The 57671-nt window shown below is 40.9% G+C and carries 42 protein-coding genes (2 of these 42 cut by a window edge); 24 read left to right on the forward strand and 18 right to left on the reverse strand.

Going from position 1 to position 57671, the window contains the following annotated elements; genetic code table 11:
- A protein-coding gene (locus VF06_RS14195; RefSeq protein ID WP_099066873.1) for a sensor histidine kinase crosses the window boundary here: on the reverse strand, window positions 1-106 show its start. It extends 1619 nt beyond the left edge of the window; 106 of the gene's 1725 nt are visible here — the first part of the coding sequence; its start codon is at window positions 104-106; its stop codon lies beyond the left edge, outside the window.
- 718 nt (window positions 107-824) lie between these two features.
- Between VF06_RS14195 and VF06_RS14200 the strand changes: the two genes are divergently transcribed.
- Window positions 825-1262, forward strand: a complete 438-nt coding sequence (locus tag VF06_RS14200; protein WP_099066874.1) for a CAAD domain-containing protein — start codon at window positions 825-827, stop codon at window positions 1260-1262.
- 260 nt (window positions 1263-1522) lie between these two features.
- On the opposite strand, the gene VF06_RS14205 is transcribed toward VF06_RS14200, so the two are convergent.
- Window positions 1523-2659 carry an S-layer homology domain-containing protein gene (locus tag VF06_RS14205; protein WP_099066875.1) on the reverse strand — a complete coding sequence of 379 codons (1137 nt, stop codon included), beginning with the start codon at window positions 2657-2659 and terminating at the stop codon, window positions 1523-1525.
- A 231-nt stretch (window positions 2660-2890) separates the two neighbouring features.
- Here VF06_RS14205 and VF06_RS39160 point away from each other — a divergent pair, with 231 nt between their 5' ends.
- Entirely contained in the window at window positions 2891-3052 is a 162-nt protein-coding gene (locus tag VF06_RS39160) for a histidine kinase (RefSeq protein ID WP_100793699.1), read from the forward strand.
- Here the strand turns inward: VF06_RS39160 and VF06_RS14220 are convergent.
- The gene (locus VF06_RS14220; RefSeq protein WP_099066877.1) at window positions 3033-4961 is read right to left on the reverse strand and encodes an alpha-amylase family glycosyl hydrolase; all 1929 of its coding nucleotides are present in this window, start codon (window positions 4959-4961) and stop codon (window positions 3033-3035) included. The two genes, VF06_RS39160 and VF06_RS14220, sit on opposite strands and share 20 nt — an antisense overlap.
- Window positions 4962-5469: 508 nt before the next feature.
- On the opposite strand from VF06_RS14220, the gene VF06_RS14225 reads away from it, so the two are divergent.
- The 7 genes from VF06_RS14225 to recG all read left to right on the forward strand — a co-directional run bounded on the left by VF06_RS14225 (window position 5470) and on the right by recG (window position 13953).
- Entirely contained in the window at window positions 5470-6717 is a 1248-nt protein-coding gene (locus tag VF06_RS14225) for an alpha/beta hydrolase family protein (protein WP_099066878.1), read from the forward strand.
- A 205-nt stretch (window positions 6718-6922) separates the two neighbouring features.
- The gene (locus VF06_RS14235) at window positions 6923-7975 is read left to right on the forward strand and encodes a tellurite resistance TerB family protein (RefSeq protein WP_099066880.1); all 1053 of its coding nucleotides are present in this window, start codon (window positions 6923-6925) and stop codon (window positions 7973-7975) included.
- Window positions 7976-8094: 119 nt separating this feature from the next.
- Window positions 8095-8286 carry a hypothetical protein gene (locus VF06_RS40740; protein WP_180267501.1) on the forward strand — a complete coding sequence of 64 codons (192 nt, stop codon included), beginning with the start codon at window positions 8095-8097 and terminating at the stop codon, window positions 8284-8286.
- Window positions 8259-9053: a 30S ribosomal protein S2 gene (gene rpsB / locus VF06_RS14240; RefSeq protein WP_099066881.1), complete on the forward strand. Its 795-nt coding sequence runs from the start codon at window positions 8259-8261 to the stop codon at window positions 9051-9053. Before VF06_RS40740 ends, rpsB begins: the two co-directional genes overlap by 28 nt.
- 250 nt (window positions 9054-9303) lie before the next feature.
- Window positions 9304-10245, forward strand: coding sequence for a translation elongation factor Ts (gene tsf, locus VF06_RS14245; RefSeq protein ID WP_099066882.1), 942 nt, complete (start codon window positions 9304-9306; stop codon window positions 10243-10245).
- Window positions 10246-10543: 298 nt separating this feature from the next.
- Complete coding sequence (locus tag VF06_RS14250) at window positions 10544-11389, forward strand: hypothetical protein (protein WP_099066883.1); 846 nt, start codon at window positions 10544-10546, stop codon at window positions 11387-11389.
- Window positions 11390-11463: 74 nt separating this feature from the next.
- On the forward strand, window positions 11464-13953 hold the full coding sequence (recG, locus tag VF06_RS14255) for an ATP-dependent DNA helicase RecG (RefSeq protein ID WP_099066884.1): 2490 nt from the start codon (window positions 11464-11466) through the stop codon (window positions 13951-13953).
- A 9-nt stretch (window positions 13954-13962) separates the two neighbouring features.
- Here recG and VF06_RS14260 read toward each other — a convergent pair whose 3' ends face one another.
- Entirely contained in the window at window positions 13963-14538 is a 576-nt protein-coding gene (locus VF06_RS14260; protein ID WP_099066885.1) for a Uma2 family endonuclease, read from the reverse strand.
- A gap of 180 nt (window positions 14539-14718) precedes the next feature.
- On the opposite strand from VF06_RS14260, the gene VF06_RS14265 reads away from it, so the two are divergent.
- Entirely contained in the window at window positions 14719-15264 is a 546-nt protein-coding gene (locus VF06_RS14265) for a hypothetical protein (RefSeq protein WP_099066886.1), read from the forward strand.
- 257 nt (window positions 15265-15521) lie between these two features.
- On the opposite strand, the gene VF06_RS14270 is transcribed toward VF06_RS14265, so the two are convergent.
- From VF06_RS14270 to VF06_RS14280, 3 genes are all read right to left on the reverse strand, one after another.
- Window positions 15522-16856, reverse strand: coding sequence for a cytochrome P450 (locus tag VF06_RS14270; RefSeq protein WP_099066887.1), 1335 nt, complete (start codon window positions 16854-16856; stop codon window positions 15522-15524).
- A gap of 403 nt (window positions 16857-17259) precedes the next feature.
- The gene (locus VF06_RS14275) at window positions 17260-18402 is read right to left on the reverse strand and encodes an AAA family ATPase (RefSeq protein WP_099066888.1); all 1143 of its coding nucleotides are present in this window, start codon (window positions 18400-18402) and stop codon (window positions 17260-17262) included.
- A 167-nt stretch (window positions 18403-18569) separates the two neighbouring features.
- On the reverse strand, window positions 18570-19355 hold the full coding sequence (locus tag VF06_RS14280; protein WP_180267500.1) for an RNA ligase family protein: 786 nt from the start codon (window positions 19353-19355) through the stop codon (window positions 18570-18572).
- Between the two features lie 392 nt (window positions 19356-19747).
- On the opposite strand from VF06_RS14280, the gene purH reads away from it, so the two are divergent.
- On the forward strand, window positions 19748-21268 hold the full coding sequence (gene purH, locus VF06_RS14285; protein WP_099066890.1) for a bifunctional phosphoribosylaminoimidazolecarboxamide formyltransferase/IMP cyclohydrolase: 1521 nt from the start codon (window positions 19748-19750) through the stop codon (window positions 21266-21268).
- Between the two features lie 534 nt (window positions 21269-21802).
- Here the strand turns inward: purH and VF06_RS14290 are convergent.
- Together VF06_RS14290 and VF06_RS14295 are read right to left on the reverse strand one after the other, a co-directional pair.
- Entirely contained in the window at window positions 21803-23236 is a 1434-nt protein-coding gene (locus VF06_RS14290; protein ID WP_099066891.1) for an AAA-like domain-containing protein, read from the reverse strand.
- 933 nt (window positions 23237-24169) lie between these two features.
- Window positions 24170-24565 carry a hypothetical protein gene (locus VF06_RS14295; protein WP_099072456.1) on the reverse strand — a complete coding sequence of 132 codons (396 nt, stop codon included), beginning with the start codon at window positions 24563-24565 and terminating at the stop codon, window positions 24170-24172.
- 1024 nt (window positions 24566-25589) lie between these two features.
- Here VF06_RS14295 and VF06_RS14300 point away from each other — a divergent pair.
- Window positions 25590-28358 carry a zinc-dependent metalloprotease gene (locus VF06_RS14300; RefSeq protein WP_099072457.1) on the forward strand — a complete coding sequence of 923 codons (2769 nt, stop codon included), beginning with the start codon at window positions 25590-25592 and terminating at the stop codon, window positions 28356-28358.
- Between the two features lie 18 nt (window positions 28359-28376).
- Here the strand turns inward: VF06_RS14300 and VF06_RS14305 are convergent, their stop codons facing one another.
- Together VF06_RS14305 and VF06_RS14310 are read right to left on the reverse strand one after the other, a co-directional pair.
- The gene (locus VF06_RS14305; RefSeq protein ID WP_099072458.1) at window positions 28377-30296 is read right to left on the reverse strand and encodes a sensor histidine kinase; all 1920 of its coding nucleotides are present in this window, start codon (window positions 30294-30296) and stop codon (window positions 28377-28379) included.
- Window positions 30297-30443: 147 nt separating this feature from the next.
- A complete protein-coding gene (locus tag VF06_RS14310) occupies window positions 30444-36371 on the reverse strand; it encodes a trifunctional serine/threonine-protein kinase/ATP-binding protein/sensor histidine kinase (RefSeq protein ID WP_099072459.1) in 5928 nt (1975 codons plus the stop codon).
- A 430-nt stretch (window positions 36372-36801) separates the two neighbouring features.
- Between VF06_RS14310 and VF06_RS14315 the strand changes: the two genes are divergently transcribed.
- The 4 genes from VF06_RS14315 to VF06_RS14330 all read left to right on the forward strand — a co-directional run bounded on the left by VF06_RS14315 (window position 36802) and on the right by VF06_RS14330 (window position 39720).
- Entirely contained in the window at window positions 36802-37527 is a 726-nt protein-coding gene (locus VF06_RS14315; protein WP_099072541.1) for a pyridoxine 5'-phosphate synthase, read from the forward strand.
- A 164-nt stretch (window positions 37528-37691) separates the two neighbouring features.
- A complete protein-coding gene (locus VF06_RS14320) occupies window positions 37692-38408 on the forward strand; it encodes a SnoaL-like polyketide cyclase (protein ID WP_099072540.1) in 717 nt (238 codons plus the stop codon).
- Between the two features lie 65 nt (window positions 38409-38473).
- The gene (locus VF06_RS14325; RefSeq protein ID WP_099072543.1) at window positions 38474-38803 is read left to right on the forward strand and encodes an MgPME-cyclase complex family protein; all 330 of its coding nucleotides are present in this window, start codon (window positions 38474-38476) and stop codon (window positions 38801-38803) included.
- Window positions 38804-39108: 305 nt separating this feature from the next.
- The gene (locus VF06_RS14330; protein ID WP_371411844.1) at window positions 39109-39720 is read left to right on the forward strand and encodes a hypothetical protein; all 612 of its coding nucleotides are present in this window, start codon (window positions 39109-39111) and stop codon (window positions 39718-39720) included.
- A 237-nt stretch (window positions 39721-39957) separates the two neighbouring features.
- On the opposite strand, the gene VF06_RS14335 is transcribed toward VF06_RS14330, so the two are convergent.
- From VF06_RS14335 to VF06_RS39170, 4 genes are all read right to left on the reverse strand, one after another.
- Window positions 39958-40413, reverse strand: a complete 456-nt coding sequence (locus VF06_RS14335; RefSeq protein WP_099072538.1) for a divergent PAP2 family protein — start codon at window positions 40411-40413, stop codon at window positions 39958-39960.
- 184 nt (window positions 40414-40597) lie between these two features.
- A complete protein-coding gene (gene crtE / locus VF06_RS14340; protein WP_099072537.1) occupies window positions 40598-41530 on the reverse strand; it encodes a geranylgeranyl diphosphate synthase CrtE in 933 nt (310 codons plus the stop codon).
- 381 nt (window positions 41531-41911) lie between these two features.
- Window positions 41912-42790, reverse strand: a complete 879-nt coding sequence (folD, locus tag VF06_RS14345) for a bifunctional methylenetetrahydrofolate dehydrogenase/methenyltetrahydrofolate cyclohydrolase FolD (protein WP_099072536.1) — start codon at window positions 42788-42790, stop codon at window positions 41912-41914.
- A 116-nt stretch (window positions 42791-42906) separates the two neighbouring features.
- Window positions 42907-43305: a TrbJ/VirB5 family protein gene (locus VF06_RS39170; RefSeq protein ID WP_143863136.1), complete on the reverse strand. Its 399-nt coding sequence runs from the start codon at window positions 43303-43305 to the stop codon at window positions 42907-42909.
- 146 nt (window positions 43306-43451) lie between these two features.
- On the opposite strand from VF06_RS39170, the gene VF06_RS42645 reads away from it, so the two are divergent.
- From VF06_RS42645 to VF06_RS14370, 4 genes are all read left to right on the forward strand, one after another.
- Window positions 43452-43577: a hypothetical protein gene (locus VF06_RS42645; protein WP_257207710.1), complete on the forward strand. Its 126-nt coding sequence runs from the start codon at window positions 43452-43454 to the stop codon at window positions 43575-43577.
- A gap of 117 nt (window positions 43578-43694) precedes the next feature.
- Entirely contained in the window at window positions 43695-44183 is a 489-nt protein-coding gene (locus VF06_RS14360; protein ID WP_180267647.1) for a hypothetical protein, read from the forward strand.
- Window positions 44184-44205: 22 nt separating this feature from the next.
- A complete protein-coding gene (locus VF06_RS14365) occupies window positions 44206-44640 on the forward strand; it encodes an NUDIX hydrolase (RefSeq protein WP_099072535.1) in 435 nt (144 codons plus the stop codon).
- A gap of 177 nt (window positions 44641-44817) precedes the next feature.
- A complete protein-coding gene (locus tag VF06_RS14370; protein ID WP_099072534.1) occupies window positions 44818-45930 on the forward strand; it encodes an AI-2E family transporter in 1113 nt (370 codons plus the stop codon).
- A gap of 38 nt (window positions 45931-45968) precedes the next feature.
- On the opposite strand, the gene VF06_RS14375 is transcribed toward VF06_RS14370, so the two are convergent.
- Together VF06_RS14375 and VF06_RS14380 are read right to left on the reverse strand one after the other, a co-directional pair.
- Window positions 45969-47483: a sensor histidine kinase gene (locus VF06_RS14375; RefSeq protein WP_099072533.1), complete on the reverse strand. Its 1515-nt coding sequence runs from the start codon at window positions 47481-47483 to the stop codon at window positions 45969-45971.
- Window positions 47484-47899: 416 nt separating this feature from the next.
- Window positions 47900-48436: a PEP-CTERM sorting domain-containing protein gene (locus VF06_RS14380; protein ID WP_099072532.1), complete on the reverse strand. Its 537-nt coding sequence runs from the start codon at window positions 48434-48436 to the stop codon at window positions 47900-47902.
- A 519-nt stretch (window positions 48437-48955) separates the two neighbouring features.
- Between VF06_RS14380 and VF06_RS14385 the strand changes: the two genes are divergently transcribed.
- From VF06_RS14385 to mutS, 4 genes are all read left to right on the forward strand, one after another.
- Window positions 48956-50536, forward strand: coding sequence for an alkaline phosphatase D family protein (locus tag VF06_RS14385; RefSeq protein ID WP_099070366.1), 1581 nt, complete (start codon window positions 48956-48958; stop codon window positions 50534-50536).
- Window positions 50537-51081: 545 nt separating this feature from the next.
- Window positions 51082-52299, forward strand: a complete 1218-nt coding sequence (locus tag VF06_RS14390; protein WP_099070367.1) for an AAA family ATPase — start codon at window positions 51082-51084, stop codon at window positions 52297-52299.
- Window positions 52299-53021 carry a DUF4276 family protein gene (locus tag VF06_RS14395; protein ID WP_099070368.1) on the forward strand — a complete coding sequence of 241 codons (723 nt, stop codon included), beginning with the start codon at window positions 52299-52301 and terminating at the stop codon, window positions 53019-53021. The genes VF06_RS14390 and VF06_RS14395 overlap by 1 nt, the downstream gene beginning before the upstream one ends.
- An 86-nt stretch (window positions 53022-53107) precedes the next feature.
- The gene (gene mutS, locus VF06_RS14400; protein ID WP_099070369.1) at window positions 53108-55801 is read left to right on the forward strand and encodes a DNA mismatch repair protein MutS; all 2694 of its coding nucleotides are present in this window, start codon (window positions 53108-53110) and stop codon (window positions 55799-55801) included.
- Window positions 55802-55932: 131 nt separating this feature from the next.
- Here mutS and thrS read toward each other — a convergent pair whose 3' ends face one another.
- Window positions 55933-57671, reverse strand: partial view of a threonine--tRNA ligase gene (thrS, locus tag VF06_RS14405; RefSeq protein WP_099070370.1) — the 3' portion only. Its footprint extends 115 nt past the window's final position; only the last 1739 of its 1854 coding nucleotides appear in the window; its start codon lies beyond the right edge, outside the window; its stop codon occupies window positions 55933-55935.

Genomic DNA, 57671 nt, shown 5'->3' on the forward strand with positions numbered 1-57671 from the left:
GCGAGGGAAATTCTATTGTGGGGAGTTCGTCTGTTGATGGCTCTGACGCTGACACTTTTTTGTTTTCTGAACTGCTGTCAATAGGGGTTGGCTTTTGAGTCGGCATTTCTCAAACCTCCTTGCCTTCCCGCAAACATCACCAAATCAGTCTAGCTTGTACAAACACTTCAACTGGTGGTTAACATCTAGATTATCCTCTTTTATAGCAAGAGCAAATCATTCGTTACCAATTAATTAGGATAGGCTTATGTTTGGGCATTAGGAGTTAGGAGTTAGGAGTTAGGAGTTAGGAGTTAGGAGTTAGGAGTTAGGAGTTAGGAGTTGGGAATTCTCACCTCTGCTCCCTGCCCCATGCCTCATGCCCCACGCCCCATGTCCAATGCCCCATGCCCAATACCCAATGCCCAATGCCCCATGCCTTAAGATAGCTTTAATATCCGATAAAATCGGTTTTTAAGCTTATATAAATGAGAGGTGGATTAATTTTTGCATGATTTGTATCTAGATTTAGTACGATTATGGGCAAATGACACGAAATCGGATAATCTACAACCTGAGGATTCGAGTTGATGACAAAAAATACAACTCAGGAAGCTGATTATAATACATTCTGCTGCCTTGTGAGTTCTATCATACTACTGACTTTCTACCTTGTAGTTGATGCAGTAGATGTTACGGGCAATTATGGTTATAGGATACTAAAATCATTTTTTTGCCCTTGACTCAATTGTGGTGGTAGATTCGTACATTACCTAATCAACAGCCTTTTGGTTGTAATTATCCACATTAAAAAAACTCAACTGTCAAATTTATTGGGAGTAAAAATGCCAGAACAAGATTTTACGGAAACCACATCCAAAGAGGCTACAGTGCCAGAAATCAACACCCAAACGGGAACCATTACCAAACTCCAGCCTCCCGCCCAGCCCCAAGACGAATGGCTAAAATATGGGGAGCAAATTTCTAGCTTTTTAGCATCGTTACCTGAATACGTCGGAAACTTCTTTAAGCAATATAAGCAGCCCTTGGTTAGCGTTGGTCTAATTGTGGGAGCAATTGTTGGAGTTAAAGTACTCTTGGCAGTATTGGATGCTCTAAATGATATTCCCTTGGTGGCTCCTACTTTTGAGTTGATTGGTATTGGCTACTCTGCTTGGTTTGTTTACCGCTATTTACTCAAAGCCTCAACTAGAAAAGAGTTAACTTCTGAAATCACTACTCTTAAATCACAAGTTGTTGGTAAACAAGTTCCAGAAGCTTAATATCTGAACTTTTGCTTCTCTTATCAAGACGCTACGCCAATGCTCTCATTCAAAATCACGCCTGATTTTATAATCTCCACCCACTCGTCTGGATTTTGCTAGGCGTAGCGTCTTTCATAGGAGAAGTTTCGATCTAAAAATCAGGTTGATTGTTGATTGTTGACTGATGACTGGGGACTGGTGAGTGGTGACTAGTTAATTATTATTCTCCCCTGCTCCCTGGCTACACAATAATGAAATATTTTTTCCTTGGAAGTTTATTATTGAGATGATCCGCCTGCTGATAAGTTAACCTTTGGGTTTTGTTTTGGAAGGGGTAATGGTTCTGACGGGTTATACCTACGCACTATGTTTTCAGATGAAATTGCCTTCAATTTACCTTGTTTGACTAAAGCTTGATGAATCATCGCCGCCACTTCACCACGAGTTGCTACTTTGTTGGGAGCAAGGATTTGTAGGTTTGGATAGTTAACGACAAGTTCATTAGCTGTAGCAGCAGCTATTTTAGCTCTAGCATATGACGGGATATCTTTAGCATCTTCATAAACACTTAAAATCTGATTTGGCGAATTAGGTGTTTTCAAATTCAATCCACTAGCAAGGGCAACTAAAACCTGTACTCTTGAAATATTTTGTTGTGGCTTGAAGGTTTTTTCTGGGTAGCCTTTGAGAAATCCGTTGCTGATGGCTTGGTTAATTGCTGAATTTGCCCAAAATGTTGTTGGTACATCTTGAAAGGCGATGGCGTTCTTAGAAATTTCTTGGTTAAAAGCTTTTTGTAGTATGGCAGCAAATTCAGCGCGGTTTACAGGCTGGTTTGGTCTAAAAGAATAATCAGGAAATCCTTTGAGAATACTACGAGAAGAGAGAACATCTATAAAACGCCGACCCCAGAAGTTACTAGGCACATCATTGAATGCAATTGGCGGTGGAATAATTGATTTTGGTTTTGCTGGGGTTACTAAAGGTAACGCTGATGATGCAATTGAGGACTCAAGCCCTAATGAAGAGGATACAGGTATTTGTGGTTGTGGAGATTGAGTCGGAGTTACTTTAGGAGATGATAAGACTTCAGGGTAAGGAGTTGGGCTATTAGTCGGTAATAAAGGTGTTTTGCGTTCAACAGTTGCAGTTGGAGAAGAGTTGAATTCAGAAGCTGGATTTGGTTCTACTTTGGGAGTAGGAGAAGGCGATACTTTATCGGGGTAAGGGCTAGCAGAACTAGTGGGGGAAGGCGAGAGCAAACTGTTGAAATTCCAACTAGAATCTCTGCGTGACAATGACCAAAAAAGAATTGCTCCAATAGTAGTGAAAGCAACTAAAATCGCTATAAATTCATCAAAGCCAAGGGCAGTTCTTTGAGATGACTCAGGTTCGGAAGGAGGTCTATTTGTCATCGCGATCGCACCTGGTAGCAGTAAAATCTGTGTCTAAAAAAATTAAGCCACAGATGACAATTTTACACCAGCGATTTTCGATTTATAATTCAAAGAAAAATATTATACTTCTGGTTCCAAACCGAGCGATGTCTGACGACAAGCCACTTGGTGTCTACGCAATTGAGCAGCTAGCCGTTCAGTTCTTTGGCGTTCCTGTTCTATTCCTTAGTTTAAAAACTGAGTAGGGAAGTGGGGAGGTGCAAAGATGAGGGGGATGAGGGAGATGAGGGAGACAAGGGAGACAAGGGAGACAAGGGAGCAGGGGGGAAAGAAGTAATTTTTCATTCTCCCCCTTGCCCAATGCCCAATGACCAATGCCCCATACCCAATTCTAAGATTCCCGTCCACTAGCCCAGGTATCACGCCATTTAACGGTACCTTCTTTGGCAATTACCCAACGGCGGTTAACGAGATTTTCGCGCAGGGGCGATTGCCCTTCCCGCCATAAGGCATATTTATAGGCAATCAGTTTGCCTGCACTCTCATTGAAGGGAATCTCGGCAAACCAAGTATTAGTATTGATGTATTCCAAAGGATAGGCTTTGCTAATATCCCAGTTGCCTAACTCTGGGCAGTCTCCAATCACAACAATGGTTTCACCTGGTTGAGTTTGTACGCCATTGAGTTGGGCGCGGACTATGGTTTGCCCTTTAATCCGTTCGCCAACGTGGCTGAAAACAATTACTCCCCGTTCTTCGAGTACCAAGTCGTAGATTTTACCGTCTTTCACTTCATACTTGTTACGAGTCAATACACAAGTATGTTCCCCATCAGGTAATTCTGTTTCTACTTCTGGGAGAGTAACTTCTCCTCCCCGGTTTAAAGCAACGAAACATAGAGAATCGCGATAACGGCGGACGTAACAATAAACGTCGTTTGTTAAGTATTTTTGCCAGTGGCTACCCATTGAAACTGCGGGATTGAGTCGCCGTAAACCAGACAATAATCTGATGTAACGATATACTTCTGTATCTGTATCCCAGCTTTCCATCATCGGGCGATTATATGGATCGTTACCGCCGTCGGTGTCGTTATGCAGATATTGTTCTGTGCCGTAATATATACAGGGAATACCGCGAGATGTCATGATTAAGGCTATGGCCACCCTCAACATCGCTGGATCGGGGTTCAGCGATTGGAAACGGGGCATATCGTGGTTATCAATGAAGGTGACTAACTCTGTAGCCCCACTGTAGCGATGATCTTGGTCAAAAATATATTGAATTGTATGGAATCCGTTTTCCGAACCTTGGGCTAGTGCTGCCCGAATTGCCACGCATAGTCCAAAGTCTAGCATGGTCATGCCTGAGTGGTTGGCAAATTCCACGGAGCGATCGTCACTAGGATTACTGTAAATCCACTCACCAAAGATAAACACATCTGGTTTGTGATTGCTGATGTCGCCGGTGAATTCTTGCCAAAACCAAATGGGCATGTGTTTGACGGTATCCACCCGCAGTGCATCTACACCACGGTCTAGCCACTGTTTAATTGCTGACTTGATATACTGACGATAATCGCTATTGTTTTCATTAAAAGTTGCTAAACCGGCTAATTCACAGTTTTGCACTTGCCATTCGTCTTCCCAGTTTTGCACTTCGCCATAGTGGTGATACCAGTGATTGACATCATCATTGAAGTCAGCTATTTTGACACCATCATCATATAGTTCACCTTTACTACCGCTGGTATCAGGACTGCTATGGTTGCAGACAATATCTAGTATCAGCTTCATATTGCGCTTGTGCAGTTCGGCAATTAAGCGATCGAAGGTAGTATTTTTTTCTTCTTGAGTAGCATTTAAAGAAGGGTTTTCGCCGTTGGCAATATACCGAGGATTAAGTCGCTTGAAGTCTTTTGTCCAATAACCATGTAGCGCGGCATTACCGACAAACAACTCTTCCACTTGCTCAAACAGTGGAGTTAACCAAATAGCGCTAACTCCCATGTTTTTGAGATAATCCAATTTGTCAATCACACCTTGCAAGTCGCCACCCCAATACTTACCCCAATCTTGCTTAGTTGGATCGTAGAGTTCTGAGTTTGCACCTTCGCTGTTATCTGGATCGCCATCATGAAAGCGATCGACTACGAGAAAGTAGATTGTCTCCTGACGAAATTCAATATCCCTAGTGTAGAGAAAGTCTAGATTGATTTCAGTATCTGATGGAGGCGTTTGTATTAAAGCTTCTACTTTTTCTGTTGCTGAATCAACTTTGTATTGTTCTGGTGAAAATTGGGATGGAGGTGTTTTTACCATAAAAAACTCAAAATCTCAGGGAATTTACGTTTGTATATTAAACAGTAGATGTTTTGAATATCTTGTGTAACTGCAAACGTCGGTATTTTGACATCCTGCCTGCGGTGTACGTATCTACCGCTAGCTAGTTTATAATTCTATCCATAGACATAATTCATCTGCTAGAGGATAAAACAAAAAAATATAGCAGTTTTAGGGGCAATTCATTTTTAACAAAAGTTAATAATATCAATAATTTATAGTCTAAAACTGACGGTAAATACTGATAAGAGGATGTGTTGGACTCAAGTGGACACATCTATTACATCGTTGTTCAGCTTCACAGATCAATTCAGCGAAATTAATTGTTTAAAAAATAACTAACTATCTTCGATATTTTTCAATAAAGTAATAAAGTAAATAAGAATTTGAGAAACCCCACCCGCAAGTGGGGTGGCTGTATTTAATGTGTGAATTTTGAATTTATTCATTTTTGTCTTTCTATTTACTATGAAAATGGTCATCATTTATGACAGATAAACCAAAAAGGGTGAGATTGCTCAAAGGTCGCACAGCATTTCTGTTTATCCACGGTATTGGCGAACAAAATCCTTTTGAAACTGTAGATTTTTTCACCCATAATTTTCTGAAATATTTTGATAAACAAAATTTAGCTTTCAATTTAGAACATCTAATAGCTAAACGCAGACTATCAACTGGGTCTGTTTGGACAGAAAGCTTCGTGAGATTGAAATCAGCTAGTAATGAAGATTGGCTAATTGATGTTCACGAGTACTACTGGTCACCTTATACAGAAAAAAAAATCACTGTACCTGAGATATTGCAATGGGCAGAACAAACTTTAAATGGGACGATTAAGTTTTATAACCGTAAGGAAAACCAATTTCTATTAGATAGTTTATTGGCTAACAGAGATAATAAAAGTTTTTTTAAATATCGGCTGCGATCGCTAACAATATTGCTGCGGATATTTAACTTTTTATATCCAGTATTACGAATGGGTGTTTGGTTAATTCTGTTCTTAGCAGGGCCATTTCTCAAAGGTCGTTTTCTCCAATCAGCTTGGCAGTTAAGCAAACAACTTGTTACTCCCCCATTGGTTGATTTTGTGGGTGATATCACTATTTACAGTACCACTGACCAAAAATCGCCTTATAAAATAATTCGTCAGCAAATTTTGAGTGAATCTTTAACATTACTGAAAGCAATTTTGAAAGATAAACAAGCAAATTACGACCAAGTAATTATAGCGGGGCATTCCCTTGGGAGCTGTATTGCTTACGACACATTAAACCTCCTGTGTATTGAAGCCAGCCTTTCTCAAGATAAAAATAACAATCTTTTATTAGATAAAATAAAAGGATTAATTACCTTTGGTTCGCCACTAGATAAAATCGCCTTTTTCTTTAGAGAAGTACCGCAGGAGGGACAGTATATTAGGCAGCGAATTTTAGAACACCTCAATTCCTTCCGCGTCAAACCAGAATTTACACAAAAAAATCAATACTCAATCAAAAATCCAGTTGAATGCAAACTCGATGGAGTTCGTTGGGTTAATTACTACCATCTGCAAGATCCAATTAGCGGTCACCTAGATTACTATGAAAACCTAGATAACGTTGAAATGAAATATCAAGCATCCTGGGGTGACCAAGGACACCAAGGTTACTGGTTCGATGCCAGTTTTTACGAAAATATTGCCGAACGTTTTTTGTATGTTACCAATGGAGATAAAGAATACAAAAGTGAGTGGTAAAGGCTAGTTTTCTGGTTATCGCTTTGGAGAAATTCCCCTCAAAAGTTTTTTGTTCCAGATTTTTAATCATCAATCTCAAATTTTACATTGTTGTCAATCAGCATATTACTGAAGTTTTTCTTTTGGAGATTCACTCCATTGCTAAACTGACCATTTTCACTTTCAAACTGTTATGACTATATAGCAATCTATCCTGGTAACAATTATGAGCAAATATGACAAGATTTTTAACTCATCCGAGACATCAGAAGAATCCCTAAGTCCAGAGGAAGCCGTAGCAGCCATCGCGACTGTCACAGCGATCGCTGATTTATCTATTGAAGATGTGGATGCAGAAAGTTTAGCTGGTGTACTTTGGGAATTCGAGGTTTTTGAAGAATACTCAGAAGATGAAATTGTCGAAATCGTAGATCGACTCATAGGTATTGCAGAAGACGAAGGACTCGGTTGCTTGTTTAATACCGCTAAAATTTCTCTCTCTGATGAATTGGTACTCGATGGTTTCGCCGCCGCAGTCATAGTACTTTTAGACGACGAACTTGGCATTCCCAAACAAAAACAAGGCTACCTCAAAAAGCTACAAACAGCCTTAGAACTTGAAGATGAAGAAGCAGAGGAAATTATTAAAGAAGTAATTGCAGTTTTTGAAGAAGCTGAACAAGAAGAAGAATATGCAGATGATGAAGATGAAACAGTAATTATAGATGAATATATCCAACAGACCTACAAATCTCCTTTGGGTAATTTTACAGTACCCGTTCCAGTGGATATCGAAAACGGCGGTAGAATTCAAAGCCAGGAAGGAGTAGTAGGCTTTTCTGATGATATGGGGACTTTGCTGAGAATTGACTATTATCCTTTCCCTGTGGAACAGTTAGAGGAACTCGAATCTCTGGGACAACAAAAATATTTACATTCAATTTTAGTAGACAAATACGTACCCCAAGCAATTTTAGCGAACGTACCAGATGCCACAGTAGAATATACTAAATACTTAGAAGATACTTTATCAGGGGCTTACTACGTATTAGTGGATATGCCCAAAGGTTCCACGATTTCCAAGCAAGAAAATAATGGAACTGCTGTCAGATTAGATGCATATCGAGGGCTACTTACCTTTATCAACGGTCAATTTTTGTACATAGTTAGCAGCCAGCACAGCTTTCTCAACGGCGAAACACCAGATTCCATCGAAGAAGAAGCCGAATATATCAAGGAAAATATTTTAGAGTTTGTTGAGACTATTGAGTTTGCGTAATGGGGCATGGGGCATAGGGCATGGGGCAAACGGGGAGTGCTGAGTGTTGAATGTTTAGCTGAGCCGGAGACTTTGAAACTCCGGTGAGAAGTTAAAATTATTCTCCTTGTCCTCTTCCGATGCCCAATGCCCAATGCCCAATGCCCAATGCCCAATGCCCTAAATTTAGCGAATATGCTAACCTAGTATGGCTAACTAATCTCACACATCTAAGAATTCGGGTGTTTCTCAATTGGGAAATACGCTTGGATGGAGGTTTAACCCGAATGGAGTTGAAAAATTTATGCCAGTTGTTTCATTGGCTCAAATGATGGAGTCAGGGGTTCACTTTGGGCATCAGACCCGGCGTTGGAACCCGAAAATGTCCCCTTATATTTACACATCTCGCAATGGGGTGCATATCATCGACTTGGTGCAGACTGCCCAGTTGATGGAAGACGCTTATAGTTATATGCGTACACAAGCTGAACAAGGCAAGAAATTTCTTTTTGTCGGCACAAAGCGTCAAGCTGCTGGAATTATTGCCCAAGAAGCTAGCCGTTGCGGTTCCCATTACATTAACCAACGCTGGTTGGGAGGAATGCTTACCAACTGGGCGACTATTAAAACACGGGTAGACCGCCTCAAAGATTTAGAACGGCGGGAAGAAAGCGGCGCACTAGATTTATTGCCGAAAAAAGAAGCATCAATGCTGCGTCGGGAAATGGCGAAGCTGCAAAAATACTTGGGCGGCATTAAAACAATGCGAAAAGTCCCCGATATCGTGGTGATTGTAGACCAACGTCGGGAATATAACGCTGTTCAAGAGTGCCAAAAACTCAACATTCCCATTGTGTCTATGCTGGATACAAACTGCGACCCAGATGTAGTTGACATCCCCATACCAGCAAACGACGATGCCATCAGATCCATCAAGCTGATAGTCGGAAAATTGGCAGATGCCATTTATGAAGGTCGTCACGGTCAACTCGATGTCGAAGAAGATTACGAGGATTATGAAGGTGCTGAGTATGAGGAAGATTACGAAGAGGGTGACTACACTGACACCTTGATCCCCGATGACGACGAAGAAGAATAATGAGTGCTGAGCGCTGAGTAAGATAGAGATACTCAGCAAATTGGATGGTGCTGAGTTTTGATAAGTCATACGAATTTTGGATTTTGGATTTTGGATTTTGGATTTTGGATGAAAAGCCTTTGCTATAAAGTTCCAGAATTTCAAAAAATACTTCCTACATCAATTTGGTATGAACACTCAAAACTCAGCACTCAGCACTAAATTAGGTGAGCAATTACAATTTCGAGGTCAAGTTAGGAATTGAGGGAACATGGCGGAAATATCTGCAAAACTCGTCCAAGAGCTACGCCAAAAAACTGGTGCTGGCATGATGGACTGTAAAAAGGCGCTGAAAGAAACTGATGGCAATATAGATGAAGCCATAGATTGGCTACGGAAAAAGGGCATCACTTCAGCGGGTAAAAAAAGCGATCGCATTGCAGCTGAAGGTCTAGTAGACACCTATATTGAATCCGGTGGTCGAGTCGGTGTACTCATAGAACTCAACTGCCAAACCGATTTTGTGGCTCGTAACGAGGCTTTTAAAGCTTTGGTGAAAAACCTAGCTAAGCAAGCGACAACTGCTGACAGTGTTGAGTCTTTGTTAGCTCAACCCTACATTGAAGATCAAAGTGTGACTGTAGATGAATTCATCAAGCAGACTATTGGCACACTTGGCGAAAACATCCAACTGCGTCGGTTTATCAAATTTGAACTGGCAGAAGGTTCCCAAGGTATCGTCGATAGCTACATTCACACCGGCGGTCGAGTTGGTGTATTGGTAGAATTGGGTTCCAAAACAGAATCAGCTGCTGCTAAAGAAGAATTCCAAAGCTTAGCGCGGAACGCAGCCATGCAAGTTGCAGCCTGCCCCAATGTCGAGTATGTCAGCGTAGAGCAAATTCCTGCCGAAGTAGCCCAAAAAGAAAAAGCCATTGAAATGGCCAAGGATGATTTGGCGAACAAGCCAGATAACATCAAAGAAAAAATTGTTCAGGGACGAATTGACAAACGCCTTAAAGAATTGACTTTGCTAGATCAACCTTATATTCGAGATCAAAGTATTTCCGTAGAAGAATTGTTGAAGCAAGTCAAGGGGCAATTAGGCGAAGACATCCAAGTAAATCGCTTTGTCCGCTATGTACTGGGTGAAGGCATTGAAAAGGAAGAAAGTAACTTCGCTGAAGAAGTCGCCGCACAAATGGGCAAGTAATATTTAGTTAGGAGTTAGGAGTTAGGAGTTAGGAGTTAGGAGTTAGGAGTTAGGAGTTGACTTGATAATTCATAACTGGGGTTAAGAGTTAGGAGTTGACTTGATAATTCATCACTCACAATTCATAACTCCTAACTTATTTAAGGACAGGTCAAGCCAATAGCCTGACCTGTATTTTATTAATAGAGCAGCGAAATTTCGCATATAATTCAAAATTTAAAATGCTTGAGAAAGTTATCTAAAATAAATACGTACATTAGTACTATTTAGTGGTTGATATGGGTAAGAGCGAGAAGTTATGGCAAGAGCAATTGAGCGAATTGAGCGGGATATTGCAGCACTTAAAGAAGCTATTGGAGCGATCGCACTACAACTACAAACCGCTTATGCTAGTTATCTAGCCAGCTTGGGAGTAACTTTACAAAAACAGTTGATTCTAGCTACTTACCACCTTTGTACTCAAGGGTATCCAGAAAACTTCCTGAATTTGTCATTGAATCAGCGCCAGCAATTGCAACAAGGCATCCGCAAGTTAAGTCAAGTGGCAGCGGAGCAGTTGGTTGCTTATATTAACAGTGAGGAAGTAGGGGAAGATGAGCAAGATGAGGAAGTAGGGGAAGATGAGCAAGATGAGGAAGTCGGGGGAGATGAAGAAGAAAATACTTCTTTATCCCTCTCATTCCCTGATACCTCCAATCCCATAGAACTAGCAAAATGGCAACAGAATACAGAGGATATTACGCAAGAAATACTGAAAAAAGTATCCCATGAGGCTAATGTTTTATTACAAAAAGCCGGGATATTACCGAAAAAATTACCAGAACCGATTTTAGCAGCTGCGGCTGCGGCGGCATCAGAAGCATCTGCTGAAGTAATGCCAGGGCCGCCCAACTTATTAAACTTAATAATTGAAATTGACAATGAGCAGCAGTCAGAAGATTCTGGTCTGACACAGATTATGGCTATTAATTTGCGACTGGGGGAAATTGAATTTGCTGACCCGACACTCTCATCGGAACGCAGGCAGATTCGGGGTATTTTAGTTCAGCTCAACAAACTAGAACGGGAGTATCAAAAGAAACTTCGAGAAAAAACCGTTGCTGAAGCTGAAGCTGCTTGGCGTGCTAGTTGGTTTGAAAATTAGTTATTAGTCATTAGTCATTAGTCATTAGTCATTAATACAATGCCCTATGCCCTATGCCCCATGCCCAATAACCAATGAGTAATGAAAAACCAGATTGGATAAGATTGCACAAAGCCTTGGCAGTAGAAGCCGAACATGGTTTCTCAGATTTGATGGGCAGACAATACCGCTTTAGCGAATTTCTTAGCTTGACTTTGGGAAAATTTCCCGCAGGTTTACCCCAAAACGAACGCCGTCGTTGGCAAGGATTAGCGGTGCAATTTGCCAGTTATCCACATTTAGCGGTGGAAGAAAGGCAACACTTAGTAGCAGAGACTCGTAGGTATCTTTACCAGCTACAGCAGGAGGATGAGGAAGGGGAGCAAAGAAGCGGGGAAGCAGGGGAGCAGAGGAGAAGTTATCAATCCAAAATCCAAAATCCAACAACTCCTATTGTTGCTGAGGTGAGCCGGAGGCTGGCTCCGAAAATTGAGCAAAAGCTGAGCGATTTACCAGAAATCGGCTTTAAAAGAGCTGATAATTTAGCGCGTCTTGGTTTGTATACCATCCGGGATTTGCTTTTTTATTATCCCCGCGACCACATTGACTATGCGCGTCAGGTGAACATCCGTGAGTTACAAGCGGGTGAAACGGTGACAATAGTGGCAACGGTGAAGCGTTGCAACTGCTTTACTAGCCCCAAGAATCAGAAATTATCTATTTTAGAATTGGTAGTAAAAGATAACAGCGGTCAAATTAAAATTGGGCGTTTTTACGCAGGTAGCCGCTATAGTAGTCGCGGTTGGCAAGAAAGTTTAAAACGCCGTTATCAGGTAGGTAGTATTGTGGCCGCCTGCGGGTTGGTGAAAGAAAGCAAATACGGCTTGACGCTGGATAATCCTGAATTAGAAGTTTTGGCAAATCCAGGGGATGCCATTGAGTCGCTGAATATTGGACGTGTGGTGCCAATTTATGCATTGACAGAGGGAGTGGTGGCCAATGCAGTGCGACAAGCGGTAATTGCGGCTTTACCGGCTGCGGCTCAATTGAAAGACCCTTTGCCTAGTGGTTTGCGGCAGAAATATGCTTTGATGGAATTGAAAGATGCGATCGCCAATATTCACTTTCCCAAAGATGGCGAAACTCTGCAAGTCGCTCGTCGTCGTCTAGTATTTGACGAATTTTTCTACCTGCAACTCGGTTTACTGCAACGTCAACAACAAGCAAAGGCAATTCAAAAGGCTGCTATTCTCGCACCACGCGGTCAACTGATAGAGAAATTTTACGAAATACTGCCTTTTCAACTCACTGGGGCACAGCAACGAGTCATTAACGATATCCTCAACGACTTGCAAAAACCCGCACCCATGAATCGTTTGGTGCAAGGCGATGTCGGTTCCGGTAAAACTGTGGTTGCGGTGCTGGCTATCCTGGCAGCAATTCAATCTGGCTATCAAGCGGCGCTGATGGCTCCCACAGAAGTTTTAGCAGAACAGCATTATCGCAAGTTAGTTAGTTGGTTTAACTTGCTGCATTTACCAGTGGAATTACTGACTGGTTCAACGAAAACTGCTAAACGCAGACAAATACATTCTCAGTTGGAAACAGGTGAACTACCGCTATTGGTGGGAACTCATGCCTTGATTCAAGACCCTGTGAATTTCCAGCGTTTGGGGTTAGTAGTAATTGACGAACAACATCGCTTTGGGGTAGAACAACGGGCGCGTTTGCAGCAAAAAGGCCAGCAACCTCATGTGTTAACAATGACAGCTACTCCGATTCCCCGAACTTTAGCACTGACAATACACGGGGATTTAGACGTTAGCCAAATTGATGAGTTACCACCAGGACGGCAAAAGATACAAACAACAATGCTATCAGGTCAGCAACGCAACCATGCTTATGAACTGATGCGTCGAGAAATTGCCCAAGGAAGGCAAGTTTATGTAGTTTTGCCGTTAGTGGAAGAATCAGAAAAATTAGACTTGCGATCTGCGGTAGATGAGCATCAAAAGTTACAGGAAAGCGTTTTTCCAGATTTTCAGGTGGGGCTGCTCCACGGTCGCATGAGTTCAGCCGAAAAAGACGACGCAATCACTAAATTTCGGGATAACGAAACACAAATTTTAGTTTCAACTACTGTTGTTGAGGTGGGTGTAGACGTGCCTAACGCTACAGTGATGCTCATTGAAAATGCAGAGCGATTTGGGTTATCGCAATTGCACCAATTACGGGGGCGTGTTGGTCGTGGCGCGGCTCAGTCTTACTGTTTGTTGATGAGCAGTTCTAGGAATCCCGATGCACAACAAAGATTGAGGGTTTTGGAACAGTCCCAAGATGGCTTTTTCATCTCAGAAATGGATATGCGTTTTCGCGGGCCGGGGCAAGTACTGGGAACTCGTCAATCTGGAGTGCCGGATTTTACTTTGGCGAGTTTGGTTGAAGATGAAGAAGTTTTACTTTTGGCACGGCAAGCAGCTGAAAAAATCATAGAGATGGATGTGACTTTAGAGCGCTGGTTTTTGATGAAAGAAGAATTGAAATATCGATATGAGCGGTTGATGGGCGGAGCGATTTTGACGTAAAAACAGCCATTAGTTCAAAATCTGTGCTAAATCTAACACAAACCCAGGTAAGACATCCTCTCCTGATAAACTAGTGGGCGATTGCAGAATCTCAACATCTTTTCCTGGGCGATAAATTTCTACTCGTTGGTTTTGGGGATCGATTAGCCAACCTAAACGCACACCATTGCTAATGTATTCCCGCATCTTTTCTTGCACAGTTTTTAAGCTGTCTGAAGCAGAGCGTAATTCCACCGCAAAATCGGGTGCCATTGGTAGGAATCTGTCGGGGTCTGGATTTAAGGCTTCTAATCGCTGGCGACTCACCCAAGACGCATCAGGAGACCGATTTGCACCATTAGGAAGCTTGAAACCCGTTGAAGAGTCAAAAGTCAGCCCTGTACCATCAGCCTCACTCCAAAATTCTAACCGGGCTGTTAGTTTTGAATTTCGATTTCCGCTTTCCCATCCAGTTGGTGGCATGATAATTAATTCTCCCTCTGCCGTGCGCTCAAGTCGCAAATCTCGATTATTTTGACACAGTTGGAAGAATTGCTCGTCTGTTAGTTCAATTGTGGGGCTGAGGTTAAGAATTAGGGCAGTCATAATTGCCTTTTAATTTTGCTACCAGTAGATTAGTATTGAGATGATTTTTAGGAGTAGTGCCACCATAAGTATTTCACATTCGAGATTTTATGGTGATGGTGCAAGTTTCCTTGCCAAACTTCATAACAATCTTGAAATTCAGCTAGGATTACAGCTTTTCAAACATTCTAAAAAAAATTTATGCAAAATTGGCCTTCTTGGATTCCTACCCCCCGGTTTTGGGTAAATGCGATCGCTCTTATTCTATTAATAATTGGTTTACAGTATGCGATCGCCTATCTGGGAATGATTATTTTCATGCTCATTAATTTACTACCCAGGGTAATTTTTCTCAAGTTCATCTATTTATTTAGCTTGGTAGCGCAACTTTCCCCCATCATAGTGGTAGCATTTGTTCACCATTGGCTGCATCGGTTTTTAGATAACTTCTTCCCAGAAAGTCGAGTCACGGAAACAGAAGCAACCCCAGGAGTTTTACCCAGTTTTCTCAGTTGGTGGGAAGGATTATATGGTTGGTCGGTGAATATTCTCTCAATAGTAATAGCATCTGGTCTTTTGGGGCTTTTTATGCCATCTCCTGATTTATTTAATTTATTAACTGTATTTAAAAATGAACTACCGCATTTGCCGACAATTTCCATGTTCATTCAAGTAATTGTTGCTGCCTATCTTTATCAGTTTGAGTATTTAGTGCATCAGCATTTGATAGCAGCAGCTAGACAGTAGACTAGGACTTACGCACTCTTAACGGAAAATCGAACCGCAGAGGACGCAGCGAAAAGTCGGAGCGCCGGCTTCCGGCGTACACCGAAGGGGTTGCCGCAGGCATCTGAACTTTTCAAGACAGAGGACACGGAGAAATCAGAGTTTCAGAGAGTTCTTGCGTAAGTCCTATAGACTTGCCATCAAAGAGAGGTAAAATTTTAGGTCTCTACAAACGTTTTGGTAAGTTTCATACATTAAATTAGCAACACAAAAAAACATCAAAGCGCTGTAATATATGCTTCTAGAGTATCTTTAACTTTAGAAGCTTTACAATATGGAGTAACCTCAGAATAATCTGGTTTTACTGTCCAATCGTAATGGCGAAGTAGTGTAGAAAGCACAATTTTCATTTCCATTTGGGCAAATTCCATGCCTAAGCAACTGTGGGAACCACCACCAAAACCGATTAGTGCAAAAGGATGCTTTTTATCTTCTTCGCGAGGGGGTGCAAAGCGGTCGGGGTCGAAGCGATGGGGATCGGCGTAGAGTTCTGGTAGACGGTGAGTCAGCATTGGGGAAATTGTCACAAACCAGCCAGCAGGAATGCGATAGCCTGCATACTCAATATCTTTGAGGACGCCACGATTATAGGCATACACTGGAGGATAAAGGCGTTCTGTTTCTTTGAGGACGTTCATTAACTCTGGAAATTGTTTGAGGTGAGACAGAGTTAAAGGATTATTTCCCACAACTGCTAACTGTTCTTGACGCAGTCTTTCTCGCCATTCAGGCCGATGACCTAATTCAAATATTACCCAACTCAGCAAAGAAGCTGTGGTTTCATGTCCTGCAAATAGCAGTAATAATGCTTCGTTAATTACCTGTGCTTGGCTCAATTTATTGCCGTCTTCATCAACAGCGGCTAGCAGTAATCCCAAAACGTCTTTTGATGCTTCTAAATTACCTTCTTTGATACGCTGGGCAATAACTTGATTTAAAAAAGCTACTAATTTACTTCTGGCACTTTGACCGCGACCATATAAAGTAAAAGGAACATTCCATTTAAATATTGCCAAACTGCTATCAATTAATTGTGTAAACCACTGACTAGTTTGTTCTACTTCGGTTTTGTTTTGACTTCCCAAAAACAAGCGACTAGCAACTCTTAAAGTTAACTTACGAAAACTAGAATTTAAAGAAATTGTTCCTTGTTCTCCCCAATCTTTGAGGAATTCTTCTACTATATTTTGAATTATGTCGAAATATGTAGCGATCGCCTTTCCATGAAATGCTGGATACATTAAGCGACGAGTTAGCCGATGTTCTTCGCCGTCTTGCAATAAAATATTGTTACCAAATGTAGGTTCGAGAAAATACCAACCTATCCGCGATGACATATTTTCTGCTTGTTCTACCAAGACTAGGCGATTAGCATCAGGCCCAATTAAATAAGCGCGTTTATGTCCCAACACTCTAGTCTTAAAAACTGAACCATACTGATGAAATCGTCGCCATAGATACAGTTCTAAATCGCGGAATATTTCCAAAGTCTCGCCCAAGAAAGGCAAACCATAGGAACCAGGGATTTCGTCGGCGGGTTTTAGCTGCCCCATATTTGAGTTCCTCCAACAGTAATTAGCATTGATTTGAAAGTGGGGAGTAGAAAATGGGCATTGGTTTGAACTTAACGCCAAACGGACGGTTAGAAACCACGTTTACACAAACAAAACCTGCCTCCCGCCTATCCTGACGATAAATATTCACGACGACCTACCTAATTCATTTTAAGAGTAATACGGTTCGGATAAGCAGTATGAACTTCCCCAGGACTTACGCACAGGCAAGGGAAAATCTAACCTATTCCCTTGTGGTCTGAGAAAAGGTTAAGGGGTAAAGGATGTATTTGAAACCTTTCCCCTTTCCCCTTTAACCGAACCGTATTGATTTTAAGAGGTGCGATCGCTACGATAATAATCAAGTCAGATTTTTTAATCACTTAACCGACTAGGCAAAAGGTTAAAATTCTTCCACTACCCAATCTACTGTATGTGCTTCGGTAACATCGGGGACTTCTAGGCGCGTTTTCAAGCGAGAAAGTACTTTTTCTGGCAGTTTGGCGGTGCGATGGGTGTTTCTTCTCAGCAATTCTTTCCAAGGTGCTTCCAAATATACAATGCGAATGCTGGCTTGATAAGTGGCAAAGAAACGAACTAGCATCCCCCGCAGTTGGCGGCTGATGTTAGTCGCATTCCAAACAAAAGATTGTCCATCTCGCATATATTCTTTAGCCATTGCTTTGGCTGCATTTACCACTGCACCTTGATTTTCTTCTGGGTCGATCCCCATTGAATTCCGCAGTTTATCTAAAGAAATTATCTGCCAGTCGGGAAGATTTTGTTTAATCCAAGTATCTTTTCCCGCACCTGGTAATCCTGACATCATCACCACCTGAAAGCGCGTATCGTCATAAGCTGCATAATCTGGGTTACCATCTTCTTTTTGAAAATAAACAAACCGACTGTGTGCTGATGGAAATACTCGCGGCTGGTCAAAACAGTGATTTTCTTGGCAAAATTCCCGAAAAAACTCGATTTTCTCGAATAAGTTTGCTTGGTCATTGCAGTAACGTCCCTTAACGTCTGCTTCTGCCAACAAACTCAGCAAATCGCAACGAATAACTTGACTCGTTTTAATGACTGCGCGTTCTGGGTTGGGTTTGTCCCAAAACCACAAGGGTAAGCTGCCGTATTTTACCAAAGCCACAATCGCTTCCCGTTGATGGAAGGGTATATGCAAATTCCAGAGAATCTCCCGTGCCATTTTTGCACCTTGGAGTACATGACCTTTTGAGGTAATGCAACCATCTGCTTCTATTTGTGTAGCAGCAGGTTTGGCAACATCGTGCAGCAAAGCCGCAGCAAACAACACAGAACGTTCTTCAGTTGGTAATGCCCGCCATTGGGGTAATGCCACTAATGCCTCGCATACCAATTTGGTATGGATGAGAACATTACCTTCAGCATGGTAGCGCTGATCTTGGGGACAATCAGCAAGCGATCGCAACCAATCAAATTCTGCTTCCAATGCTGGCCAATCTATCGACCAATCGCTTTCACAGGGACAATAAGGAAAAGACCAAGATTGCAACACAGTATTCATATTCCTAATAGAAAGAATTCAGGAGTCAGGAGTCAGAATTCAGAATTCAGGAGTCAGAATTCAGGAGTCAGAAGTCAGAATTCAGAATTGAATGGGACTTAGGCAAAAACTCAAGGATAAAGTTTTTGGGAATGGGGTATGGGGAAGATGTTACTAATGCCCCAAAGTTATCCGAACAAATCAGCACCAACACATAGCTGATTTGGTATAATCGGACGATTGAGCCAATGTCCATCTGATTGCAGAATGGTTGTTAAAAAGCTCGAACGCACATATTTATAGCGATGAGTAACGATATCTCCCGCCTCAACTTTGATGTATAAACCTTCCATCAAAGAACTTTGGTCAGTTTGTTTGAGGGAACGCCCAATATCAAGCCCCAGTTCTTGGCAAATTTGCTCAAAACGTTGCAAGTGTCCGGGAGTTTGATAGTGCGACTCACCCACCAATTCAATCAGCTGTTTGTAAGATTGGAGTTCACCAGCAAACAATATGGGTACTGAAACCACAGGTAAGCCAGCAAGTAACTGCTGACGGTTTTTAGTGCTGAGAAATACTTGATTGTCTAAATCCAGAACATCGTACTCTAGAAAGTAGTGCGGTAAAGCATCGTAAAACACCGTGTGCTTGGCATACAGCCATTCTCCAAACAGAATAAAACGACTTCCCAAAACTTCCCAAAATTTTGCTGCGTGGGTGTGCGCCCACTGTTTAAACAAATTAAAGTGTTTTTCTCGCGCCCCACCAGTTAAATAGTGTCCCCGGCTTTGCAGTCGAATTTGCCCATCATCTGTAAAGCTAATAGCTGCATTTGCGCCGTCAACTTTTTCTTCAACTACTACATATTGATTTTTGATAGCACTAAAAGGAATGCTATTGAGGTCTTCATCCCCAGCTTGCAACCGCGACCCTTCAATGTGATGGGTACGCGGATATTTATAAATTTGTTCCATGATTTTATCTCGGTGATTGCAATCAAATAATTTCGTAGCGGATTTTCACGAATAAGTAGGTATCCTAGAAGCTGTTATCTCAGGATTGTTATTATTCGCCATTGACTAAATTTGATTGACACCAGAGACTACATATACTTGTACCAGAATATTATTTCTATAATACATAGACTCCACAGTTTGAGGTAGCATTTCCGGAAACAAGCATTTATGAAAAATTGTCAGTAAAAAGCATTCCTTCCCCGATGCGGTCAACTCTCAACAGTCAACCATCAACGTGAAATCCCACCTTGAGATGATTTGAAATTTCCTGCTAATGGTCTTGAAGTAAGCCAAGGGTTATGCAAAACTTGAGATCCTTCGCTCCCAGCATACTCTTAAGGAATTGAGACATGGCGCGTCTAGCACTGCTGAGTGTATCTAATAAAACTAACTTAATTGACCTAGCCCGTAGTTTGGTTGAAGAATTCGACTTTGATTTAATCAGCAGTGGGGGAACAGCCCAGGCACTCAAAGATGCTGGACTCCCAGTTACTAAGGTTGCTGATTATACAGGTTCGCCAGAAATTTTAGGGGGTCGAGTTAAAACGCTGCATCCCCGAATTCACGGCGGAATTTTGGCACGGCGGGATGTTCCCCAAGATATTACAGATTTAGAAAATAACCAAATTCGCCCGATTGATTTAGTAGTGGTAAATCTTTATCCTTTTGAGGAAACCATCGCTAAACCAGGGGTAACATTAGCTGAAGCTGTTGAACAGATTGATATCGGTGGCCCGGCAATGTTGCGGGCATCATCGAAAAACTTTGCCCATTTAACTGTATTATGCGACCCGGCACAATATAACGAGTATTTAGAGGAATTGCGGCAAAATAACGGCGAAGCATCATTAGAATTTCGCCAAAAGGCAGCTTTAAAAGGATTTTTACATACTGCTAGCTACGATCAAGCGATAGCATCTTATCTCGCAGGCACACAAAACTACAATCTTAGCGGCACACAATTACAATCTCTGCGTTACGGCGAAAACCCCCACCAACCAGCCGCTTGGTATCAAACTGGTGCGACGCCAACGGGATGGGCAGCCGCGACTAAACTCCAAGGCAAAGAACTCAGTTACAATAACTTAGTTGATTTGGAAGCTGCACGCCGAATTATTGCAGAATTTACTGATACCCCAGCAGCAACGATTATTAAACACACAAATCCCTGTGGTACGGCATTGGGAAACAGTATTTCAGAAGCCTATCAAAAAGCTTTCAATGCTGATTCCACCTCTGCCTTTGGTGGAATTGTGGCACTCAACCACCCCATAGATGCGGCCACAGCCAGCGAGTTAACTAAAACATTTTTAGAATGCGTGGTTGCACCAGGTTGTGAAGCGGAAGCTCAAGAAATTTTAGGCAAGAAATCTAACGTGCGAGTTTTGATTTTACCAAATTTGAACACTGGGCCTAAAGAAACAGTAAAAGCGATCGCGGGTGGTTTTCTCGTCCAAACTAGCGATGACATCATTGCTGATACCAGCCAATGGCAAGTGGTCACCGAACGCCAACCCACTAACGATGAATTAGCAGAGTTGCTGTTTGCTTGGAAGGTTTGCAAACATGTGAAATCTAATGCCATCGTTGTCACAAGCGATCGCACTACACTAGGAGTAGGTGCTGGTCAAATGAACCGCGTCGGCTCAGTGAAAATTGCCTTAGAACAAGCCGGTGAAAAAGCCAAAGGCGCAACTCTGGCTAGCGATGGATTTTTCCCCTTCGATGATTCCGTGAAAACAGCCGCCGCCGCCGGAATTACAGCCATTGTTCAACCAGGCGGAAGTTTGCGCGATAAAGATTCCATCAAAGCCGCTAACGACTTGGGTTTACTCATGGTCTTAACTGGTGTACGTCACTTTTTACACTAACTTCTTCACACTAATTGAGTGCAGTTTTAAAACTGTCACTCAAAATACTTGCTCTTTCATGGAAGCAATGATATGTTTTAGTTGTGTGTGAGGAGCAAGTTAAAAATAAAAAGCGTTTGGGGTGGAAACACGGCAACACTCCCAGACGCTTTTTAATTTGTATATAAAAAAATTCCACTTTGTTATAAAACTTTAATAAATTGTTATTCAACATACTTGCCTTTTCATAAAAGTGGTGATATTCTTTAGTTGTGTGTGAGGAGCAAGTTAAAAATAAAAAGCGTTTGGGGTGGAAACACGGCAACACTCCCAGGCGCTTTTTAATTTTTGTTTAGAAATTTAGATTGTGGTGCAGTTTTGAAAGTGTCACTTACTACACCTGCATTTTGATTGCACCAGTGATATCTTTTAGTTGTGTGTGAGGAGCAAGTTAAAAATAAAAAGCGTCTGGGGTGGAAACACGGCAACACTCCCGGACGCTTTTTTAGTATAAAAATTGGCCTAAATACTTCATATTAAGGACTAAAGTCCTTACTACAAACCTTTAATTATTTGCAATGTGGATAGTTGCTTTTCAAAGTAAGTGCGGTAGAGTTCGCAGCGCGGTACAATGCGATCGCCTTGGTAACGGATCAACCCCAAGCTTTCGAGTTTATGAGTATCAATGGGATTGAGAGAAATGTTTTCCTTTTTGGTCACTACTCTGGCGTATGCTTTGGCTAAATGAGGTTTTTCTTGAAGTATTGACCAGTGTCGCCATAAATGGTAGCGGTAAATGCCACCATTAGCCATGGCCTCTTCTATGAGATTTTCTAAGGTGATTGCTTGACAGCACAGATAATACAAACCAATTCTAACTAATGCTGGATGTCCCCCCACCAGCGACATCAGTCGCCTAACCTCCCGATCGCTAGACCAATTTAACCCATGTCTTTGGGCTAAATATTTGACTTGCTCTTTAGTAAATTCATTTAGACGAATAGGCAGCCCTATATTTAATGGCGAGTGGTTAATATTTTGCCATACATAGACTTCAGTGGAATAAACCACCACTAGCCTCAATTTCTGCAAGTTGCTATCTTGTCGTGCAGCTTCATACCAAGAACGGAAACAAGCAAATAAATGCTGAGCAACTTCAGGATGTTCAAAAAAGCTATCAACGTCATTTAATACAAAAACTACAGGGTTTTCAACCTGCTGGAGCAAATACTTTTTGAGGTATAAAAGATAACTAAATTGACATCCGATTTCTTCATTCCAGTTATCATCTAACTTTGGGTCAATACCTAATTCTGTTGCAACTCGCCAGCAAAGACAACGCAAAAGCTTGTTTAAATCTGTCAGATAGCTGGTATCGATTTGGTTACAGTTCAAGTTCACTGTGTGATAACCTTGCATCTGTGCAAAAGCCAACAACCGCAGCACTAAAGAGCTTTTACCCATCTCTCTCGGCGCTCGAATCCAAATCGCAGAGCTTGGTTGAGTGACTTCTCGATAAACTAGCTCCTCAATGGGGGGGCGTTCGACGTAAAAAGGCGAATCTAGAGCTACAGGGCCATCTGGATACGACCAAAGATTTTCCAATTGTTCGGAGTCTTGATTCACAAATAACTCTGTGTATGAAGGCTGCGAAGAATTTACTTCTTCTGTATCCCCGCTCAACGAGAGACTTTGATGAGTTTGAGTATTATTCGGTTCGCTCAAGATTGTATAGTCTGTGCTGCGTAATTGTAGATTAAAGGCACTAAAGCATAATTTTAGGGTTTTTTGATCTACGCCTGTATTCAAAGACCATAGTCGGCTGAGAGTTTTCGTAGAAACATTCATCCGCACCCGTAATTGTTCTAGAGTAAAGCGATCGCCTTTGTTTTGTTTCTTTTCTACAGCTAAAATCGCCCCTTGTAAGCGCTGCAATCCAGCAGGAGTTAGCACAAGTCCCCGCTTTCGCGTGCCCTTAAATTGTTTCATATCGCTATCTATGAATCTACTTTTTTATTAACTGTCTTCGTATTTCTTTATTGTTCCATGTTTTAAAATGGTTATTCAACTGTTATTTGAATGTTATTAAATACTTAATCTTTAGTCAAAAAAATTACCTAGATTTTGACTAACATTGCTAAGTAAGTGAGTACAAAAAAACATAGCTATCAATTAGCTTTACAGTAATCTGCGATTCTTATACTACTTGTTTTTTACTTAAGCGGCCGGGTTATTTGGAAACATTAATCTGAAAATATCCCTTATCTAATGCCCAAAAATAAAGCTCAAAGGGTCTAGAATTTGAAAAAAATATTTTCTTTTTTCAAATAAAAATTAATATTGTACTGAAAATTATATGTAATATATTATCATTGTACGAGTACGAGTAACTCGGATATTAAGTGCTAATTGTTTTTAATAGAGTATATTTTATTACTTTTGATTAAAATAATATACTTTATATAAATAATATTATTTATGCTTATCTTGCTAAGATATTATCTAAATTTATTTAACTAACTTATTTGGTATTAATCTAAATTTTGAAATACAGATAAATCCAACAAAATTCAAAAAAGCGATGGCAGATTTGACTTTCTAACTACTTACGTAGTAGTGTACTAAGTACCAAAATTTATGTTTTAAATGTAATAAGTATAGGGTAACAGTATTACTGTTACCCTAGCAATGTCTTGTATTCCATCGAACTCAAAAACTGTAGATATAGGAATCCAATTTGATTTTTGAAAAAATCTAAGTATGTGTATGGTGTATTGTCGCCAAGCGGCGCATCAAAAGTCATGAATCATACATTATGGCTGACGCCTAACCCTACGTGTATTTCTCCAAATCAAATATGAGTCCTATATGGCAGTTGGTACTAAGCTTGTTGCCTACTATGTAGCAGTTTTCAGATAGAATTTAGCGTTGAACTTGGTTGGAGAGATCTCTACCAGTCTGTGCTGCACTATCCCGGACATCGCGAGCAGTTTCTTTTGCACCCTCTACATAACCAGAGCCAAATTGTTTAAAGGCTTCTCCTGATTGTTTTCCAATTCTTTGAAGCCGTTCGCCAGGAGAGCCTTCGGTTTCACGAGCTTCTCTATTCCACTGGCCTGTTGTTTTTGGTCTTTGAGCGTCATCTTGCTCTAGCTGTTGACGAACTCTCTGGCCTAAGTCTTGGTTACTGTACCCAGAAGTAATATTCGTCGTCAGCACTAGAAAACCAACTAAGACAACAGCTAAAAAACGTTTTACCTGAAGTCCTTGAAGCAAAGAACTGATATGAACAATGGCGTTAGAAATCAAATTTGTCATGAGAATTAAGTTGCTTTTTTCAGTACAGATAAAGACTAACGATAAAAAATCAATTATCCTTCTAACAAAAGGCATATCTCATTACTTCTGAAAAATCTCAGCTTTTTAAATCCTGGGGAAGAGGCGATTTTTGAAATTCAATGAAGGAAACAGAGAAGAGTAGAGAATTCAGCAAAAAATCTGATTTTGAAAAATCCTAGTTTTCCAAAAATTAAATCGACACAGCTATACCAATGCTATGGAAATAATATTTGAATTTTAAAAATATCTACCTGTTTGGTAAATGTAAAGTAGGCATTATACCTCTTGCAAAAAGCACTTTTGCAAGAGATGGAAAAAGTGGTGCATCTTTATTGGGGAAAGGGAAAACACAAAACCTTTCCCCCTTTCCCGACTTATGCAAGAAGTCTATTGATGACTGTTAACTGTTGAGTGTTGATTGTCAACTGTAGTCAAACAACAACTTGGGCAGTAAGATTTCACAAATCATTTAGGATTACTAGAGTCTGATGATTTGAGGGAAATCATCAAACTCAATAACATTTTGAATTTTAGATCTCAACAAAAGATTTCTGTGTAAATTTGTAGAAAATACTCTGAAAGCTTGCTAAGTCAAGAATCTACCACAAAAGCAAGTTTGATGTTAGGACACAATAACCACCATAACCTAACAATGGGTGAAATTAGCAATATTGTTGGGAAATACGCCGATTGATCGAGTTACACCACATTTATATAACTCATACTTTAAATTTCTTACTGTGGCAAATGTAGCAGCCAATACAATTTTAGTGCTACATTTGGCTTTAAATACAAGATATAGTTTAAAAAAACATGTGTCTTTAGATATAGAAATTATTTATCTTCAGACATAGATAACTCCTGTGTAAATAATTTCTTCTCAAAACACATAATTACTGAAGAGTTACTAATAGTAATCAAAAGTCACATTACTTTTAGGCTATTTGCACATTTAGTCTACATTTTCTCAACACGATAACTGTTTCAGCCGGAAAGCCAAAGGATGAAATACTGGGTCGCAAAATTAGCAATCTTTTTAGTTTTACTGTGCAACTTGTTACTAGTAACGGATTACGCAGCAGCAAACCAACTTGAAAATATTGATTTGCAGTCATTTAATACATTCCCAGTAATTGAAAATTTAGCAAGTGCTGACAATAATTTTGGCAACAGTAGTAAAGAAGATTTTCTGCGATTTATTCAAATAGCTAAAACCTCAGAGAAACTAGAGGGACTCTTCACAATTTATAGCAATAGTGAATTAGATAAAATTTACTTAGAAATTCAACCGGAGCAGTTAAATAAAAACTATTTAGCCACAGTAACATTAGAATCAGGTATTGGTGAAAAGGGTATTTATAGTGGATTGCCACTGGCAGATTTTCTATTTTATTTCCAAAGAATCAACAACAAATTACATTTTGTCATCAGGAATGTAAAATTTCGTACAGAAAGTAAATCGGAACAGCGATCGCTTGCTCGTTCCTTTAGTGATTCAATTCTTTATTCGCTGCCAATAGATGGTATTCATCCCTTTAGTAAAAATATTATCATTGACCTGGATAACCTCTTAATGCAGGACTTTCCAGGATTAACTCCTCTATTAAAATACTCGTTACAAGCTGATTATTACTTAGAACCAAGCAAGTCTTATTTTGGTGATGTTAACAGCTTCCCCGAAAACATAGAGATTGATTCTATTTATGGTTTTTCTTCACGAGAAGGAGCAGATTTAGTCAGCGTACCCGATAGCAGGGCGCTCACTCTCAAGGTACACTACAGTTTTTCCCAACTAAGAGAAAACAACGATTACATTCCTAGACTTGCCGATGACAGAGTAGGATATTTTATTACAGCCTTTCAAAATTTTTCTAACAATCACTCTCAAGAAGAATTTGTCCGTTACATTAATCGTTGGCATTTAGAACCATCCGACCCCAACGCTTCTTTATCTCCACCCAAAAAACCAATTGTCTTTTGGATTGAAAACGCTGTACCACTAGAGTATCGGGATGCAATCAAAGAAGGCGTATTGATGTGGAATAAAGCATTTGAAAAAGCTGGATTCCAAAATGCCATTGAAGTCAAACAAATGCCAGATGATGCTGATTGGCAACCAGCAGATGTACGCTATAACACTATTCGCTGGTTCAATTCTCTGGACGGAGGTTTTGCTAGAGGGCCGACTCGCGTCAACCCACTCACCGGCGAAATATTGGATGCAGATATTATTGTGGACGCTAATATGGTGCGCTCAATTCGCCAAACATATCACACCTACGTAGAGTCAAACAATAAAAAATTAAATTCCCCATGCATTGGTGAAGATTTACCAGAGAAAAGTAGGGAGTGGGGAAAAAAGTTGATTGGTGGCGGTTTACAGTGGGACACTGCTAACTCTCAAGTGTTGAATTCACAACAAAATTCTGATGTCTGCTATGGTATGGGGTTTGTAAATCAAGCAACTATGGGGGCGTTAACCTTGTCCATTTTGCAAAACACCACACCGAGTAGTGCAGCTATGGAAGAATATGTGCATCAATATTTGCGTTCTCTGATTGCTCATGAAGTCGGGCATACCCTTGGTTTGCGCCATAACTTTCACGGTAGCGCCATGTTAGCGCCTCAAGAATTAAATAACACAGAAATCACTCACACTAAAGGTTTAGTTGGTTCGGTGATGGACTATTTACCCGTGAATGTAGCACCGCAGGGAGTAGAACAAGGTGACTACTTTCCGGAAATTGTGGGGCCCTATGACGAATGGGCCATAGAGTATGGTTACAAAATCAATGCATTGGCAAAAATTGAACCAATGATTCCAGAAATGGAAAAAACTTTTTTGGAAAACATTGCCTTGGCTTCACCACAACCAGAATTATCTTACGCAACAGATGAAGATATTTCAGATATTAATCCCTTAGCAAATGTTTGGGATATGAGTAATGATGTGCTGGTTTATTCCCAGTGGCAAATGGATAACGCCCGCGTGATGTTGCAGCGCCTCGAAAAGGGTTATCTATCACCAGGAGAAAGTTACAGTAACCTGCGTATTTTGTTCGATAGAATACTTGGATATTATTTTAGTAATGCGAAATTACTCTCTCAATACATTGCTGGGCAATCCTTTCGGCGTCTCCATGCTGGTGATGATACATCCTGGGCATTTGTACCAGTTTCATTATTAAAGCAACGTCAAGCGTTGACTAAATTACAAGAATATGTATTTGGTGAAAATGCTTTTAATTTCTCAGGAGAATTATTGAATCAATTAGCGCCATCGCGTTGGCAACATTGGGGTAGTTTTGCGCCGAATTATCGCCTTGATTATCCGATTCACCATCGCATTTTGAGTTTTCAAACTGCGATATTGCGATCGCTATTAGATGGCCATCGCTTAAATCGTTTACAAGATATAGAATTAAAAACTCAGCCTGGGGAAGCACTATCGATTCCAGAATTATTTCACACCCTACAAACAACCATCTGGACAGAAGTTTTAAACCCTGGAGAATTCAAGCCAATTTCTAGTATCCGGCGTTCATTACAACAAGAGTATCTAAATATTTTGCTAGGGATGATGTTGCATACTATTGATGCCCCTGAAGATGGCCGGACACTGGCGTGGTATGAATTGCGACAATTGCAAACAGCCATAGATATCAGACTCAAACAACTAAGTGAAAACATCGATATTTATACCTTAGCCCACTTACAAGCTTCTGGCGATCGCATCAATAAAGCATTGAAATCATTAGTCATTAGTCATTGATCGATTTTAGTTGAAAAATTACTTTTTACTTATTAAAGGAATACGGATAGTAAATTCTGTTTCACGTCCTAGAGTAGAATTAACTTGAATGCTTCCTGCATGTTTTTCGACGACAATTTCATAGGCGATGGCCATTCCTAATCCGATTCCTTTACCCACTGGTTTAGTAGTAAACATGTGGTCAAATACTCGTCGCTTGACTTCATCACACATGCCAATGCCATTATCGTAAATCTGAACAATGGCGTCCTGAGTTAATTTATCAAGTTGGGTTTGGATCCTAATATGATTTGGGTTAGTTTTCAAAGTTTGTAATTTACGTTCTTCGCTGGCTGCTTCTAGCGCGTCTATGGCATTGACTAAAACATTCATAAACACTTGATTCAGTTGTCCAGCATAACATTCTATTTGGGGTAAATCGCCGTATTTCCTAATAATTTCAATTTCTGAGCGTTCGGGTGTGGCTGTCAGGCGATGATTGAGAATCATCAGGGTGTTGTCTAATCCTTCATGGATATCTACCATTTTCATGTCTGCCTCATCAAGGCGGGAGAAGTTACGCAGAGACAGCACAATTTGACGAATGCGCTTGGTTCCCACTTGCATTGATGTCATTAGCTTGGGTAAATCTTCCGCCAGAAACTCAATATCCAAGTCTTGTGTTAGTTCGCTAATTTCTGGTGTGGGGTTTGGATAAGTTTGTTCGTAAAGCTTTAGCAAATCGAGGATACCTTTAGTGTATTCACTGGCATGGTTGAGATTAGCATGAATAAAATTCACAGGATTATTGATTTCATGTGCCACCCCAGCAACCAGTTGTCCCAAGCCAGACATTTTTTCGGTGTGGATGAGTTGGGCTTGGGTATTTTGCAGTTCTGTGAGGGTGTTGCTGAGTTGCTGCGCCTGCTGGCTAGAAATTAAGGCACGTTGGCGAATCTCTTCATATAATTGCAACTGTCGCCATGCACTAATCAAACCAACTATTAGCAATCCTCCCAAAACCGTAGCCAAGATATTCAACGCTTGCAATGGCGATTCAATATTTTCTTGTGGCACAATCAAAGCGATCGACCAATTTGCTTCTCTCAAGGGAGTGTAAGCAACATAGTTCCATTTGCCATCTAGTTGAGCTAATTCAATATTTGTACGTTTAGACACCATTCGTTGAGTAATTTCAACTAACCGGGGATTGGCGGAATTGAGGAAACTCTTGGCGGCTTTTTCAGGTGTGCCAATTAGTCGCGTATCGGGATGGGCGATGGGAACTCCTTGGGAATTGAGCGCAAAGGCATAGCTACCCTTGCCTTGATGTAAATTGTTGACTACTTCAATAACTCGGTTAATGGGAATTCCTCCCATTAATACACCTGCTGTTTTTGTACCTGTTTTGTCAGGAATCGGAGAACTAATTTGAATTTGTAATTGATTGGTTGTGCGTCCAATAATTGGATCGGCTGCTACTGTTTCACCTGTAATACTCCGTTGGAAAAATTCTCGGTCTCGAACATCAAGAACATCTCCTTGAGTATTTCTTAATGTGCCATCTGGTTTAACGGAGGCCATGAGTAAAAAGGTTTGTAGCCGCTTTAACTCAGATTGTAAATAAGGTTCCATCAATGACCAATCTAGCGATCGCACCACAATTGAATTTGCCAAAGTCTTAATTTCTGTCTTCCGAATGGCTAACCAATTATCAATATCTTCCTCGCCTTTTTGTGTTTTTAATAATGCTTGCTGCTTGAGGCTATCTAATAATAATCCTTTAACAAAGTTGTAACTAGTAATAGCAGTAACACTAATACTAATGGACAGAATCACCACAAGTGATAATAAGAGTAAATTTCGCGATCGCCATTTCAATGAAAAGTAATTTTTCTCATTCTTGATATACTTTTTGAGGTTGATTTTCAACCAGCTTTTGCATAATTTAAGTATCATACTTGGTTGTCTCCAAGTTAAAAATAAATTGTTCTAGTTCAGGTTATTGACCGTTCACAGTCAACAGTCAACAGTCAACAGTCTTATGGGTGAATATTTTTTTACTTGGAAGTCCCAAAACACCAAATACCAATGATTTTTTACTTTTTAACTTTGTTGAGTAGAAATTTGAATAACAAATTCTGTCCCTCGCCCAAGTTCAGAAGTGCAGGAGAGCGAACCACCATGTCCTTCTACGATAATTTGACGGGCAATGGCTAATCCCAAGCCTGTACCTTTACCCACAGGTTTAGTAGTAAAAAGATGGTCGAAAACTTTTTGTTGAACTTCCGGTGACATCCCTACACCATTGTCAGCAATCTTAATTAAAACCCGCTCCCCTGATTCTGCTACACGTGTTTGTATAGTAATACAATTGGGGTTAGCTAAAATTTCTTCTAGAGTCCGTCCGGCGTTATATTCTTCCAGTGCATCAATGGCATTTGCTAACAAATTCATAAACACTTGATTGAGTTGTCCGGCAAAACATTCCACCAAAGGTAATTGACCGTAATCTTTGACTATTTCAATTCCCGGACGGTTTTCGTTAGCTTTTAAACGATGTCTGAGAATCAAAATTGTGCTATCAATGCCTTCATGAACGTCAAAGGGAACTTTATAATCTTGATCGGCTCTAGAAAAGGTTCTCAGACTATTGCTGATACTGCGGATACGGCTAACACCCAATTTCATCGAGTCCAGTAATTTCGGCAAATCTTCGCGTAAATAATTTAAATCCATCGCATGAATTTCGTCTTCAATTTCTGAACCGGGTTGGGGAAATTTTTCTTGGTAAAGGTTAATTAGCCCAAATAACTCTTGAACATAATCTTTAGCTGGTTCAATGTTACCGGCAATAAAGCCAATAGGATTGTTTATTTCATGAGCAACACCCGCTACTAAATTTCCCAAGGCGGACATTTTTTCATTTTGAACTAATTGCAATTGCATTGTTTGGAGTTCTTGCAATGCTTGTTCTAATTGTTGTTTTTGCTGTTGTAACAATTTTTCTGCTTCCTCACGTTCGGTGATATCTTCACTAGTAGCAAGGATGCCAAAAACATTTCCCTCTTTATCTCGTAGGGGAATTTTATTTGTATTCGACCAGCTTTGTTTACCATCTGCTCGCTGCCATGTTTCAATAATGTTCAGTTCTGCTTGTCCAGATTCCATAATGCGGCGATCGCATTTTACATACCAATCCGAGTCTTCATCAGGCCAGGGAAGTTCATAGTCGTTTTTACCAACAATATCTTCTGGCGATTTTAGACCGGCCGCCTCAGCAAAATTACGGTTACAACCCAAATAAACGCTATTGAGGTCTTTCCAAAAAACTGACTGGGGAACGTTGTCAATAATTAACCGCAAAAATTGTTGGGTTCGTCCAAGGTTTTTTAAGGTATCTTGTGCTTGTTGATACAAACGTGCGTTTTCCAGAGAGATGGCAAGTTGAGTGCATAATAGATTCAGAATTTCTACGCGATCGTTCGTAAATGCCCCAGTAGTTAAATTATTCTCTAGGTACAAAATCCCCAATAGTTTGCCTTGGTGGAGAATTGGCATACACAACAAACTTTTAGGTTGCTGCCGGATGATATAGGGATCGGCAATTAACGTGGAATACATTGCTGTATCAATAATGACACTAGGCTGGAGATTGCGTTTAACAGCATAAATTAGGCTGCAAGGAACGTCATTGCTATCTTCAATTGGGATCGATTGCAGGACAGTTGATTGCTGCCCAACTTCAGCAGTTCCTTCAACGAGTAATGTCTCTTCTTTGACGAGTAGCAACACACATTTCTGTGCCCCTGCATTTTCAATCACCACAGAAAGCAGTTTACTAAGTAATTTCTCTAACTCAATTTCTCCAGAAAGTGTCTGAGAAGCTTTGATAACTGTTGTCATATCTAGCATCAATGCTCCATTGCTACTAGAAGTGAGGGATTTACCGAGGGTAGAATGCCATGTAGCAAAGTGATTATTACTAATGGTGTCATTGGATGTAACCGGCAATGGCGTTTGTCGTAAAATCGGTGCTAGAAGTCGGGGATAGCGTTGTTCTAAGTCATCGATTTTTGCTTTAGCATCCCAACGAGCATAACAATAGTAGGCATTAATCAAATACTCTTGGGCAATGCGTTCTTTGCCCCATTCCAGATAAAACTTGGCTGCGAGTTCATTAGCAAGTGCTTCTTCGTTGAGATATTCGTTTTTCTGCGCTTTGGCAATGGCGCGATCGTATAATTCGATGGCGTTCATATACTTGCCAGAAATTCTTGCCATTTCCGCAGATAACAATAGATATCTATGCAAAAAGTTTTTCGGGCAATTATTCGCCCAATTTTTCTGCATTTGTTGATGTTGTTGCATAATTTCCCAATACTGTTTTTTCTCATTAGATGTTGCATTGGGATAAATGGCTGCCAAGGTCAGTGGATAATAGAAATGATATTGAATAATTGGAAAAAACCCAGAGTTACTAGGTAGAGTTTTTTCAGCTTCTTTTGCCGCTTGAATTCCATCTTTATATCGGCCATAAAGATAAGATAATTGGATTTTGAGAAAACAATACCAGTTAATTCCATGTTCAAAGTTACGCTTTTGTTGCCAAATTTTGATGTAAGGAATATCTACTTCGTGGTCGCGATCCCAGAAATCAGTAATTTCCAACATGCCTTGTAAATTTAAGAGAAACTGCCGTTGTAAAGTAAATGCATACAGCATATTGACATCATTTACTTGTTGTACGTAGCCCAAATATTTCTCAGTTTCAGTATAGATATCTGAAAGGCGATCGCCTTTAATTAACATCGCCCAAATATAAAATGAAACTGCCCAAACGCCAAACACTAAATTTCCAGTTTCTTGAGACACTTGAAATGATTGTCCAGAAATGGGTAAGTTCGTTTTTAAATGTTGATGATAGGGGTTAATTGTATGGGCAAAAATATTATTTGTTTTGGGAATAAATTGGCTACTATTGAAGTGGCGATCGAGTTTGAGTGCTAATTTGCCAAATTCATAAGCAGTTTGATAGTTTCCTTGGTTCGCTAAACTCATGCCATACAAACAATAAGCAAAACCAGAACTTTCGGCATTGCCATAACTCAAGGATAGACTAATCATTAATAGGGGAATCAAAGCAGACAGATTTTGATGTCCTCCCATATAAGCTGCTGCCCAAAGGTCAGCTAAAAGACTCATACAAACTTTTTTTACTGGATCTGTCATCTCAGGCAAATCAAATAAATCTACCGGACGAATCGCTAAGAGTTTAGCTTTTAATTCTTTAATTTCAGCATCAATAGCTACTTGCTGTTCTTGTGCAGTTACGGGAAGATTCATCCCCATGATGCTCAAACCTTTAAGTCCACAAGCAAAGCCAGCTTCTATATTTTCACCCTGAGTCATTTTCAGGTACATTTGAATGCCGTAAATCTCTGCTTGATGAAATTTATCTTGACTGCGGTTTAAAGCCACATCAAAGAGTTTCTCTGTTTCTTGAAAATTGCCAATTAAATATTCGCATTCTCCAGCTTCTCTATATAATTGAAAGGTGAGTTGGTAGTGAGTTTGCCAACTATCTTCTGTTAGTAATTCTCTGCCTAATGTGAAATATTTAACAGCTGCCTTATAAGCAGTGGAAGCTTTTGCTTTCTTGCCGGCAATTAAATTTAGTTCAGCGAGTTGACATCGTTGAAATTGTTCATCAATGATATCAATTCCCTCATTGAATTGATTGACGATATCAAAAATATTGGCTTCAATTTCTTCAGAGGATGTACTTTTTAAAAGTAATTGTCCAATTTTTAAATGAGTAGCTTGCTTTTGAGATTCAGGAATCAGTGAATAAGCTGCTTGTTGGACGCGATCGTGAAGAAATTTGTAAGAACAGGAGTGAGGATAATCATAATTGGAAAATTGGGAATTTGCAATTTCTAATTCTGAGTCTTCTTGATAAAACTTGTAAACTTCATTGATGGGAATAATTAAGCCATCTTGCACGGCTTTCCAAAAATCTGCGGCTGTTTCTATTTGGGATTTTTCATGGACAATTGCCAATGTTGCCAAATCAAATTGGTTACCGATACAAGCTGCTAATTTCAAGACTTCTTGAGTTTGTTTTGGTAACTTTTGGAGTTGAATTGCCATGAATTCTACAACATCATCAGTAAGAGAAAGCGATCGCACTTTTGCGAGGTCGCATTCCCAATAGCCGCCCGCAAAATTAAATATAATGAATCGTTCTTGATGTAGCGCTTTGAGAAATTGGGTGCAGAAGAAAGGATTGCCTTTGGTTTTGCTCAATACCAAGTCTGCTAACGGTGCTGCCAATTCCAAAGAACAACTCAATGTATCTGCAACCAAATGATTGACAGATATTTCATCTAAAGGAGCTAAAGTAATTGTATTGACTCTAGCGCCTAACTTTTGAATTTCATCTAAAGTTAGTAGTAGTGGATGCGCTGGATGAACTTCGTTATCGCGGTAAGCACCAATTAATAGTAGATAGCCCATTTCAGCTTCACTCATTAACAAGTGCATCAACTTTAAAGAAGCAGAATCCGCCCATTGTAAATCATCAATGAACATCACCAAGGGATGTTCTGGTGCAGCGAATACTTGAGTGAATTTCAAGAACAGCAAATTGAAGCGATTTTGGGCTGCACTTGCTGAAAGTTCCGGCGCAGGAGGCTGTTTACCAATCAGGCTTTCCAGTTCTGGAATCACCTCAATCATCACTTGTCCGTTTTCACCCAAGGCTTTGAGAAGCTTGGACTTCCACTGTTCGAGTTGAGTGTCACTTTCACTCAGCAGTTGTGTCATCAAGTCTCGAAAAGCTTGTACAAAAGCAGAGAAAGGGATATTGCGCTGGAATTGGTCAAATTTACCTTTAATAAAATAACCCCGTTGGCGGACAATTGGCTTGTGGACTTCATTAACCACAGCTGTTTTGCCAATTCCAGAGAAGCCTGCAACTAACATAATCTCAGTGCTTCCCTGACTGACTCTCTCAAATGCATCGAGTAAAGTTTCAACTTCAGCTTGCCGACCGTAGAGTTTTTCAGGGATGATAAAGCGATCGCATATGTCCCGTTTACCTAATTCAAATCTCTCAATCTGTCCAATTTCTTGCAGTTGACGCCGACAAACTTCTAAATCATATTTCAGTCCTAATGCACTCTGATAGCGTTCCTCAGCATTCTTCGCCATCAATTTCATCACAATATCACACAGAACCAAAGGAACAGGTTCTTGATTTTTGATTTTTGAGTCGCACCTTTGGTGCGCTAGAAGCGCAACTTGAATTTTGAATTGATCTGGCTGCTTGGCGATGTGACAATGAACCAACTCCATCGCATCGCTAGATTGAAAAGGTACCTCTCCAGTCAGTAATTCATAAAATGTAATTCCTAGCGAGTAGTAATCGCTGCGGTGGTCAATTGCGCGATTCATTCGTCCAGTTTGTTCGGGGGAAAGGTAGACGAGAGTTCCTTCTAAGACATTAGGATTTTGAATTTCCTGGGTTTCTCTGGGCAAAAGCGAGGCAATGCTAAAATCTATTAACTTAACTTGCTTAGTTTGCGGATTGATGAGAATGTTGGCTGGCTTAATATCTTTGTGGATTACCCGATGGCGATAAAGTCCGTCGAGAATTTCACTCAAAGCAATGGCAATCTCTAAAAACTCTTCCAAGAAATTTGGATTACTCTCCATTGCTGTTTTCATCCATTTCCTCAGAGAAATACCACCGAAATCCTCCATTACCAAAGCATAGCTATTGCCATAGGGTTCTAAACTGTAGGGACGAACAACACCTGGAAGGTCGAGATTTTTCGCAATAGTATACTGATTGCGAAACTGAAGGAGTTCGCTGAAGGTAGGATACTCCTGATGAAGCAGTTTGATAATTACCGGAAGTCGATCGTCTTGTCGAATTGCGCGGTAAACCAGCGTTCTAAAGCTCGTATAAAGTTGTTCGGTAATTTGATAGTTTAGAAGCTGAACTATATCCTTAACTGCTGTATCCATGCTCGCTCAACTCTTGTGAAATCAGCTATTTATTTCCAGTAGTTTGCCCAAATATCAGGTTTGGCTAACTCAGTTTGATTTTGAGCGTAGACCTAGTGGTTCACCAAGGCAACTTGGGGGGGAAAAGGGGAAGGGGTAAAGGGTAAGGGGTAAAGGGTAAGGGGTAAAGGGTAAGGGGTAAAGGKGAAGGGGAAAAGGGGAAGGGGTAAAGGGCAAGGGGTAAAGGGGAAGGGGTAAAGGGCAAGGGATTAGACAAGAGTGCAATCAATTGCTTTTTGAACTCTTGTGGTCAAAGGGATGCATCTTTATTGGGAAAAGAGAAAATACCAAACCTTTCCCCTTTCCCCTTTCCCCCTTCCCCCTTCCCCTTTCCCCTTTTCCCCTTGCCCTTTCCCCCTTCCCCTTTCCCCCTTCCCCCTTTCCCCTTTGGGTGCCTACACTTGGTGTTAACATCGACCACATTGCCACCATCCGGCAAGCACGGCGCACGGTGGAACCAGACCCGGTAGCAGCGGCGGTGCTGGCTGAATTAGGGGGTGCAGATGGAATTACAGTGCATCTGCGGGAAGATAGACGGCATATCCAAGACCGGGATGTGCGAATTTTAAGACAAACAGTGAGAACTCACTTAAATTTAGAGATGGCCGCTACAGATGAAATGCTAGCGATCGCCCTCGACATCAAACCAGATTATGTAACTTTAGTCCCCGAAAAACGCGAAGAAGTCACAACAGAAGGCGGACTAGATATCGTTGGACAAATTGTTAGAATAGGTGAGATCGTTGATAAATTGCAAGGCGCTGGCATTCCAGTCAGTTTATTTATCGACGCCGAGCCAGCACAAATCGAAGCATCTGTCAAGGTACAGGCTAAATTTATTGAATTGCACACCGGACAATACGCCGAGGCTAAGGACGAAACAACTCGCCACCGAGAATTAGCCATCTTAGCCAAAGGATGCGAACAAGCGATTCAAGCCGGACTGCGAGTCAACGCCGGACATGGACTCACCTACTGGAACGTCTACCCAGTGGCAGCCCTTAAAGGTATGGAAGAACTGAACATTGGTCATACCATCATCAGTCGGGCAGCCTTAGTAGGCATAGAAAGAGCAGTCCGGGAGATGAAAGAAGCGATAATGGGGCATGGGGGATAGGGCATGGGGCATGGGAAGAGGACAAGGGGACAAGGGGACAAGGAGACAAGGGGAAAGACTTACTCTAACTGCTCCCCTGCTCCCCATCTCCCCATCTCCCCATCTCCGCACAAGAGGGGTTGTAACTGCGAAATCTAGAAATCAATCTTCAACTAAAAAATTCTATGAGCGCAACAGAGTCTAACAACCTACCGCTTTGGGTACAGGATCGCGATCGCGTAATAGCAGAAAGTATTGATAGTGAGTGGCGCTATCAAACACCACCAGATTATTCTCGATCCAAAGAAAATTTAGCTCAAGAAAGTACGCGCAATCACTTAGAAGGTACACTAGAAGCGATCGTGCAAAACTTGGTGCGAACCTTTGAGATGGAAGTATCCTTTAAAGCTAACCCGCAACAGTGGTTGTCTATTGTGAATGACAAGTTTCGCCTCAGTACTAATGGCGGAGTAGACTACACACCGGCAGATTTATCAGCCCAAGGTACTTACAATCTATTTATGCCTGATTCAGAACACTACAAAGCTTCAGAAGAAAGCTTTGAATCATCGGCAAAACTCTTCCACACAACATTTCCCAAAGGATTTCCTTGGGAAGTGCTGGAAGTTTTCTCAGGGCCGCCGAATGTAACATTCAAATGGCGGCATTGGGGACATTTTAATGGACAATACAAAGACTATGCACCTACTGGAGAAACGGTGGAAATTATCGGCATGAGCATTGCCAAAGTTACCGATGACTTAAAGATTATTTCCTTAGAACACTACTTTGACAATAGTCTGTTCTTGACCAAGCTCACATCTGGTGGCAAGGTAAATGCAGACAATCAAGGAAGTGCTTGTCCCTTCAGTTCTTGGTTCAAGAAGTTCCAAAAAAGTTAATTTTCAGGGGTACAGTGTGTAGTGCTGTGCCCTGAAATTACTTTCATAACAAGCAAAGGATGAAAATGCAAACATATCATTACGTTTTGGCTAGTCAACGTTTTATTCTCGAAGAAGAACCAATAGAGGAAGTTCTCAAAGAACGTACCCGTCACTACCACGAACAAGAAAAACAAATTGATTTTTGGCTAATCAAGCAACCAGCTTTCTTAGAAGCGCCCCAGTTTGCAGAAATAAAAGCAAAGTGTCCCCAACCAGCTGTAGCAATTATTTCCACTAATCCGCAATTTATTACTTGGTTAAAACTGCGTTTAGAGTACGTCATCACAGGAGAATTCCAAGCTCCTTCTGAGGCAATACCTGATGCTCTAGCATCTTTGGCTACTGTATCTTAGATGTGAAGAATGGGGAGACGAGGGAGGTGGGGGAGCTGGGGAACTGGGGAAAAGGTTAAAGGGAAAAGGGAAAAGGAATCAATTTAATCTTTCCCCTTTTCCCCGGTTGTGAGCTTGTAGAACCATACCCCTTTCCCTTTCCACATGCCCCATGCCCTATTCCCAATACCCTGTTTGGCCAATGCCCCACTCCCCACTCCCCATTTTTGTTTATAAAATCTTTTATGACACTGTAATTTATCTATGTAACTTTTGTGCAGAGACTTCAGACTTTACCAAGTGTTTTAAGATTAGCGATTTCTACGATGAGCTTTGCTTTTGCTGGGTTAATTGGTGCCATGAGTTCTGTCTATGCCCAACAAGGTATTCCTAATTGTCAACCACCGAATGCAGGGGAATATCTTTTATTAGTAGTCAGTCCTACAGCAGAAAATCAAAAGCAGTTGCGTAGTGCCCTACCCCCTCAACTCAAAACGGTTACCTGCCAATATCTCAACGAAACTGTGACGCGTATCGGGGGCTTTAATCAAATTGATGATGCCAATCGCTGGGCAAGGTATGTCAGTAATATTGTTGGTTTGTCTGCTATCATTACTACTCGGCCAACAGCACCAGATGTTGTGCAAGCACAGCCACTCCAGCAAACAGTCACCTATAATCCTCAAGCTTTAGGAGAGGGTTATGCAGTGTTGGTAGATTATTACAATCGCCCAGAATTAGCAAGTAGCATACAGCAAGTGGTGGGAGGTAATGTCGGTTTTGCTTCTTATGGACAACGCCCATACTTGTTAGCAGTTTATACTACTAACCAAAGTGAAGCATACAACGCCTTACAAAAGCTAAACGATCGCGGTTTTGTTGCCAGTATCGTCAATAGTCGTAAGGTGATTTTGTTACGGTCAGCTGTGGGATTTTAAGAATAAAGAATTCAGGAGTCAGAATTCAGAATTCACAATTAATTAAGTATAAGTGGCGGTAAAGTTAGCAGGTTAAAGTTCCTGACTAAAATCTTCTCTAGCAGACGCTTTTGCTAGCTTGCTGAAGAGTAGAGATACAATTTAGTGGTCAAGAAGAAAGCAACGGGTTTAATTGCCCACTAAAAAATTGCTGAATTCTGTATTCTGAATTCTGTATTTTGAATTCTGCATTCTTCTTTAATAAGCAGACCTAGCTAACCAATAAATCGTTATACCCAAAGCTGACCCGGCTATTACCTGAACTGGTGTATGTCCAAGCAATTCCTTAAGACGGTCTTGGCTAAAGTCTGGTTTTTCATGAAATAATTCATCAATCATTTGATTGAGAATACGAGCTTGTTTGCCAGCCGCTTGGCGAACTCCAGCTGCATCGTACATCACGATGATGGCAAAAATCATTGCCACTGCAAAATCAGGAGATGCCCAACCCAATGTTTGCCCTACACCAGCAGCTAGAGCTGTAACTAAAGCTGAGTGGGCACTGGGCATTCCTCCGGTTGTCACCAAAACACGTATGTTCAGCTTGCGATTTTTGATGATTTCGATTATGAGTTTTAATGTTTGAGCAATTAAACAAGCTACCAGAGCAACCAGCAGCACCCGGTTGTCTAAAATGTTGCCTATATCCTGCATGGTATTGTGGTTAGGTTAGTGATATGAGTAGCAGTTGTTGGTTGAGGAAACATTTAGATTCAACCCAAAATCCGAAATTAACTGAGTACATGACGGTGGAAGTAACCCAAAGGTTAAAAATAGACAAAAAGTAGATACTTTGAGCATTGATGACTCTTTACTTTTGCCTTTTTGTCTTTTTGTACTAGTTATTACGACTGATGATAAAATGAGCGATCGCTTGGAGTGGCTTGGCTCTTTCCCCAAATGTTTCTAATTCCGCGCAAGCTGCTTTAACTAGCTCTTGGGCTTTTAAGCGCGATTGCTCAATTCCCCAAAGGCTGGGATAAGTAACTTTTTTCGCTTTTTCGTCTTTGCCAGCTGTTTTGCCTAATTGCTCTTGGGTTGCAGTGATATCCAGAATATCATCTACGATCTGAAATGCTAGTCCAATATTTTGAGCGTAACGGGTTATCCGTTGCACATCCTGGGACGATGCCCCAGCTACAATACCGCCACAAACTACACAAGCTTCCAAAAGCGCAGCTGTTTTGTGTTCGTGAATGAAATTGAGCGTTTCTAGAGAAATATCTGATTTCCCTTCACATTGTAAATCCACGACTTGACCGCCGACTAAACCAGCTGCTCCCAGAGCGCGGCCAAGACGGACAACTACTTGCAAAACTCTTTCTCTGGGAACATTTTCAGGAGTATGAAGGGCAACATATTCAAAAGCCAGAGCCAACAAACCATCTCCAGCTAAAATTGCCACATCTTCGCCATAAACCTTATGATTCGTCAGCTTTCCACGACGATAATCATCATTATCCATTGATGGCAGGTCGTCATGAATCAAAGACATTGTGTGGATCATCTCCACTGCACAAGCTGTTGGCATAGCCATTTCGATGGTACCACCCATCATTTCGCAGCTAGCAAGGCAGAGAATCGGACGTACACGCTTACCTCCAGCTAATAACGAGTAGCGCATCGACTCATAAATTGTTTCTGGATAAAGAACGGGAATAGCCCGATCTAAAGCAGTATCACAAAGCTTTTGCCGTTCTTTGAGATAGGCTGCTAAGTTAAAGTTGGCTTCCTCTGGTGGTGTCTTTTGAAAGTTATCGGTTGCTACCATTCTTCAATTCCTGACATTTTGTGATTTTGTCTTATACGTCACAATTTTAAGGTGCTGTGGGACTCAAAAAATGAGGAGTTGGGAGTTGGGAGTTGGGAGTTTGGAGTGGGGAGTTGGGAGTTGGGAGTTTGGAGTGGGGAGTTTGGAGTTGGGAATTGGGAGTTGGGAGTTGGGAGTTGGGAGTTGGGAGTTTGGAGTTGGGAGTTGGGAGTTAGGAATATAACTCTTAACTCATCACTCTTAACTCATCACTCCTGACTTTTAACTCATCACTCATCACTCCTGACTTTTAACTCATCACTCTTAACTCATCACTCATCACTCCTCACTCTTAACTCTTAACTCATCACTCCTCACTCTTAACTCATCACCCCTTGCTCCTTACTTTCTTACCGTTCTCGAATAGCTAGCAAATGTATTTTGCAACAATAAGGCGACAGTCATTGGCCCGACACCGCCAGGAACTGGGGTGATAAATCCTGCTACGGCAGCAGTTGATTCCAAATCTACATCGCCGACTAGCCGATTGTTGCCACTGGCATCAGTGACCCGATTCATTCCCACATCTACCACAACAGCGCCCGGTTTTACCATATCAGCAGAGATTAGTCCGGGACGACCTGCTGCTGCAATCAGAATATCAGCATTTTGAGCGATCGCTTTGAGATCGTGCGATCGCGAATGAGCAATGGTGACTGTAGCATCAGCCTCCAATAACATTAATGCCATTGGCTTACCCACTAAAATACTACGTCCTATCACTACTGCCTGCTTTCCTTGCAAAGGAATTTTATATTCTTCTAAAAGCCGCATCACGCCAGCCGGGGTGCAGCTACGTAAGCCCGTTTCTCCCCTTACTAGTCGCCCCAAGTTAACTGGGTGCAGTCCATCAGCATCTTTATCGGCATCAATTTGATGTAACAAGCCAACAGCATCCAAATGGTTAGGCAAAGGTAGCTGCACGAGAATACCATCCACCCGTTCATCGTGATTGAGTGTATGAATAACCTCTTCTAATTCTCCTTGGGTAGTTTCGGCGGCAAAATGCTTGCCAAAAGAAGCTATACCAACTTTGGCGCAGGCTTTTTCTTTATTGCGTACATAAGCAGCTGAAGCCGGGTTATCGCCCACCATCAGCACTGCTAAGCCAGGAGGCCTTCCAACTTTTGTTTGTAATTCGCTAATGGCAACAGAAAGTTCTTGCTGAATTTTTCCAGCTAAAGCTTTACCATCAAGGATTTTGGCAGTTTGTGTTTTCATGAAAATTTCCAGCTATCTTCGTGTTGTGTCGCAAGTTTGGTTGAATAGGGGTATGGGGCATGGGGCATGGGGCATGGGGCATTGGGAAATGATTTATAACTGTAATTCGGTATAAGTTAAGATTCGTGAATGAGTATTTGAACTCCATTAATGAGTGTTTGAGCTTCATTAATGAGTGTTTGAGCTTCATTAATGAGTGTTTGAGCTTCATTAATGAGTGTTTGAACTCCATTAATGAGTATTTGAACTCCATTAATGAGTGTTTGAACTCCATTAATGAGTGTTTGAACTTCATTAATGAGTGTTTGAGCTTCATTAATGAGTGTTTGAACTCCATTAATGAGTGTTTGAACTCCATTAATGAGTGTTTGAGCTTCATTAATGAGTATTTGAGCTTCATTAATGAGTATTTGAACTCCATTAATGAGTCTTTGATACTCGCGAACAAGCATAAAAACTCGATTCTTTTTGCCTCCTGCACCCTGCTTGTTTTTCCTGGAGCCTTTTTTGCCCAATCTTTAGTTTCGCACGTGGTGTTTTGACTCTTGACCCTTGACTTTTAAGTATTATTGTGTTGCTGTTTGATGTCGTAGCGTTTCTCTCACAGTAAATCCATGATGTTTATTTTCTCAGATCGAGGGCTTTATAGAGAGATGGGGAGATGGGGAGATGGGGAGATGGGGAGATGGGGAGATGGGGAGACAAGGGAGACAAGGGAGACAAGGGAGACAAGGGAGATGGGGAGACAAGGGAGATGGGGAGACAAGGGAGATGGGGAAAAGGTTAAAGGTTAAAGGGAAAAGGAATCAATTTAATCTTTCCCCTTTTCCCTTTACCCCTTTCCCCCTTTCCCTTTCCCCATACCTTGTTTGCCCAATGCCCAATTCAAAACAAAGTACCATAGATGGGAACTGACCCGATGGAAGTGGCGACAAAACAAGCAGTGAAGCAAAAATTTCCTCAATCGGTGGCTTTCATGGAAAAAACTAGAAATTCGTCCCTTGCCTTTTTGTCTGGGCACAGTATTTTTCTGTACCGTGTAGGGTTAGCTTTTTTCCTGGTGGCAGGACTTTCTAGTTGTGGTAATTTAGCTTCCTCTGGCTTGAGTGGAACTGGCTTAAAATTTGGCGCTAATGTTACCCCAATTCGAGAAATTCAAGCACAAAAAAAGAATCAGGCTACAGTTTACATCCAAGGTACGGTAGAAAATCAAGCTCCCCTAATTAAGCAATGGGCTTATCAAATAAATGACACAACCGGCAAAATTTGGGTTATCACTAATCAAAAAAGTTTGCCAGAGGGTTCGCAAGTAGTATTTAAGGGTAAAGTGCGCTATCGGAGTATTCCTTTAGCGGGGAAAGAACAGGGGGAAATTTATTTAGAAGAAGAATAATTAAGCAATTAAAAATGAATATATGAGCAATGAACTAGTACATGTGGCGATCGCTATTCTCTACCAAAACAATAAATTTCTCATGCAACTAAGGGATAACATCCCCAACATTCCTTATCCCGGTCACTGGGCGCTATTCGGCGGTCATATCGAACCTGGGGAAACACCGGATGTGGCAGTCAAACGAGAAATTTTAGAAGAAATCGGTTATACCCTGCCGCCTTTTGTTGAATTTGGCTGTTATATAGATGAAAGAGTAGTCCGCCATGTTTTCCATGCACCACTCCTAGTGGAGATGAATGAATTGGTTTTAAATGAAGGCTGGGATATGGGATTATTGACTCCAGAAGATATTCACCAAGGTAGATGTTATTCAAAAAATGCCGACGAAGTGCGACCATTAGGGGAAATGCATCAGCGAATTATGTTGGATTTTATTGAAAAGAATCAAATGTAAATGGGGCATTGGGCATGGGGCATTGGGCATGGGGCATGGGGCATTGGGCATTGGGCATGGCCAGGGGAGAATAATAACTCACCAGTCAACACTCAACACTCAACAATCAACAGTCAACAGTCACCAGTCAACAACAAGCAAAATAAAATTAAAACTCTTGTGGAGTAATCATCACTAATGCAAACAGCAAACAAACTGCCACGATGGTTAAATATAGGGTTGGCGTTCCCGATTATTATTCTCAACGGCTGGCTGTTTCTCCAGGTTGTGCAGTATTTTCAACCTCTGGTAAGCATTATTGTTGCCGCTATCCTCTTGGCTTTCGTTTTGGACTATCCAATTCAGTTTCTTCAGCAACAAGGGGTGAAACGAAACTTGGCCATTGGGGGAGTGTTACTGTTGACTGTGGTGATTATAGTGGGTTTGGGCATCACTTTAGTGCCGCTAATTATACAACAACTCAATGAATTAGCTAATATTTTGCCTAGTTGGATTGATTCTGGTACTCAGCAGTTACAAGCTTTCCAAGATTGGGCATTAAGTCAACAGCATTTACCGATTAATTTAAGTGCTTTGGTTAGCGAAATTTTAGAAAGATTATCTAATCAACTCCAGTCTTTCACGGGGAGAATTCTCAGTTTTGCTGTTGACACTATTGGTATTGTGGTGAACGTACTGCTGGCGGTGGTGCTGACTATCTACTTGATATTGAACGGGGAACGTCTTTGGGATGGCATTTTTCAATGGTTTTCCCCTAATATTGGTTCAAAAGTCCGGCAGTTACTCCGAGAGGATTTCCACAATTATTTTATCGGTCAGGCTACATTGGGTGCTGTGCTGGGAGTGACCATTACACTGGCGTTTTGGATTTTGCAAGTACCCTTGGCGCTACTTTTTGGTATTGGTATTGGCTTGTTTTCTTTATTTCCTTTTGGTACAGGAATAGGTATCGGTATAGTCAGCCTTTTGGTAGCGTTGCAAAATTTTTGGTTAGGAGTGGAAGTTTTAGGTGTCGCTGTTGCTATAGATCAAGTTAATTCTAATTTTATTGCGCCCCGAATTCTCGGCAATTTAACAGGCTTAAATCCGGTTTGGGTGGTCATTTCTTTATTACTAGGAGCTAAATTAGGAAGCGTTTTAGGTTTGTTAATTGCAATTCCAGTTGCTAGTTTTATTAAGGATACTGCTGATAGTTGGCGTGCTGGTGAATTTAATCGAATAGATGATATTGAATTAGAGTCTGCAAAGTCTACAAACACCACAAATGAGACAGTAATTAATTCATTTTAGAGACGTTGCAATTGCTAATTTCTATACTTGAATTGATACTAAACACAGGAACTAAGTTCAACTGGAATTTTAATAATAAACTCAGTTCCTTTACCAGAAGCGGAGATACATTGTAATTGACCGCGATGTTTTTCTACAATAATTTGATAACTAATAGATAACCCTAATCCAGTTCCTTTACCAACCGGTTTTGTAGTGAAAAATGGATCGAATAATCGCTTTTGTAAATTTTCTGGAATCCCAGAACCATTATCAGCAATACGAATAATGACTTCCTTCGGGTCGATAAATTGAGTACGAATGTGAATTTCAGGTTTTGAGAGGGTTGAATTGTGAGTATTAGTTGAATTATGATTTACATCTTCTGTGCTTCTTCTATCCCCCAATTTGCAGAAACCTGAAGCTACATCTTGACTCCCCACTTCCCATTCCTTACTTCCTATTCTCTCTTCTATGGCATCAATAGCATTTGCCAAAATATTCATAAATACTTGATTGAGTAGTCCAGGATAACATTCCACTAGGGGAAGATTTGTATATTCTTTAATCACATTGATATTTGGTTCAATTTGATGATTTTTAAAACGACTTTGTAAAATTAATAAAGTACTTTCAATACCTTCATGGATGTCAACTAATTTTTTCTCAGATTCATCGAGGCGAGAAAAGTTTCGCAAGGAAAGAATAATTTCCTCAATGCGCTTTGTACCCACTTTCATGGAATTGAGAAGTTGAGGGAGATCTCTAGTTAAAAAATCAAGTTCAATTTGAGCGATCGCAGTTTTTATTTCCCCTGCTGGTTCGGGATAACATTGCTGATACAATTTAATTAAACTCAGCAAATTCTCGCTATATTCAATGGCATGGACAAGATTACCAGCAATAAAATTCACTGGGTTGTTAATTTCATGAGCAATTCCAGCCACCAATTGTCCCAAGGCAGCCATTTTTTCATTTTGAATTAATCTGGTATAATTTTGTTGTAAATCCTGAAAGCCTGCTTTTGCAACCCTCGATTGTTCTTCTACCTGCTGTAATTGAACTAATGTTAAAACGTGAATTTGAGAGTAGGCTAAAAGTAATTGATGGAAATCAATCAAGCTATATTTTCCAGATGCACTTTTAATTAAAATCGGTTCATAGGCAATTTGATGCGGCCGTTGCAAAGTTACTTCAGTGGCTTTGACAATGGACATATCCTCAGAAAGTATTAATATCTCTCTCTGGAAAAATTTGTAAAGAATTTTAATTGGTCTGAAGGAAAATAGTGACAAACTATAGGGATGGCTCATCTCCTCAAAGAATTTCCGCCGTGAAATCATCCCGACATATTCTTGATGATTATTCAGAATAATTCCTGGTAATAAAGGCTCTTGGTTAAAAAGCGTAGCTAAATCATTACCTAGATGCTCTACTTCAAGGCAAACCTGCCAAAACGGTAATTCTTTTAAAGTGGACTCTAAGCGCAAGTTCGGCTGATTAGCATTTTTGACGCCACTTGTAGGCATCATACTCTCAAGACTAGACTGCTGAGGTAATATTTCTGGTAACATGCTGAACAACCGTCTCGCTAATTTTTAACTTCATCAATTGTTACAAACTTATTTTTCCCAAATTATTAACTAAAAGTCACAGGTTAGATGGGGAAAATTAAGTTTACCCAAATAGCGATCGCTGGTCACATTGTATTATTTATTACATAGATAGATATTACATTTGCTTGTTTCTGAAGAGGAAAAATAAAAATCAAGTATCAGACAGCCATACTTTATTTATCTATTACTTAAGCCAAGGTTAAAAAAAGATTAAATAAAAAATAAATTATTCGGTTTCCCCTCATTGACTGTTAACTGTGAACCCTCAACAATCAACAGTCAACAGTCAACACTTAACACCAATATTGTTCACAACTGAAATAGGATTTCTATGTTTGTTTAACCTGATATTTTCTAACTTTGCCAAAATCAAGTTAAGCTTTAACCTTTTTGATGGAGGTTCCTTTTAGCTTTAATATCCCAACAACACCACAAACCAAGAGAACACCACCTAAAGTTGTAGGTTCCGGTACTTTTTGATAAGAAACTTGACCAGAAAAAAGTTCAGTATTTGGCGAAGTGCTAGAAAGTACTGTAAAGTTATTACCAACGATTTCGTAAGTGAGGAAGCTTTCGGGATTGATATCGTTAAATGTATATTCTAATCCGACAAACGATGTTTGGTTTATTGAATAGACAATGGGAAAATCTGGATAATTTATATCATTTTCTTCGGTGTAAATTGTCGATTCGCCATCAAATTTAAAAGAGACTGAAGTAGCGATCGCCTCTGGAATGCTATCATTACTAAAACTTGAATCATCAAAACTAAAAAAGCCTTGTCCCTTCTTTGTCGGACTATCTACTGTAAAAGCGTAATTAATAATTGCCGCAGATACAGATTTGATATCTACACTAGCTAAACCCAGAGCAAGACTACCAGCAAGCACTATTTGTGGAATAAATTTCATTTTTTTTCCTCACGATAAAATTTTGCAAGCAATCCAGACATCAAGTTTAGAAATATTATTTTGGAGTTATGAGTTTAAGCAAACTTTAATTCCAGGTAAAAATAATATAAGTAGATAGTCATGATTAAATCTAAGATGTCATTGCGTTCGCGTAGCGTCTCGTAGAGAGCGAAGCGAAGCAATCCCAGAGACTTTGCGATTGCTTCGCTTCGCTCTCTACGAGACGCTACGCGAACGCAATGACAGAACATATTATATTTATTTATGTCCATCTACTTATAATAATCCGAATTTATTTAGAGAATGTTTACTGATGACTGTTAACCGTTAACGGTGTCGGGTTGTCTTTAATCCCATCCCTAGAAGGAATAGGATTAAAAACACTTTTTTATAAATTAAATAAAATTACAAAAATTCAATATTTATTAACCATTAGATAACTCAATCTTTACTTATAGCTCCAGAGGAATATGGTAGAGACTTATCGTGTAATGGTTTTTAGGCTTGATATTATTTAATATGCTAAACCGTCGCCAGTTTTTGCTACGTTCTACTGTAACAGCAGGTGGGATCATCGCCACCAATGTTGTATCGAAATCACCGGTTTTTGGAGAAGCACCTGCAATTATTACCTCTGACAAAATGCGTCCTAACATACCTTATGGCGTAGCTAGCGGAGATATATCTAACGATGGTATCGTGATTTGGAGTAAGAGCGATCGCCCTGCCAAAATGATTGTAGAATATTCTACCAGCGAATCTTTTAAAAATGTCCAGCGAATTGTAGGGCCAAATGCTTTAAAAGATAGTGATTTTACAGCACGACTTTTTTTGAAGAATTTACCACCAGACCAACAAATATTTTATCGGGTAATTTTTCAAGATTTAGATTATAAAAATACCTATAGCGCAGCTGTGAAAGGCAGTTTCCGCAGTCCCTCCAAATATGCGCGAGATATATTCTTTGTTTGGGGTGGTGACACCGCCGGTCAAGGATGGGGAATAAATCCTGATTTCGGTGGAATGAAAATTTATGAAACCATGCGCCAACTGAAGCCTGACTTTTTCATTCATTCTGGCGATAATATTTATGCCGATGGCCCAATTCAAGCAGAAGTTACCTTAGATGACGGCACAATTTGGAAAAATATTACTACACCAGAAAAATCTAAAGTTGCAGAAACACTAAAAGAATTTCGTGGCAATTATATCTACAATTTGCTTGATGATAATATTAAACGTTTCAATGCCGAAGTTCCGATTTTGGCACAGTGGGACGACCATGAAGTTACAAATAACTGGTATCCGGGAGAAGTTCTTTTAAGCGATAGTCGCTATACAGTTAAAGATGTTAACTTGCTAGCCCAAAGAGGAAGACAAGCATTTTTAGAGTATACACCTATTGGATACGAAACAAACAATCCAGATAAAACGAGAATTTATCGCTCCTTCAATTATGGGCCATTATTAGATATTTTCATGCTCGACGAACGCACTTACCGAGGGGCAAATACTCCTAATAATCAATCGATACCAAGTGCAGAAACGCAATTTTTAAGCAGAACGCAAATACAGTGGTTAAAAAGACAATTACTCTCATCAAAATCTACATGGAAAGTAATTGCTAGTGATATGCCTTTGGGATTAATAGTTAGAGACGGTAGCACAGATTTTGAAGCTTGGGCTAATGGAGACGGCCCGGTTTTAGGAAGAGAATTAGAACTTGCTGATTTATTGCGATTTATCAAAAACAAAAATATCCAGAATGTTGTTTGGTTAACTGCTGATGTACATTATGCAGCAGCTCATTATTACAACCCTGCAAAAGCCCAGTTTACAGACTTTAAACCTTTTTGGGAATTTGTTGCCGGCCCTTTGAATTCTGGTACATTTGGCCCTAACCAATTGGAAAATACTTTTGGCCCAGAATTGAAATTCCAAAGCCTTCCTCCAGGTACAAAAGCAAATCGTCCTCCAAGTGAAGGTTTACAATTCTTTGGAGGAGTTAAAATCAATGCAAATACAAAAGTGATGACAGTAACGTTGCGTAATTTAGTAGGGAAAATTGTTTACGAATTAGATTTGCCACCAGAAAGATAAGTTGCTATGGCAATCTTAAATCATTCGTGAGAAACAAAATCCCCGATTTGTCAAAGAAATCGGGTATGTAAGCACTGCGAACATTGAATTTGCTCAATCGTTTATTGAATTTGCTCAATCGTTCATTGAATTTGCTCAATCATTCATTGAATTTGCTCAATCGTTCATTGAATTTGCTCAATCGTTCATTGAATTCGGGCAACCAGCAAATAATGTAACATTTTAGTCTAGACAGTGCAGTAGTGGCGTGTCTAGACTAAAATAGCGCATCAATAAACTCTTGTGGGGTGGGCATCTTGCCCGCCCGGACGGGTGAGGACACCCATCCCACAATAAAATCTATTGCAATATTTAATGCTTGCCACGCCGCTACCAAACTAAGTAGCTACTATTGCCTATTGCCCATAAAGAGTAAAAAAACCTTGAGCGATCGCCTTTTGCCTCTAACATCACGTTATCATTAAATACTGTGGTAATTTTCTCCATAGTTACTAGCAACTATGACATTCATAAAATATAGATAATTAACTAAACAGGAAAACCTCATGGAAGGTAAAAGATTTATCCATTCTATTCGATTAGAAAACTTTCTTTCCTATGGAAATGAAGGAGAAGAAATTGAACTGCAACCACTCAATGTGTTAATTGGTTCTAATGCATCTGGAAAGTCGAATTTAATAGAAGCTATTGGACTATTACAAGCAACGCCAGGTAATTTAACTGCTCCTATTCGGGAAGGAGGGGGTGTTAGAGAGTGGCTTTGGAAAGGTGCAACAGGTGTCCCAACCGCTGAAATTGAAGCAGTTATAGATTACCCTCAAGGAATAATGCCTCTACGCTATAAACTAGGCTTCACAATGGTTAATCAAAGACTTGAAATTGTAGATGAAGCTATCGAAAATCAAAATGCAAACTATGACGGAGCAGAAGATGTATATTTTTTCTACCGATATCAAAATGGGCGTCCTGTTTTAAATGTTAGAACTACGCCAGAAGGTCAGGCGGGCACTTCTACAGGTAGAAGTTCCCGCCGTCTTCGTCAAGAAGAACTTAGTCCTAATCAATCTGTTTTATCTCAAAAAAAAGATTTAGATTCTTATCCAGAATTGACATATTTAGGTAATCAATTCTCTAAAATTCGTATTTATCGTGAATGGAATTTAGGAAGATATACTCCTCCAAGAATGGCTCAACCAGCTGATTTACCCAATGACTTTCTTGATGAAGATGCTAGAAATTTGGGTCATGTTTTAAATAACTTAGACTATCAAGGAGAAAAACCAAAGCTACTTAAGCAACTACAGAAGTTTTATGATGCAATAGATGACATTACAATTAGAGTTGAAAGTGCAACAGTGCAGGTATTTCTGCGGGAACAAAAACTAGGTTTAGCGGTTCCTGCAACTCGTCTGTCAGATGGTACACTTCGCTATTTGTGCTTACTAACTATACTGTCCCATCCTAGCCCGCCGCCTTTAGTATGCATCGAAGAACCAGAAGTAGGCTTACATCCAGATATTCTCCCCACTATAGCTGAGTTGCTCATTCAAGCGTCTAAACGTACTCAGTTGGTTGTAACTACTCATTCTGATTCTTTAGTTTCTGGTTTAAGCGAATATCCCGAATCAGTAATAGTTTGTGAACGAGATCAAAAAGGTAGCCACCTCCACCGTCAGGAACCTAAGAGATTGGAAAAATGGTTAGAAAAGTATAGCCTTGGCGATCTCTGGCGGATGGGGCAAATTGGTGGAAATCGTTGGTAATGAACATATACATTTACATTGAGGGTGCTGGAGATGAAGATGATATTGAATTGCTACCTAGACAACGGCTAGGTTTTCGTAGCCGTATCATCAGTGGAAAAGAAACGACAACTGGATTACGCCCAGGTTTTAGAAAATTTTTTCAATCTCTATATGATATTGCTGATGAAAATATCAATATATTTCTCGTTATGTGTGGCTCACGGAGTGATGCTTATGAGAATTTTAAAATTGCTTTAGAGTCTCAACCAGAAGCTTTCAATGTTTTATTAATTGATGCTGAATCTTCAGTTGATTCAACTGTTACACCTTGGGAACATCTGAGAAATAGAACAAAAGATCATCCTTGGATTTTAGATTCAGTCAATTTTGAAGATGATTGGTGTCACCTGATGGTGCAAACAATGGAAGCATGGTTTATTGCTGATATTGATGCTTTAAAAAAGTTTTATGGTGAAAAATTTAAAGAAGATAAAATTCAGCGTGGAATCAAGCAATTACAAAATGTAGAGAAAGTTTCTAAAGATACTCTTAAAGTGTGGCTTGTCGCAGCTACTCGCCACACAGAAAAGGGCAAATATCATAAAACAAGACACGCTCCGAAGCTTCTAGAATTGCTGGACGCGGACAAAGTATGTCAAGCTTCGCCGTATTGCGATCGCCTCTTCACCACACTAACAGCAAAAATGGGTATATCAACCAACGAACCGAGCCAAGAGTAAAAAAACCTTGAGCGATGGCCCTTTCCCCCTCACATCGCGTTACCATCAGATATTGTGGAATTTCCGTGCGTAACTCGATAGCATCTATGACTGCCTCTCACTCTGAAACTCCATCTACCAAAGGCGATGCCAGTACTTTTATTTGCGATCATCGACAGGTGGATCGCAGTAAGCTAAGTCAAATGTACCTGCATTATGTCGAGACGAAGGATAAATATCCTCACGCGATGTTGCTGTATCGAGTAGGCGATTTCTTTGAATGTTATTTTCAAGATGCTGTCAAACTAGCACAAGAATTAGAATTAGCCCTCACTAGCAAGCAGGCTGGGGAACAAGGACGGGTAGCGATGTCCGGCGTTCCCCATCACGCCTGGGAACGCTACGCAACGATGTTAGTGGAAAAAGGCTATGCAGTGGTAATTTGCGACCAAGTAGAAGATGCAGCCGAAGCTACCGGGAGATTAGTACGGCGGGAAGTAACACGCATCCTCACTCCTGGCACTTTGCTAGAAGAAGGAATGCTCAAATCCAGTCGCAATAATTACTTAGCAGCAGTGGTAATTGCTGCAAATCATTGGGGTTTAGCCTATGCAGACATCTCCACAGGGGAATTCCTCACCACCCAAGGCAGCGATTTAGAACATCTAACACAAGAATTAATGCGCCTGCAACCTTCTGAGGTACTGGTTCCCACAAATGCGCCGGATTTGGGTAGCTTGCTGCGGCCAGGGGAAACTTCGCCGTATCTACCGGAGTGTTTGCCGCCAGCATTTTGTTATAGTTTGCGATCGCAACTTCCCTTTTCCCAAGGCGAAGCTAGACCTAGATTATTGCAGAAATTTAAACTGCGATCGCTCGAAGGACTCGGTTGCGATCGTCTGCCGCTAGCCGTTCGTGCGGCTGGTGGTCTTTTAGAATACCTAGAAGATACTCAAAAAGAAAACCCAGTTTCCCTGCAAAGACTTCGTACTTACACTGTTACTGATTATTTAATTGTCGATAATCAAACACGGCGTAACCTGGAAATTACTCAAACAGTCCGCGATGGTACATATCACGGTTCTCTACTCTGGGCCTTAGATCGAACGAGTACGTCGATGGGTGGGCGTGCTTTGCGGCGGTGGTTATTGCAACCACTAATCGACATCAAAGGCATTCAGGCGCGACAAGATACCATCGAAGAATTGATGGAAAATACACCCCTACGCCAGGATTTGCGCCAGCTGTTGCGGCAAATTTATGACTTGGAACGGCTAACGGGAAGGGCGGGTTCTGGTACTGCTAACGCCAGAGATTTAGCGGCTTTGGCAGATTCTCTCTCACGCTTACCGGAATTATCCCACTTAGTTGCCGATGCCCGTTCTCCATTTTTAAAAGCTTTACAAAAAGTACCCTCAATTTTAGAAGAATTGGCCCAAAAATTACACGCCCACCTTGTAGAATCACCACCAATACATATCAAAGAAGGCGGCTTGATTCGTCATGGCGTGAATTCCCTGTTAGATGACAGGAAAGCCACTGTACAAGCAGACCAGCAATGGATTGCTAATTTGGAAGTTGATGAAAGAGCCAGGACGGGAATTCCCACATTAAAAGTAGGATTTAACAAAACCTTTGGTTACTATATCAGTATTTCCCGCGCTAAAGCCGACCAAGTACCCGCTAATTACATCCGCAAGCAAACCCTGACCAATGAGGAACGCTACATCACCCCAGATTTGAAGGAACGGGAAGCGCGAATTCTCACAGCACGGGAAGATTTAAATCAGTTGGAATATGAGATTTTTACAGCTTTGCGGGAAGAAGCAGCAGAACAGGCCGAAGTCATTCGCAATCTTTCCCGTGCAGTAGCCGCCGCAGATGTGTTATGTGGTTTAGCTGAATTAGCGGTACAGCAAGGTTATTGCCGTCCAGAGATGGTGTCAGGAAGAGAAATCAACGTTGTTGATGGTCGTCATCCGGTGGTGGAACAGTCTTTACCTGCGGGTTTCTTTGTGCCGAATTCAACGCAATTGGGAAGAGAGGATGACGCACAGAGTGGGAGACACAAAGAGAAGTCAGAGCGCCGGCTTTTGGCTATCGGAACTTCGGGGGACACGGAGAGTGAAAATGTCACCGCGTCCCCGCGTCCCTTTGTCACCGCGTCCTCTTCACCCACACCCGATTTAATTATCCTCACCGGGCCAAACGCCAGTGGCAAAAGTTGTTATTTGCGTCAGGTGGGATTGATTCAACTAATGGCGCAAATTGGTAGTTTTGTACCAGCTAAATTTGCTAAGTTGGGAATCTGCGATCGCATTTTCACCCGTGTCGGTGCAGTAGATGATTTAGCAACTGGTCAATCTACATTTATGGTGGAAATGAATGAAACGGCAAATATTCTTAATCATGCCACATCTCGATCGCTGGTATTATTAGATGAAATTGGCCGGGGAACGGCAACATTTGATGGTCTTTCCATTGCTTGGGCGGTGGCAGAATATATTGCAGTGGAAATTCGGGCGCGGACAATTTTTGCCACTCATTACCATGAGTTAAATGAACTAGCCAGCATTTTACCGAATGTGGCTAACTATCAAGTGACAGTCAAAGAATTACCAGACCAAATTATTTTTTTGCACCAAGTCCAACCAGGAGGCGCTGATAAATCTTACGGAATTGAAGCGGGAAGATTAGCGGGTTTACCAGGGGTGGTGATTCAACGAGCAAAACAAGTGATGGGACAAATTGAGAAACACAGTAAGATTGCCATCGGGTTGCAAAATTTAGATGCAGATTAGACTTCTAAGAGAAGTGGGGAAAAGGGGAAGGGGAAAGGGGGAAAGGTTTGGTATTTTCCCTTTCCCCTTTAACCTTTTCCCTTTCCCCCACAAGAGTTTTATTGACGATGGGCATTGCCCACCTAGTTTGACTAAAAGTTCTGGAAGTTAGCGATCGCCACTTTCATTTTATCCAATACCTCATCCACAGATACAGCGCCCAATTCCCCAGAGGCACGGGTGCGGATACTCAAGGTGTTGGTTTCAATTTCCTTGGCTCCCACAACTGCCATCACTGGTATTTTATCTTTCTCTGCGTTGCGAATTAATTTACCCAAGCGATCGCCACTAATATCCACCTCTGCACGGATGCCCAATGCTTGCATCTTTGCTACCACATCTTTACTAAAATCTAATTGTGCTTCACCCACAGGCAACAATCTCGCTTGCACTGGTGCTAACCACAAGGGAAAATCCCCTGCATATTCTTCAATCAAAATCCCAATCAACCTTTCCAAGGAACCAAAAGGCGCACGGTGAATCATCACCGGACGTTTGCGGGAACCATCTTCAGCAACATACTCTAATTCAAAACGTTCTGGCAAGTTGTAATCTACCTGCACAGTTCCCAATTGCCATTCCCGTTCTAAGGCATCACTGAAGATAAAATCGAGCTTCGGCCCGTAAAAGGCCGCTTCTCCAATTCCTTCAAAATGTTTCATACCCAAGGTTTCAACTGCACGGCGAATCGCAGCTTCGGCTTTGTCCCAAACTTCATCGCTACCAATATACTTATCACTAGCTGGGTCGCGGAAACTCAGTCTTGCTTTAAAGTTCTTCAGTTGCAGTTTATTGAACACCGATAAAATCAAATCCACCACATCGAGGAATTCACTATCGAGTTGTTCTGGAGTGACGAACAGGTGAGAATCATCCACAGTAAAACCCCGCACCCGCGTTAAACCACCCAATTCTCCCGATTGTTCGTAGCGATAAACAGTACCAAATTCTGCCAACCGCATCGGTAGTTCTCGATAGGAACGTAACTCACTCTTATATATTTGGATATGGAAAGGGCAATTCATGGGCTTCATCACGAAGCCTTGTTCCTGTGCAGCCGCTTCTTCATCCTCCGCCATCAATGGGAACATATCTTCTTTATACTTTTGCCAATGTCCAGAGGTTTTAAATAAATCTACTTTGGCAATGTGGGGGGTTACCACAGGTAAATAACCACGCTTTAGTTGTTCTTGTTTGAGGAAGTCTTCTAAAAGATTCCGCAACAAAGTGCCTTTAGGTGTCCACAAGGGTAAACCAGGCCCTACTAAGTCAGAAAATATAAATAATCCCAGTTCCTTACCAAGTTTCTTATGATCTCGCCGCAACGCTTCTTCTTTGCGTCGCTTATATTCAGCAAGTTGTTCTGGAGTTTCCCAAGCGGTGGCATAAATGCGTTGTAGTTGGGCTTTGGTTTCATCTCCACGCCAATAAGCCCCAGCAACACTTTCTAATTCAATGGCTTTAGGGTTCAACTCACTGGTATTTTCCACATGAGGCCCCGCACACAAATCCCACCATTCATTTCCTAGATGGTAAATTGTAATTGGTTCTTCTTTGATGTCTGCTAGGATTTCTAGCTTATAAGGCTCCTTAATTTCCTCAATCCGGCGTTGGGCTTCTTCACGGCTGACTTCTTCCCGAATCACTGGCAATTTGCGATTGATAATCTTCACCATCTCTTTTTTGATGGCCTTAAGATCGTTTTCGCTAAAGGGTTCTGGATTGTCGAAGTCGTAATAAAATCCGTTTTCAATCCAAGGGCCAATTGTCACTTGCGCCTTGGGAAACAGCTTTTGTACCGCCATTGCCATTACATGGGAAGCAGTGTGGC

Origin of the sequence: Nostoc linckia z4, from assembly GCF_002608075.1 — a bacterium.
Taxonomy (GTDB): Bacteria; Cyanobacteriota; Cyanobacteriia; order Cyanobacteriales; family Nostocaceae; genus Nostoc; species Nostoc linckia.

What these genes read in the sequence shown, in the direction of transcription:
- VF06_RS14205 (WP_099066875.1), bottom strand. Translation starts at nt 2,659, where the DNA reads ATGACAAATAGACCTCCTTCCGAACCTGAGTCATCTCAAAGAACTGCC.
- VF06_RS14275 (WP_099066888.1), bottom strand. Translation starts at nt 18,402, where the DNA reads ATGAATACTGTGTTGCAATCTTGGTCTTTTCCTTATTGTCCCTGTGAA.
- VF06_RS14325 (WP_099072543.1), top strand. Translation starts at nt 38,474, where the DNA reads ATGCAAACATATCATTACGTTTTGGCTAGTCAACGTTTTATTCTCGAA.
- VF06_RS14235 (WP_099066880.1), top strand. Translation starts at nt 6,923, where the DNA reads ATGAGCAAATATGACAAGATTTTTAACTCATCCGAGACATCAGAAGAA.
- VF06_RS14375 (WP_099072533.1), bottom strand. Translation starts at nt 47,483, where the DNA reads ATGTTACCAGAAATATTACCTCAGCAGTCTAGTCTTGAGAGTATGATG.
- VF06_RS14200 (WP_099066874.1), top strand. Translation starts at nt 825, where the DNA reads ATGCCAGAACAAGATTTTACGGAAACCACATCCAAAGAGGCTACAGTG.
- purH (WP_099066890.1), top strand. Translation starts at nt 19,748, where the DNA reads ATGGCGCGTCTAGCACTGCTGAGTGTATCTAATAAAACTAACTTAATT.
- VF06_RS14300 (WP_099072457.1), top strand. Translation starts at nt 25,590, where the DNA reads ATGAAATACTGGGTCGCAAAATTAGCAATCTTTTTAGTTTTACTGTGC.
- VF06_RS14225 (WP_099066878.1), top strand. Translation starts at nt 5,470, where the DNA reads ATGACAGATAAACCAAAAAGGGTGAGATTGCTCAAAGGTCGCACAGCA.
- VF06_RS40740 (WP_180267501.1), top strand. Translation starts at nt 8,095, where the DNA reads ATGCCCAATGCCCAATGCCCAATGCCCAATGCCCAATGCCCTAAATTT.
- tsf (WP_099066882.1), top strand. Translation starts at nt 9,304, where the DNA reads ATGGCGGAAATATCTGCAAAACTCGTCCAAGAGCTACGCCAAAAAACT.
- VF06_RS14385 (WP_099070366.1), top strand. Translation starts at nt 48,956, where the DNA reads ATGCTAAACCGTCGCCAGTTTTTGCTACGTTCTACTGTAACAGCAGGT.
- VF06_RS42645 (WP_257207710.1), top strand. Translation starts at nt 43,452, where the DNA reads ATGGGGAGATGGGGAGATGGGGAGATGGGGAGATGGGGAGACAAGGGA.
- mutS (WP_099070369.1), top strand. Translation starts at nt 53,108, where the DNA reads ATGACTGCCTCTCACTCTGAAACTCCATCTACCAAAGGCGATGCCAGT.
- VF06_RS14370 (WP_099072534.1), top strand. Translation starts at nt 44,818, where the DNA reads ATGCAAACAGCAAACAAACTGCCACGATGGTTAAATATAGGGTTGGCG.
- VF06_RS14280 (WP_180267500.1), bottom strand. Translation starts at nt 19,355, where the DNA reads ATGGAACAAATTTATAAATATCCGCGTACCCATCACATTGAAGGGTCG.
- VF06_RS14330 (WP_371411844.1), top strand. Translation starts at nt 39,109, where the DNA reads ATGAGCTTTGCTTTTGCTGGGTTAATTGGTGCCATGAGTTCTGTCTAT.
- VF06_RS14250 (WP_099066883.1), top strand. Translation starts at nt 10,544, where the DNA reads ATGGCAAGAGCAATTGAGCGAATTGAGCGGGATATTGCAGCACTTAAA.
- VF06_RS14320 (WP_099072540.1), top strand. Translation starts at nt 37,692, where the DNA reads ATGAGCGCAACAGAGTCTAACAACCTACCGCTTTGGGTACAGGATCGC.
- VF06_RS14290 (WP_099066891.1), bottom strand. Translation starts at nt 23,236, where the DNA reads ATGAAACAATTTAAGGGCACGCGAAAGCGGGGACTTGTGCTAACTCCT.
- VF06_RS14310 (WP_099072459.1), bottom strand. Translation starts at nt 36,371, where the DNA reads ATGGATACAGCAGTTAAGGATATAGTTCAGCTTCTAAACTATCAAATT.
- VF06_RS14360 (WP_180267647.1), top strand. Translation starts at nt 43,695, where the DNA reads ATGGGAACTGACCCGATGGAAGTGGCGACAAAACAAGCAGTGAAGCAA.
- VF06_RS14395 (WP_099070368.1), top strand. Translation starts at nt 52,299, where the DNA reads ATGAACATATACATTTACATTGAGGGTGCTGGAGATGAAGATGATATT.
- VF06_RS14295 (WP_099072456.1), bottom strand. Translation starts at nt 24,565, where the DNA reads ATGACAAATTTGATTTCTAACGCCATTGTTCATATCAGTTCTTTGCTT.
- VF06_RS14220 (WP_099066877.1), bottom strand. Translation starts at nt 4,961, where the DNA reads ATGGTAAAAACACCTCCATCCCAATTTTCACCAGAACAATACAAAGTT.
- crtE (WP_099072537.1), bottom strand. Translation starts at nt 41,530, where the DNA reads ATGGTAGCAACCGATAACTTTCAAAAGACACCACCAGAGGAAGCCAAC.
- VF06_RS14270 (WP_099066887.1), bottom strand. Translation starts at nt 16,856, where the DNA reads ATGGGGCAGCTAAAACCCGCCGACGAAATCCCTGGTTCCTATGGTTTG.
- VF06_RS14380 (WP_099072532.1), bottom strand. Translation starts at nt 48,436, where the DNA reads ATGAAATTTATTCCACAAATAGTGCTTGCTGGTAGTCTTGCTCTGGGT.
- VF06_RS14335 (WP_099072538.1), bottom strand. Translation starts at nt 40,413, where the DNA reads ATGCAGGATATAGGCAACATTTTAGACAACCGGGTGCTGCTGGTTGCT.
- VF06_RS14390 (WP_099070367.1), top strand. Translation starts at nt 51,082, where the DNA reads ATGGAAGGTAAAAGATTTATCCATTCTATTCGATTAGAAAACTTTCTT.
- recG (WP_099066884.1), top strand. Translation starts at nt 11,464, where the DNA reads ATGAGTAATGAAAAACCAGATTGGATAAGATTGCACAAAGCCTTGGCA.
- VF06_RS14365 (WP_099072535.1), top strand. Translation starts at nt 44,206, where the DNA reads ATGAGCAATGAACTAGTACATGTGGCGATCGCTATTCTCTACCAAAAC.
- folD (WP_099072536.1), bottom strand. Translation starts at nt 42,790, where the DNA reads ATGAAAACACAAACTGCCAAAATCCTTGATGGTAAAGCTTTAGCTGGA.
- VF06_RS14305 (WP_099072458.1), bottom strand. Translation starts at nt 30,296, where the DNA reads ATGATACTTAAATTATGCAAAAGCTGGTTGAAAATCAACCTCAAAAAG.
- rpsB (WP_099066881.1), top strand. Translation starts at nt 8,259, where the DNA reads ATGCCAGTTGTTTCATTGGCTCAAATGATGGAGTCAGGGGTTCACTTT.
- VF06_RS14265 (WP_099066886.1), top strand. Translation starts at nt 14,719, where the DNA reads ATGCAAAATTGGCCTTCTTGGATTCCTACCCCCCGGTTTTGGGTAAAT.
- VF06_RS14260 (WP_099066885.1), bottom strand. Translation starts at nt 14,538, where the DNA reads ATGACTGCCCTAATTCTTAACCTCAGCCCCACAATTGAACTAACAGAC.